Below are 54,861 nucleotides of genomic sequence, written 5' to 3'. Positions count from 1 at the left end.
GCCCAGCAGGTGCCGCTGGCCGGCGCCGTGATCGTGTCGACACCGCAGGACCTCGCGCTGATCGATGCGCGCAAGGGGCTGGCGATGTTCCGCAAGGTCGAGGTGCCGGTGCTCGGCATCGTCGAGAACATGAGCTACTTCGTGGCGCCGGACACCGGGCGGCGCTACGACATCTTCGGTCACGGCGGGGCGCGGGCCGAGGCGGAGCGCCTTGGGGTTCCGTTCCTCGGGGAGGTGCCGCTCGAGATGGCGATTCGTGAAGGCTCGGATGCCGGCGCCCCCGTCATGGCCGTCCAGCCCGATGGGCCTCATGCGCGCGCCTACGCGGCCATCGCCGAGCGCACGCTTTCGTCAATCGAGGCATCGGGCGCGTCGGCGGGCAAGGCACCCGAGATCGTTTTTGAGTGAGAAAACAAAAAAGCTGCTTGCGTGAGGACCGACTCGTGGTCGAAATGTGCCCTTCCGGCGGCAATGCAGCCGTCTTAGGCACGTTCATGGGAGAACGCGTTTCATGGGTCTGACCAAGAAGCTTCTGGCGGCGACGGCGATCGTCCTCGCGCTCGGCTCGGCCGCTTCGGCCAAAACCTTCGTCTTCTGCTCCGAAGGCTCGCCCGAGGGCTTCGACCCCGGCCTCTACACCGCGGGCACCACGTTCGACGCTTCGGCGCACCCGGTCTACAACCGGCTCGCCGAGTTCAAGAAGGGCACGACCGAGACCGAGCCGGGCTTGGCCGAGAGCTGGGAAGTCTCGCCTGACGGCCTGCAGTACACGTTCAAGCTGCGCCCGGGCGTCAAGTTCCACTCGAACGCCAACTTCACGCCGACGCGCGACATGAACGCCGACGACGTCGTGTTCTCGTTCGACCGTCAGGGCAACGCGCAGAACCCGTGGCACCAATACGTCTCGGGCGCGTCGTGGGAATACTACGCCTCGATGTCGATGCCCGAGACCGTGAAGTCGATCGAAAAGGTCGACGACATGACGGTGCGCTTCACGCTGAACACGCCCTACGCGCCGTTCATCGCCAACGTCGCGATGCCGTTCGCCTCGATCGTCTCGAAGGAATACGCTGACAAGCTCGCCGAGTCCGGGAGCCAGGCGCAATTCAACCAGGCGCCGATCGGCACCGGTCCGTTCCAGTTCGTGGCCTACCAGCCCGACGCCGTGATCCGTTACCAGGCGTTTGCCGACTACTGGGGCGGCAAGCAGCCGATCGACGACCTCGTCTTCGCCATCACCAAGGAAGCCTCGGTCCGCCAGCAGCGCCTCGCCGCCGGCGAGTGCCACCTGATGGCTTATCCGAACCCGGCCGACGTGCCTTCGCTGCAGCAGAACGCCGACCTCAAGGTCGACGAGCAGGAAGGCCTCAACATCGGCTTCCTCGCCTACAACACCAAGCAGGCGCCGTTCGACAAGCCGGAGGTCCGCAAGGCCCTCAACATGGCGATCGACAAGGACGCGATCATCTCGGCCGTCTATCAGGGCGCCGGCACCAAGGCCGTCGCGCCGATCCCGCCGACCATGTGGAGCTACAACGCGCAGCTCAAGGACGACGCCTACGATCCGGAAGCCGCCAAGAAGGCGCTGGAAGCGGCCGGCGTCAAAGACCTGTCGATGAAGATCTGGGCCATGCCCGTCTCGCGTCCCTACAACCCGAACGCCGCGCGCATGGCCGAGCTGATCCAGTCGGACTTCGCCAAGGTCGGCGTGAAGGCCGAGATTGTCACCTACGAATGGGGTGAGTATCTCGAGCGCTCGAAGGCCGAGGACCGCGACGGCGCGGTGCTGCTCGGATGGACCGGCGACAACGGCGATCCGGACAACTTCCTCGCCGTGCTTCTCGGCTGCGACGCCGTGGGCGGTGCGAACCGCGCGCAGTGGTGCAACCAGGACTTCAACAAGCTCGTCCAGGAAGCCAAGGCCAAGCCGACGCAGGATGAGCGCGCCAAGCTCTACGAAGAGGCTCAGGTGATCTTCAAGGATCAGGCCCCTTGGGCTACGATCGCCCACTCGGTCGTCTACGTGCCGATGCGCAAGAACGTGACCGGCTTCGTCCAGAGCCCGCTCGGCGACTACACGTTCGACGGCGTCGACATCACCGAGTAAGACGACCGCATCATCGCCGGGAAGGGGAGCGGCCCTGCGCCGTTCCCCTTTTCGTTTGGCCGAACCTCTGGTTTCCGCTAGAGAAATCGGCTTCAGCCGCTGGTTGCGGCTCAAGGACCTCCAAGGGCCTCACACATGTTCCGCTTCATCGTAGCGCGCCTCGGCGTCCTCGTGCCGACCTTCGTCGGCGTGGCGATCGTCGCCTTTTCCTTCATCCGCCTTCTGCCCGGCGACCCCGTCACGCTGATGGCCGGCGAGCGCGGCATCAGCCCCGAGCGCCACGCCCAGCTCACCGCGCTCCTCGGCTACGACCAGCCGCTGCCGATCCAGTTCTGGCACTATCTCACGGGCCTTTTCGCCGGCGACTTCGGCACCTCGATCGTCACGCGTCGCCCGGTCCTTACCGAGTTCATGACGCTGTTTCCGGCGACCGTTGAATTGTCGCTTTTTGCAATCCTGATCGCGGTCGCGATCGGCGTCCCGGCCGGCGTCTTCGCCGCCGTGAAGCGCGGATCGTGGCTCGACCAGACCATCATGGGCACGGCCCTCGTCGGCTATTCCATGCCGATCTTCTGGTGGGGCCTCCTTCTCATCATCTTCTTCTCCGGCACGCTCGGCTGGACGCCGGTTTCCGGCCGCATCTCGCTCCTCTACTTCTTTCCGCCCGTGACCGGCTTCATGTTGATCGACAGCCTCCTGTCGGGGCAGGCCGGCGCGTTCAAGTCGGCGATCAGCCACCTCATCCTGCCGGGCGTCGTCCTGGCCACGATCCCGCTCGCGGTCATCGCACGCCAGACGCGCTCGGCGATGCTCGAGGTCCTCAGCGAGGACTATGTGCGCACCGCTCGCGCCAAGGGCCTGAAGTCGACCCGCGTCGTCGGCATCCATGCCTTACGCAACGCGCTGATCCCGGTCGTCACCACGATCGGTCTGCAGATCGGCGTGATGATGGCCGGCGCGATCCTCACCGAGACGATCTTCTCCTGGCCGGGCATCGGCAAGTGGATGGTCGATTCGGTCTTCCGCCGCGACTATCCGGTCGTCCAGGGCGGCCTTCTCCTCATCGCCATCGTCGTGATGGTCGTGAACCTCGTGGTCGATCTTCTCTACGGCCTCATCAATCCCCGCGTCCGGGCCCGATAGGAGAGCCACGATGTCCCATATCGAAGCCCAGGAAGCGGAAGCCGGCGTCGGTTCGCTGATCCCCGACCGCAAGCCCGAGACCGGCCAGCGCCGCCGGATGCTGAAGGAATTCTGGTACTACTTCTCGGTCAATCGCGGGGCCGTCGCCGGCCTTGCGGTGTTCGCGCTCGTCGTCCTAGTGGCATTCCTCGCGCCGTTCATCGCCCCGCACGATCCCGTGGCGCAGAACCGCGCCGCACTCCTGGTCCCGCCCGCCTTCATGCAGGGCGGGCAGTGGTCCTACCTCCTCGGCACCGACGCCGTCGGCCGCGACATCCTCTCGCGCCTGATCTACGGCGCGCAGTATTCGCTGTTCATCGGCACCTTCGTCGTCATCCTCGCGGTGTCGACGGGCATCGTAATCGGCCTGATCGCGGGCTATTTCCGCGGCTGGGTCGACACGGTGATCATGCGCGTTATGGACGTGATCCTCGCCTTTCCGTCGCTTCTTCTCGCGCTGGTGCTGGTCGCCATCCTCGGGCCCGGCTTGGTCAACGCGATGATCGCGATCGCGCTTGTCCTCCAGCCGCATTTCGTGCGCCTGACCCGCGCCTCGGTGATGGCCGAGAAGGAGCGCGAATACGTCACCGCCGCCCGCGTCGTCGGCGCGGGGCCGATCCGGTTGATGTTCAAGACGATCCTGCCGAACTGCCTCGGGCCCCTCATCGTGCAGGCGACGCTGTCCTTCTCGAACGCCATCCTCGATGCCGCCGCGCTCGGCTTCCTCGGGCTCGGCGCCCAGCCGCCGACGCCCGAATGGGGCACGATGCTCGCCGAGGCGCGCGAGTTCGTGCTGCGCGCGTGGTGGGTCGTGACCTTCCCGGGTCTCGCCATCCTCGTCACGGTGCTCGCCATCAATCTCATCGGCGACGGTCTGCGCGACGCGCTCGACCCGAAGATGCGCCGGAGCTGACGTCCATGAGCCTTCTCGAAATCCGCAACCTCTCCGTCAGCTTCGACACGGCCGCAGGGCCGTTCAAGGCGGTCGACGGCATCGATCTGCATGTCGACCAGCGCGAAGTCCTCGCGATCGTCGGCGAGTCCGGCTCGGGCAAGTCGGTCGGCATGCTGGCCACCATGGGCCTCCTGCCGAAGACGGCGACCGTCACTGCCGACCGCCTCACCTTCGAGGGTCGCGATCTCCTGACGCTCTCGTCGCGCGAGCGCCGCCAGATCGTCGGACGCGACATCGCGATGATCTTCCAGGAGCCGATGGCCAGCCTCAACCCGTGCTTCACGGTCGGCTTCCAGCTCACCGAGACGCTGCGCTTCCACCTCGGCCTCGGCCGGGCGGAGCGCAAGCGCCGCGCGATCGAGCTTCTCCAGTCGGTCGGCATTCCCGACCCGGAAGGTCGCATGTCGAGCTTCCCGCACCAGATGTCGGGCGGCCAGTGCCAGCGCGTGATGATCGCGATGGCGATCGCCTGCAATCCTAAGCTCCTGATCGCCGACGAGCCGACGACGGCGCTCGACGTGACGATCCAGAAGCAGATCCTCGATCTCCTCGTCGGGCTGCAGCGCGAGCACGGCATGGGTCTCATCATGATCACCCACGACATGGGCGTCGTCGCCGAGACGGCACACCGCGTCGTCGTCCAGTACAAGGGGCGCAAGATGGAGGAGGCGGGCGTGCTCGAACTTTTCGAGAACCCGAAGAACCCCTACACGCGCGCGCTCCTCTCGGCGCTGCCGGAGAACGCCACCGGCGACCGGTTGCCGACCGTCGCCGACGCCATGGCCCTGGAGGCTGCCCGATGAGTCCCGTCCTCGAAGCGCACGGCATCAAGCGCGACTACCTCGTGCCGCAGGGGCTCTTCTCGGCGCCGAAGGCCGTCCATGCCGTCAAGGGCGTGTCCTTCTCGGTCGAGAAGGGCAAGACGCTCGCGATCGTCGGTGAGTCGGGCTGCGGCAAGTCCACGCTCGCGCGCATCCTGACCCTGATCGACGAGCCGACGGCGGGCGAGCTCTTCATCGACGGCCAGCCGATGCGCATCGAGAAGGGCGTGACGCGCGAGATGCGCCGCAAGGTGCAGATGGTGTTCCAGAACCCCTACGGCTCGCTCAACCCGCGCCAGAAGGTCGGCGACGTCCTGACCGAGCCGCTGGCGCTCAACACCGACATGCCTGCCGCCGAGCGGCGCGAGCGGGCGATGGCGATGCTGGTGAAGGTCGGCCTCGGGCCGGAGCACTACAATCGCTATCCGCACATGTTCTCGGGCGGCCAGCGCCAGCGCATCGCGATCGCCCGCGCTCTGATGCTCAACCCGAGCCTCCTTGTGCTCGACGAGCCGGTGTCGGCGCTCGACCTTTCGGTGCAGGCGCAGATCCTGAATCTTCTCGCCGACCTTCAGGACGAGCTCGGCCTCACCTACGTCTTCATCAGCCACGACCTGTCGGTGGTGCGCTACATCGCCGACACGGTGATGGTGATGTACTACGGCGAGGTGGTGGAATACGGCACGCGCGACGAGGTCTTCAACGCGCCGAGCCACGACTACACGCAGAAGCTCTTCGCCTCGACGCCGCGCGCCGACGTGGACAGCATCCGCCGCCGCATGGCCGAACGCGCCTGAGGCTTTGCGTCTCGTCCGGCGCGCCGTCGTGCGCCTGATATGGCGCTTCCGGGGGCGCGAGACCCGCTGAGTTCTAGACGAAGAGGCTCCAGAGCCGGTGGGCGTCGATCTTGCCGAGGAGACGCCCCCGTTCGGCGACCACCACGTCGCCCCGCCGCAGCGTCGGCAGGACGTCCGCGAGCCGCGTGCCGGTCTGGACGAGGCCGGCAAAGCCCGCCGCCTCGTCGGCCGGCGTGATCGGCGCCATCACGTCCTCGGCCAGCAGGAAGCCCACCGGGTTCAGCTCCGACAGGAGCGCGGCGACATGATCGGTTGCCGGCTGCAGCACCAGCTCGCGCGGCGGCCCCGCCTGCACCAGCCGCCCGTTGTCGAGGACCGCGATCCGATCGCCGACGCGCATTGCTTCGGCGGGATCGCAGGTCGTCAGGATCACCGTCTTGCCGGTCCGCTCGCGCATGCGCCGCAGCGATGCGACGAGCGCAGGATCGCGCCAGGCGTCGGGCGTATCGATCGCGCCGTCCATGAGAAGGATCGGTTCCGCCCCCAGCGAGGCGACGAGAAGCTGGACATGGGCGCGAAAGCCGGGACCGAGGTCCGCGACCGTCGTGCCCGCGAGATCGCGCAGCCCCGCATTGGCAAGTTCGAGAACCGCGCGCGGGGCGCGGTCGCGGCGCGGCGTGCCGTGGTCCACAAGCGCCGCTTCCACGACGGCGGAGACGGTCCGGCGCTCGCCGAGGCGCACCGGCGCGCGCCAGCTGGAGACGGTCGCCTCCGCGTGGCGCTTCAGGTGGTTCTTCGTCGCGGTCGCGAGTTCGAACGCCCCGTGCGCGGTCATGAACGAGGCCGACCCGCGTGCGATGGGCGCCGCCCCGGCAAGCGCCGCCACGAGGCTCGACTTGCCCGAGCCCGAACCGCCGAGCACCACGAGGATCTCGCCGGGATAGACGTCGAGATCGACGTCGATCAGCGCCACCGTGCCATCGCCGGAGACGCGGATCGCATGGTGGTTTTCGCCGGCGTCGGCCCGGCGAAGGGCGGTGCCCGGCTGGCGGCCGTGAACGACGGCGAGGCGGCGGATGCTGATCTGCGGGGTCATGCGGCGGGCTTATGCGCCAGCGCCCGAACGCACGCAAGCGTTGGGGGACGGACCATCGGCACCCTGAACGCCCTTCATGAATTCGATGTCATGAACCCGTTGTAACTCGACGCTTTGGGGTTGCGGGCGCACTCTCTTCCACAGGCGCACCAAGCCACGGACCCCCGGGTGATTCAGCCCGACCCTCAGGCGACTTGGGATTCGATGACGCCGATCGAACCAGGAGCAAAGCCATGAAGTCCACCCTATCCGCCGCCCTCGTCCTCCTCGGCACGCTGGGCGCCGCCTCGGCCGCGATGGCCGCAACCCCGATGCCCCGGCATCACGTCCAGCACACGATGGCGACGACCGCCGCGCCGTCGAAGACCTCGCCTGTGAAGGTGATGAGCGAGACGCCGGTGAAGGATCCTGGCCTGTTGGGCGTCCTCCAGGCCTCGGACGGCCAGATCTATTCCGCGACGGTGAACGACCCGCGCATTCATGGTCTGCCGCAGTACTGATGCTCCCCCAAACCGCCAGATCGAAAGCCGCGCAATCCGTCGCGCGGCTTTCGCGTTTTGGGGCTAGGATCGCGGCGACCTATGCTGCGGAGGAAGCCCGATGACCGACGATCTCGTTCTCTACACCAATCCCATGTCGCGCGGCCGCATCACGCGCTGGATGCTGGAGGAGGTGGGCGAGCCCTACCGGGTCGAGGTGCTCGACTACGCCACCACCATGAAGGCGGCCGAATATCTCGCCGTCAATCCGATGGGCAAGGTGCCGGCGCTCTCGCATCGGGGCGCTGTCGTCACCGAGGTCGCCGCGATCTGCGCTTATCTGGCGGACGCCTTTCCTGAGGCCGGGCTCCTGCCGGAGCCGGGCGCGGCTCAGGCGGCCGTCACCAACCGCACCCTGCAGGTGGAGATGACGCCGGAGCGCTCGGTCTTCGTCGGCTATGGCTCCTACGAGCGGGTAATGGACGCGCTGGAAGCTGCCGTTTCGCGCACCGAGTACGTCGCGGGCGACCGCTTCAGCGCGGCCGACGTCTATCTCGGCTCCCATATCGGCTACGGGCTCCATTTCGGTGGCATCGAGCGTCGGCCGGCCTTCGAGGCCTACCATGCGCGGCTCGCCGGGCGGCCGGCGTTTCGCCGGGCATCCGAGGCCGACGACGCGCTCTTGGCAGCGGCCAAGGGGCAGGGCGGCTGAGGTGCGACCCGCACGTGAAAACCATTGGCAAATAGGGGACGGAAGCACTTTTCCGTTGCGACGCCTTGGGGCTTCGGTTACCCATTCCGCCATGAACACCGCACGCAAGCTCACGAATTGGTGGCAGGCCCGCTTCTAGCGGCTTTGCGAACCCGTGCGCGTTCGATCGACAAAGGCCGCTCCGGACCCCCGGCGGCCTTTTCCTTTTGAGGGGCCTCGGGGCCGGCGCTCAAGATGGAGTGGATGGCATGACCCTCGAACCTCAGGCCGACGGCGCGCACGTCTATGTGACGGAGGGCGGCGTGACCGTCAGCCGGCGGCGGCGCGACGTCGCCTATGCCGGCGCGATCGAGCCCTATGTCGATCGGTTGGATACCCGCCGCGGCGCGGTCTTTTCTTCGAACTACGAGTATCCCGGCCGCTACACGCGCTGGGACACGGCGATCGTCGATCCGCCGCTGGTCGTGACCTCTTCGGGGCGCTCGGTCATGATCGAGGCGCTGAACGCGCGGGGCCAGGTGCTGCTCGGCTTCGTCGCGGACGCGCTCGAGGGGCACGAGGACATCGCGTCCGCCGCCAGTACGGGCAACCGGCTCGACCTGACGATCGCCCTGCCGTCGCGCGCCTTCACCGAGGAGGAGCGCTCGCGCATGCCGACCGTCTTCTCGGTGCTGCGCGCGATCGTCGCCCTGTTCAAGTCCGACGAGGATTCGGACCTCGGCCTCTACGGCGCCTTCGGTTACGACCTCGCCTTCCAGTTCGATCCGGTCGAGGAGACGCTCCAGCGCGCGCCCGACCGCCGCGATCTCGTGCTCTACCTGCCGGACGAGATCCTGATGGTGGATCACTACTCGGCCAAAGCCTATGTCGAGGAGTACCAGTTCGAGAAGGGCGGCCGCTCGACCGCCGGTCTTGCCGGCGGCGGGCCCGAGGCGCCCTTCGCGCGCTCCGAGAGCGTGCCGCCGCGCGGTGACCACAAGCCCGGCGAATACGCCGCGCTCGTGCGCCGCGCCAAGGAGAAGTTCATGCGCGGCGACCTCTTCGAGGTCGTGCCGGGCCAGACCTTCTATGAGCGCGTCGAGCATCGGCCGTCCGAGGTCTCGCGGCGGCTGAAGGGCATCAACCCATCGCCCTACTCGTTCTTCATCAATCTCGGGGCCAACGAGTTCCTGATCGGCGCGAGTCCCGAGATGTTCATCCGCGTGTCGGGACGGCGCGTCGAGACCTGCCCGATCTCCGGCACGATCCGGCGCGGCGAGGACGCGATCTCGGATTCGGAACAGATCCTGAAGCTCCTGAACTCCAAGAAGGACGAGTCGGAGCTCACCATGTGCTCGGACGTCGACCGCAACGACAAGAGCCGCGTCTGCGAGCCGGGTTCGGTGCGCGTCATCGGCCGGCGCCAGATCGAGATGTACTCGCGCCTGATCCACACGGTCGACCACATCGAGGGACGCCTGCGCGAGGGCATGGACGCGATGGACGCGTTCCTGTCCCACGCCTGGGCGGTGACGGTGACCGGCGCGCCCAAATTGTGGGCGATGCGCTTCATCGAGAAGAACGAGAAGAGCCCGCGCGCCTGGTACGGCGGTGCCGTCGGCATGATGCATTTCAACGGCGACATGAACACCGGCCTGACGCTGCGCACCATCCGCCTCAAGGACGGCGTCGCCGAGGTGCGCGCTGGCGCGACGCTCCTCTACGATTCCAACCCGGAAGAGGAAGAGGCCGAGACCGAACTCAAGGCGTCGGCGATGATCGCGGCGATCCGCGAAGCCGGCAAGCCGAACGCCGGGGAGGGGACCAGCGCCCGCGCCAAGGTCGGCGAGGGGGTGCGCATCCTCCTCGTCGATCACGAGGACAGTTTCGTCCACACGCTCGCCAACTACTTCCGCCAGACCGGCGCGGACGTGACGACCGTGCGCACCCCGGTGCCGGAGGAGATCTTCGACCGCGTCGCGCCCGATCTCGTCGTCCTGTCGCCCGGTCCCGGCAACCCCGACGATTTCGACTGCCGCGGCACGATCGCGCAGGCGCGCAAGCGCCAGATGCCGATCTTCGGCGTCTGCCTCGGGCTCCAGGCGCTGGCCGAGGCCTATGGCGGCACGCTGCGCACGCTCCATGTGCCCGTGCACGGCAAGCCGTCGCGCGTTCGCGTCTCGACGCCCGGCATCATCTTCTCCGGCCTTCCGAACGAGGTCACGGTCGGCCGCTACCACTCGATCTTCGCCGACCCGGTGCGCCTGCCGCGCGAGTTCGAGGTGACGGCCGAGACCGAGGACGGCGTCGTGATGGCCTTTGAACATCGGCACGAGCCTGTCGCGGCCGTGCAGTTCCATCCCGAGAGCATCATGAGCCTCGGGAGCGAGGCCGGGATGCGGATGATCGAGAACGTGGTGGCCAAGCTTCCGCGCCGCGCACGGGTGAAGGCCGCCTGATGACGGCATCCGCGATGGCGATGGCCGACGATTCCGGACGTCTGGTGAAGCGCACGGCGATGATGACCATCGCCGTGGCCTGCCTCGTCCTCGGCATCAAGTACGCGGCCTACGTGGTCACCGGCTCGGTGGCCCTGTTCTCGGACGCGCTGGAATCCATCGTCAACGTCGTCGCGGGCCTCATCGCCTTGTGGGCCGTCAGCGTCAGCTACAAGCCCGCCGACACCGACCATCCCTACGGCCACACCAAGGCCGAGTATTTCTCGGCGGTGGTGGAGGGCGTCCTCATCGTCGTCGCTGCGCTCCTGATCCTGCGCGAGGCCTACGGCGCCTACCTGGTGCCACGCGCGATCGAGGCGCCAATGCTCGGCATCGCGATCAACGGCGTCGCAACCGTGATCAACCTTCTGTGGGCGCTGCATCTCATCCGGCAGGGTCGCGAGCACCGCTCGCCGGCGCTCGATGCCGACGGGCGGCACATCATGGCCGACGTCGTGACCTCGGTCGGCGTGCTCGCGGGCCTCGCCGTCGCCAGCGCCACGGGCTGGTCGATCCTCGACCCGGCGCTCGCCGCTCTCGTCGCGCTCAACATCCTGCGCGAGGGCTGGAAGGTCGTCGCCTCCTCGCTCTCCGGCCTGATGGATCAGGCGCTCGATCCGGCGGACGACACGCGGGCGCGCGAGATCATCTCGGCTTCGGCAGAAGGGGCGATCGAGGTCCACGACGTGCGCACGCGCATCGCCGGTCGCGCGGTCTTCATCGAGTTCCACATGGTGGTGCCGAGCGAGATGCGCGTCGTGGACGCCCATTCCATCTGCGACCGCATCGAGGACGCATTGCAGGCCACTTTCGCCGGGGCCCGCGTTCTGATCCACGTCGAGCCCGAGGGCGAGGCGAAGCAGGTGGGCGTGCCGGTTCTCTAGCCCTCCGCTCCAGTTCGCATCGGCTTGCGAGCGCCGGTCCACCCGAATGGGTCGGCCGGCGTTTTCGTGTTAACGCCTTGGGCGGCTAAAAGGCGGGATCCCTTATGATAGCGACGGACTGTTCAACAATCTCTACTCGATAAGCCGACATTCGCTGCCTAGATCATGCGCATCGGACGACGCAAGCTGATCTCACCGGCTCCCTCCCAAGCCGCTGAACGTCTCGATGCGCCTCCTGAGTTTCCTCAAGGACAAGAACAATGAAGACTTCCATCTTTGCCTCGGCTGTTGTGCTCTCTCTCGCTGCCCTGACCGGCGTCGCCTCTGCCAACGGTATCGTGCCGGGCTCCGACACCTATGAGCGTGCCGCCGACGGTGTCGCTGTCAATTCGGTGATCCGTGGCGAGACCGTCGCCCCCCGCGCCAGCGTGGTCGAGAGCCGCTCGTTCGGCTATCCCGCGACCGAAGGTGCGGCCGTCAACGTTGTCCCGGGTTCGCGTTACGAAACCCGCGCGATCGATTCCAACGCCGTCAACTCGGTGATCCGTGGCGACTACCATGCCGGCTACACGGCGTCCCCGGTCGAGCAGGTCCGTGTCGTTCCGGGTTCGGATTCGTTTGGTGTCGATGCCCGTTGAGTTTTCTGGAAGGCGGCATCGGTCGCCTTGTGGAGGAAAGGCCCGATCCGAAAGGACCGGGCCTTTTTCGTGTCGGGTGCCTCCTTCGGGCTTGCCTTCCCGGTTCCGGAGCGTCATTCTGGCCGCCATGACGAAGTCGGACGTCTCCTTCGGCCCCTTGGCCCCGGTTGCCGCGCGCGAGCGCGATGTCGCCGCACGTCCGCTTCTCGGCCTCCTTCGTCTCGTCCTTATCGGCGACCGTCGGGCCCGTTGATCGAAGGGGCGCCCGGCGGTCGAGCCGGCGCGCGACACCCTCGCGAAGCCTCCAGTCTCTTCGGCTTTACAACCCCGGTCAAATCCTGAAAGACGCGCGTCAGCCGGCCGTCGTGCCGCTCCGTCTTCGCCGAACGAGCAAGGTATTCCCATGTCCGCATCCGTCCCGGTGATGCCCAAGGCCACCCAGAAGTATCAGCCCTATCCGGCCGTCGATCTGCCCGACCGCCAGTGGCCCTCGCGCCGCATCGAGACGGCGCCGATCTGGTGCTCCGTCGATCTTCGCGACGGCAACCAGGCGCTGGTCGACCCGATGGGGCAGGAGCGCAAGTCGCGCATGTTCGCGCTCCTGAAGCATATGCGCTTCAGGGAGGTGGAGATCGGTTTCCCCTCCGCCTCGCAGACCGACTTCGACTTCACCCGCTGGTGCATCGAGGAAGGCGGCGTCCCCGACGACATGTCGCTGCAGGTGCTGGTCCAGTGCCGGCCCGAGCTGATCACGCGCACCTTCGAGAGCCTGGAAGGCGCCAAGAAGCCGATCGTCCACTTCTACAATTCGACCAGCGAGTTGCAGCGCCGCGTCGTGTTCGGCAAGGACCGCGCCGGCATCCGCCAGATCGCGGTCGAGGCCGCCGAGATGATCGCCGAGATGGCCGACAAGGCCGGCGGCGGGTTCCGCTTCGAGTATTCGCCCGAAAGCTTTACCGGCACCGAGCTCGATTTCGCGCTCGAGATCTGCAACGCCGTCGCGGAGGTCATCCGCCCGACGCCGGAAAACCGCCTGATCCTCAACCTGCCGGCCACCGTCGAGATGTCGACGCCCAACATCCACGCCGACCAGATCGAGTGGATGAGCCGGAACCTCGACAACCGCGAGACGATCATCCTGTCGCTGCACCCGCACAACGACCGGGGCACCGCGATCGCGGCGACCGAGCTCGGGCTGATGGCGGGCGCCGACCGGGTCGAGGGCACGCTGTTCGGCAACGGCGAGCGCACCGGCAACGTCGACCTCGTGACGCTGGCGCTCAACATGTACACGCAAGGGGTCGATCCCGAACTCGACGTCTCCGACATCAACCGGATGAAGGAGGTCTACGAGCACTGCAACCAGCTCGCCATCCCCGAGCGCCACCCCTACGTCGGCGAACTGGTCTACACGGCCTTTTCCGGCTCGCATCAGGATGCGATCAACAAGGGCATGAAGGCGGCGAAGGTCGCCAACACGCCCCTGTGGGAGGTGCCGTATCTCCCGATCGATCCGCAGGACGTCGGCCGCTCCTATGAGGCGATCATCCGCATCAACTCGCAGTCGGGCAAGGGCGGCATCGCCTACGTCCTGCAGGCCGACCACGGCCTGAACCTGCCGCGCAACCTGCAGGTGGATTTTCGCGAGGACATCCAGCGGATCACCGACGAGGAAGGCCGTGAACTGCCGGTCAAGCGCATCTACGAGCGCTTCCTGGAACGCTACGTCGAGCAGCCGGGCGCGCGCTTCGCCTATGTCGAGCACGTCACGCGACCGGAGCAGGGACCCTCGCGCCGCACGGTGACGGCGACGATCCGCGACGGCGACCGGACGATCGAGATCGAGGGCCGCGGCACCGGTGCGATCGACGGCTTCATCGACGGTCTGTCGCGTCACATGGGGATCGACCTGTCGGTCGCCGATTACGCCGAGCACTCGCTCCAGCGCGGCTCCAACGCCTCGGCGATCGCCTATATGGAGATCGAGCATCCCGGCGGACGGGCCTTCGGCGCCGGCATCGACCAGAACGCCACGACGGCCTCGCTGCGCGCGATCGTTGCGGCCGCCAACCGGATCGTGGATACTCAAGGTTAACGAAACCTTTCCGCTTGCGTCCCGTTCCGGTTTCACGAAAGCCAGCGGCGGTACGCATGACAACCGTACGGCGGGCCATGATGGCCCGCCGCGCGAGGTCGAGGTGGCATGATGATGGAGTCCCGGGGCGCCCTGTCGGTGACGAGCGGAACCAAGCGTTTGGCCGATGCCGTGCGCGCGGCCAAGATCGCCTCCTCGCAGCGGACCGACATCGTGGTCGACATCCGCGAGGCGGACCGAGCCCGCCTCGAGATCTTCGCCGAGGAACTCCAGCCGATCATCGACGCCGTCCCCGCCGATGACGACCTTTTCGACTTCACCCTGTCCGGCGGACCGCAGCCCCGCTACTGGGTCGACGGCACGGCGCAGGTCCTGATGGCGCGCGACCGGCGCACATATCGCTTCGTGCGGGACACCCGCCTCGGCCGCATCACGCTCGCCGAATCGGGCGAAAGCCGCGTCATCGTCGACAAGGTGACTGAGTACGTCGCCGAGCGGATGGTGGAGCGCGACCGCGCGCTCGCCGCATCCGACGGCATCGGCCTCCGGCCTGCCGAGCGGCCCGCCTCGCTGGCGGCCGCCTCCTCGCTAGAGCCGATCCGCCTCGCCCCGCGTCCGCGCTCGACCGATTTCGTGATCGCCCTGTCCTGGCTAATGATCGGCATCGTGGTCGGTGCCGGCATTCTCATGGCGCTCGCCGCCTATCGCGGCGCGCCGATCGTCTGACGGAAGGCGTCAGCCCCGCCGCCGGACGGCCAGAAGCACGACGCCTCCCACCACGAGGCCCCAGAACGGGGCGCTGATGCCGAGGAACGGCACGCCCGACGCCGTCACGACGAAGCACAGGATCGCCGCCTCGCGGTCGTCCGTCTCGCCGACCATGCCCCCGAGTGCCCCGGTAAAGGCGCCGATCAGCGCGACGCCGGCCACCGTCTGGACCAGCGCCGGAGACTGCGCGGCGAACGCCGTGGCCCAGCCCGCCGTGAGGCCGAAAGCGATATAGGCGACCCCCGAGACGATCCCCGCCCACCAGCGGCGGCCCCGGTCGGATCCGGCCTCGTCGCCCGCGCAGATCGCCGCGGTGATGGCCGCGAGATTGACCGCATGGCCGCCGAAGGGGGCGCAGAGGAGGCTCGCGACGCCCGTCGCCGTGAAGAGCGGCGCGGGCTCGGCGGCAAAGCCGTTGACCCTGAGGATCGCAAGACCCGGAATGTTCTGCGAGGCCATGGTGATCAGGAAGAGAGGCAGGCCGAGCCCGACCAGCGACGCCGGTGACCAGTCCGGCAAGACGAGGACGGGTGCGGGGATCACCGCTGCCGTGCCTCCCGGGCTGCTGTGGGCGAGGAAGATCAGCAGGAAGGTTGCGACCGCCGCAGCCGGTACAGCTAGGACGCGGCTCCAGCGCCCGACAAGAAACCAGATCGCGATGACGGCGAGCGCCTCGAGCGGGATCGACGCCACCGCCTTGACGGGCGCGAGGCACAGGGGAAGCAGGATGCCCGCCAGCATCGCGTTGGCGAGCGACAGCGGAATGCGTGAGATCGCCCGGCCGATCGGCTTCACGAGGCCGGCCAGAACGACCAGCGCGCCGGCAAGGATAAAGGCCCCGATCGCCGCCGCAAAACCGCCGGCGGGTTCGCCGGCTCCGGCGAGCAGCGCGGCGCCGGGCGTCGACCAGGCGACGGAGATCGGCATCCTCATTCGCCACGAGACGAGGATACCGCAGACGCCCATCGCGATCGACAGGGCCATGATGCCGGACGCGGCCTCCTCCGGCGAGGCGCCGACCCCGACCAGCCCCTGCAGCACCACGGAGAAGGAACTGGCGAAGCCGACGAAGGCCGCAAGCAGCCCCGCCGAAAGGGCGGACAACGGGGGAGGGCGCATCGGGCGGGCCTCGATCGGCGAACGGCGATCCGAGCGCCTTACGCGGCCGTGTCCATCCCTGGCAAGCGCTTCCTTGGCTGCGACCGTCCCCAGATCAGGCGGCGACACCGGGCTCGGCGTCGATCGTGGTGCCGTCGTTGAAGAGGCGGCGCTCGCGGATCCAGTCGATGCCGCCGCCATCGGCCCGGAAGCCGCGTTCGCGCTGCACGAGCGACCAGTCGCCGGGTCCGCCGTCGATCTCGAACAGGCTGTAGCGCGCCGCCGGCTTGGAGCCGCCCGGGTTCTGGCTCGCCGACGGGATGCCCGCGACGGGCACGCGCTCGCCGCCGGGGCCCGTCAGCCAGTAGAGCGTGTCGAGATGGGTATGCCCGTGCAGGACGAGTTCGGCGCCGACGTCGTGGATCACCTTGGAGAAGTATTGCTTGCCGATCAGCCGTTTCGACCAGGCCGCCGCACCGGCGATCGGCGGGTGGTGGATCATCACCACGCGGAACAGGCCGCGCGCCTTGGCCTCGTCGAGGAGGCGGGCGGTCGCCAGCGCTTGGCCACGCTTGAAGGTGCCGGTGGCAAAGAACGGTGCGGTGGCTTCGGCACTCGACGTGCCGATGATCGCGACCTGACCGCGCACGCGCATGTAGGGATAGCGCCGATGATGAGGCGCCTTGCCGCCGTCGCCGATCAGATACGGGTACCATTCCTCGTAGACGCGCTTCAGCGCCCCCGGAACGTAGGCGTCGTGATTGCCCGGCACCACCGACACCCAGGCGGGATCGCCGAGGTCCTCGAGCCAGATCCGTGCGCCGACGATCTCGGTCTTGGTCGCGAGGTTCACGAGATCGCCGGTCACCGCCACGTGGCTCGGCGACTGCGCCTTGAGGTCGGCGACGAGCTTCAGCAGCGTGTCGCCGAACATCGCCCGCTTCCGGTTGCGCTGCCAGTTGATGTAACCGGTGATGCGCTTCGAGGCGAGCTCGCGGTAGGACACGTCCGGCAGCGGACCGAGGTGGATGTCGGACAGATGAGCAAGACGAAACATGGGCGGTGAACTAGCCGGACCGGGCGCGATGGGAAGGGGACGGCGATGACGCCCTGGCTTTCCCGGCCGCTCGCCCGCGTGCTGCGCCTCTGGGGGCTCGCCACGCGGTCGATGACGCTCGGCGCTCGCATCGTGGCTCTCGATGCGGACGGCCGCGTGTTCCTCGTGCGCCACGGCTACCGCGAGGGCTGGTATATGCCGGGCGGTGCGGTGGACCCGGGCGAGACGGCGATCGAGGCCGTGGTGCGCGAGGCCCGCGAGGAGGGCAACCTCGTCTGCGAGGTGACGCCTGTCCTCGTCTCGGTCCACTACAACCGCCACGAGGGGCGCGATCATGTGCTGGTCTACCGGTGCGACCGTGTTCGGCAGACCGAACCGCGCAAGGCCGACTGGGAGATCGCCGAGAGCGGCTTCTTCGCGCTGGACGCCCTGCCCGAGGGCACGACGCCGGCCACGCGCCGACGCCTCGCCGAGGCGCTCGGCGGCGAGCCGCCGGCCGAGGACTGGTAGCTCAGGCGGCGGCCAGCCGCTCGCGCCCGTGCGGTCGGTCGAGATCGAGCTCGGGGCCGAGCGGCACGATCCGCGTCGGGTTAATCATGTCGTGGCTCTCGTAGTAGTGATGCTTGATGTGGTGGAAATCCACCGTCTCGCGCACGCCCGGCCACTGGTAGAGTTCCAACATGTAGCCTTGGAGGTTGGGGTAGTCGGCGATCCGGCGCTTGTTGCACTTGAAGTGCCCGACATAGACCGGGTCGAAGCGGATCAGCGTCGTGAACAGGCGCCAGTCCGCCTCGGTGATCCGGTCGCCCGCGAGGTAGCGCTGGCGCGACAGGCGGTCCTCCAGCCGGTCGAGCGTGTCGAACAGGACGTGGAAGGGCTTCTCGTAGGCCTCCTGCGTCGTCGCGAAGCCGCACTTGTAGACGCCGTTGTTGACCGCCTCGTAGACCTCCTCGTTGGTCGCATCGATCGCGGACCGGAGGTCGGCCGGGCAGAAATCCACCGATGCGTCGCCGAACGCGTCGAAGGACGAGTTGAAGATGCGCAGGATCTCGGCCGACTCGTTGTTGACGATGGTCCCGTCCTTCTTGTCCCAGAGGACCGGGACGGTGACGCGGCCGGTGAAGTTCGGATCGGCCTTCAGGTACACCTCGTAGAGGCGCTCCGCCCCGTTAACGCCGTCGGGGATGCAGCCCTGGCGATCCGAGAAGGTCCAACCTTCCGATCCCATGAACCAGTCGACCACCGAGAGGGAGACGACGTCCTCCAGTTTCTTGAGCTTGCGCAGGATCAGCGTCCGGTGCGCCCAGGGGCAGGCGAGCGAGACGTAGAGGTGGTAGCGCCCGGCCTCGGCCGGCACCGCATCCTGACCATCGGGACCCGGCTCGCCGTTCGGCGTCACCCAGCGGCGGAACGCCGTCTTGGTGCGCTGGAAGCTGCCGCCCGACGACTTGGTGTCGTACCACTTGTCCTGCCACTTGCCGTCGACCAGAAGGCCCATCTGCATCACCCATCGCAAAAGCCGCGCGCGGGGAATTGCTTCGCCCTCGACGCGGCACATATGCGGTGATATGGAGCGGACTGGCCGATAGGCAGGCCTGAAGCAACGGGTTTCCCATGCTGCGACGACGACGCCAGGAGGCGGCACCAGCCGCCACGATCCACGCCGCCGGCGCCTGATCCGATTGCGAGGTCCGGCGGGGCGGAGCGAGTGCGTCTCCACCGTCAGGACCCGACCATGCTGTCCCTCGTCCAGGAACTCGACCTGCGCTTCTGCGCGGAACAAGCCGAGCACGCCGACACCATCGAAGACATCGCCGCCGAGGCTTTCGGTCCCGGCCGCTTCACGCGAGCGGCCGAGCGCGTGCGCGAGCGCTCGCCGCACGATCCCGCCCTGTCGCTCGTCGCGATCCTCGGCTCGGAGATCGTCGGCTCGGTGCGTCAGTCGCGCGTTTCGATCGGCGACGTTCCCGTCGTAATGCTTGGGCCGCTGGCCGTGCGCCCGCGCTTCAAGAAGCGCGGCATCGGCCGGACGCTGCTCGCGATGGCCGCGGAAACCGCAGGACTTGCCGGCGAGCGGGCGATCTTCCTCGTTGGCGACCGGGCCTACTACATGCCGCTCGGCTACAGGCCGCTGCCCATCGGCTCCGTCACGATGCCCGGCCCGGTCGACGAGGCGCGCATTCTGGGGCTCGACCTCGTGCCGGGTGCCTGGGACGGCGTCGCGGGACGGGTGGAACCGCGCCGCTAGACCAGAGCTTCCACTTCGGTCGGCAGCGAGGTCCGGTTGCCGATATCGGCGCGATGGCGTTCCAGCCAGAGGTCGGTCGCTCGCCGCCCGAGGTCGCGCAGTTCCAGGAGTTCCGACCAGCGGGTATCGAGCTTCCCGACGGCGCCGCGCTGCGTCAGTTCCTCGCCGGCCGAGATCATGTGGAGCCGGAGGGCAGCGATCTGGCGCAGCACCGGGTTCTCGAGATCCTCGTCGCGCACGAGACGCTTCATCTCGGTCAGCATGCGCAGGTCGCGCATGAGAGATGTGTTGAAGGTGATCTCGTTGACGCGGGCGATGATCTCGTCCGCCGTATCGGGCACGCCCGGCCGCACGAAGGGCGTCACCTGCACGATCAGGAGGTCCGACGTCCCGTGGTCCTGCGTGAACAGGGGCGTCAGGACCGGGTTGCCGAGATAGCCGCCGTCCCAGTAGTGCCGGCCGTCGATCTCGACCGCGCGGAAGACGTCCGGAAGGCAGGCCGAGGCGAGGAGGGCATCGGCTGTGAGTTCGGTCCCGGTGAAGACGCGCACGCTCCCGGCTTCCACATCGGTGGCCGAGACGAAGGTCGAAACAAGCGTCTGGCGCTGGAGAAGGTCGAGGTCGATCGCCTCCTCGACGACGACGCGCAACGGATTGCCGCCCGGTCGCCCCGCGCTGTAGGGCGAGACGAACTGGGTGAGCGAGCGCACCTGCTCGATCGCGTTGTGCACCATGGAGCGCGGAAACGGAAAGAACGGGAAGCTGCTTTCGACCGCACCGAGGGGGGAGCGAGCCGAGACCGTCTCCCACAAGCGGTGCAACGCCTCGCGCGCGCCTCTCCGGCCGCCGCCGGCGAGGCCCGCCGACAGGCTCGCCGCGTTCAGGGCGCCGGCGCTGGTGCCGCTGACGGCCGCGATCTCGATCGTGTCGTCATCGAGGAGACGGTCGAGGACGCCCCAGGTGAATGCGCCGTGCGCGCCGCCGCCCTGCAGGGCGAGACAGATGCGGGCCATGGTCCTACGCCTTCCATCCTCTCCTCCCGTTGATCATTGCCGCACGAGGGGACGCGGCGTCCAGCCTCATGCTGCACCTGCGAGATAGGGTGTCGCGTGCCGATCAAAAACCCCAGCGGAGAAGGAAACCGTCCGCGAACGTCGGCGGCTCAGCGCCCCTCGCGATACCAGGTGGCGGAGAGCGCGAGAAGCAGGACGGCAAGGCCGAGGAAGCCCCCGAAGAGCGGCGTCCGGTCGACGCCACGCAGGACGCTTTCCTCCGTGGTCTTCAGGCCGATCCAGTCGCGCCCGTCCGCGTCCGCCCGGCCCGACACCGGCACGATGCGCGGCACCGAGACGTCGCCGGTGGCTTCCGCCAGACGACGCGTCGAGCCGCGCGTCGCATCGGCGATCGGCTGCAGCTTCTGCGTGGTCGAGATGGCCTCGCGATATTCGCGCGGGTTCACCGGCCCGACATTGGCAAGCGCCCTAAGATCGCCGTTGGCCACCTGATAGAGGCCGAGCTCGTCGGCGTTCAGCGTGCCCCGCCACTCGCCGGCCGCGCCTTGCGTCAGCGGCAACTGCAGCGCGCGGCCGGACGGCGTAACGACCGTCGCCGGCCCCGGATCGTCGCCGATCGTATGGCGCGTCACCGTCAGGTCGGTGCCGAGTGCCTCGGCGTCGAGGGATTCCTCCTCGAGCTGCGGCTCCTTCATCAGCCAATGGGCGAGACGGCGGAACAGCGGCACATGCGGGCCCCCGCCCTCGAAGCCGCGCGACCACAACCAGCCCTGATCGGACAGGAGAAGCGCGACGCGACCCTCGTCGGCGCGGTCGAGGACGAGGAGCGGCTTGCCGTCCGGGCCGGTCATCACCGTTTCGCCGCGCGTCTCGCCGACGTCGATCGAACGGAACCATGGGCTCCAGTCCGGCGGTGTCGCGCCGGCGCCCGGCAGGTCGCGCGTCACAGGGTGCTTGCGCCCCAGCTCCGACAGGACGGGGCGGAAGGCGCGCTGGTCGACCTCGCCGGTCGGCAGCGCCGGGAGGATCGCGCTCAGCGGCGAGTTGGCGACGGAATCGGGCCCCGCATATTCCGGCCCCGAGGCAATCAGCATCGCGCCGCCGTTCTGCACGTACTGGGCGATATAGTCGTAGTAGAGCGTCGGCAGCACGCCGCGCCGCTGGTAGCGGTCGAAGATGATGAGGTCGAAGTCCTCGATCTTCTCGACGAAGAGCTCGCGCGTCGGAAAGGCGATCAGCGACAATTCGTTGATCGGCGTGCCGTCCTGCTTCTCCGGCGGGCGCAGGATCGTGAAATGGACGAGGTCGACCGCCGCGTCCGACTTCAGGAGGTTGCGCCACGTCCGCTCGCCGGCGTGCGGCTCGCCGGAGACGAGGAGGACGCGCAGATTCTCGCGGATGCCGTCGATCACCGCGATGGCGCGGTTGTTGACCGGCGTGATCTCGCGGGCCTCGCGCGCCGCCGAGAGTTCCACGATGTTCTTGCCGGCGCGCGGCAGGGTGATCTGGACGTTCGTGTCCTGCCCCGGAACGGCGTTGCGCCGCTCGACGAGGTCGCCGTTCAGGAAGACCTGCACCTCGACCGGATTGGTCGACGCGCCTTCGCCTTCCTCCACGACCCGGAAGGTTAGCGTCTGGGGCTGGTCGACCAGCGCGAACCGCGGCGATGTCACGAGGTCGAGGCGGCGGTCGAACTCGTTCGGCCGGCCGGTGACGAGCGCGTGAACCGGCGCGTCGAAGCCGAGTGCCGCGGCGTTCTCGGGGATGTCGTGGACCTGCCCGTCGGTCACCATGATCGCGCCGCCGACCCGGGCGGGCGAGACGTCGCGAAGGCCGTCACGCAGCGCCCCGAAGAGCGCCGTCGTCGCGTCGCCCTCGCCAGCCGAGCGGGCCTCGATCGTGCGCACCTCGAACTGCGGGAAGGCGGCGAGGTTGCGGCGGATCTCTTCCACCGCCGCATCGGTCTGGGCTGTGCGCTCACCGATCGTCTGGCTCTGGCTGCGGTCGACGACCACGGCGACGACGCTCTTCAGCGGGTCGCGCTCCTCACGCAGCACCACGGGGTTGAGAAGCGCCAGCACCAGGGCGACCAACGCGAGACTGCGCACCACGGCGCCGCGCATGCGCGCCGCAAGCAGCGCCAGCGCGAGAAGCACCGCCGGGACGGCGAGGATCGCGATCACGGTCCAGGAGAAGAAGGGCGAGACGTCGATCGACCAGGTCATGGCGTCACTGCCCCAGGCGTTCGAGAAGGGCGGGCACGTGCACCTGGTCGGCTTTGTAGTTGCCGGTCAGCACGTACATCACGATGTTGACCCCCGCCCGGTAGGCGTATTCGCGCTGCGACGGATCGGCGTTGTCGGTCGGGAAGACGAAGAGCCCGTTGCCGTCGACCGCCCAGGCGCTGGCGAAATCGTTCGACGTGATCATGATCGAGGAGACGCCGTCGCCCGCGCTCGCCGGTCGCGCCTCGGCGTCGGCGGAGCGCACGAGCGACTCGACCCAGAGGTCCGAGCCGGTGTGCCGGCCGGGAAAGCTGTCCATGATGTAGAAGGCCTTGGTCAGCACGTGGTCGGCCGGCACCGGCTCGAGCGGCGGAATGTCGAGGTCGGCGAGGATGTCGCGCAGTCGCCGCTGTCCGGCCGAGACTGTCTGGCCCGACAGGTCGCCCATGGCGTCGCCCTCCACGTCGAAGAGCACCGTGCCGCCCTGCTTCATGTAGGCGTCGACCCGGCTGATCGCCTCCTGGCTCGGCATCGGCGCCGATGCGTGGATCGGCCAGTAGAGGATCGGGTAGAACGACAACTCGTCCGTCGCGATGTCGACGGCCATCGGCGCGCCGGGCTCGAGCGCGGTCTTGGAGGCGATGAACTGCGACAGGCCGTCGAGACCTTGGCGCGAGATCTCGTCCGTCGCGGCGTCCCCGGTCTCGACATAGGCGAGGTGAGTGGTTTCAGTCGCCTCGATCGCCCGCGCGGCGTCGACCCCTTCCAGTCCCTGCGTCGCCATGGCGGCGGGGGAGGGGGTGTCCTGCGCGTGCGCACGCTCTGACTGAGTGCCGATGGCCGCGGCGAGCGACAGGCCGAGCACAAGTGCGGCGGGCGCCGCGCGGCGCCCGAAGCCGCGGCGCAGACGCGCGAAGCCACCATGCAGCCAGAGCAGCGCCAGCGCATCCAGCGCGAAGAGCGCGACCGCGCCGGCGAACAGCCAGGGCGTCAGGTCCGTCGCGCCGGCCGTGCCGTAGGCGCGCGTGACGATGGGCGCGCCGAGGTCGAGCGCGGGAAGGGGGCGCAGCACGGCGTCGGTTTCGAGGAGGTTCAGGGCGCGATATCCTTCGGCCGTACCGTAGAGGCCGGGCGGGTTCTGGAGGCTGGGAAGGGGCGCGGCGCCGTCGGCCAGCACCAGCGGCCGGATATCCGGACCGGGCTGCACGAGGCGCGCGGTGCCGTCCATCACGCGGTAGGGCGGCAGGCTGGTCTCGGCCGTCCCGCCGTCGGTGCCGACCGCCCCGCGCGACAGCGAGACGATGCGCCGGAGCATGTCGACGAAGGCGCCGGAGATCGGCAGGTTCGACCACGTCGCCTCGGCCGTCGTGTGGAACAGGACGATCGTCCCGGCGCCGCGCGCGGCCGCGGTCACGATCGGCGTTCCGTCGGCAAGGCTCGCCCAAGTCCGGTCGGAGAGGTCGGCCGAGGGTTCGGCGAGAATCTGGCGCGACACGGTGACGTCGGCGGGCACGGTGATGCCGGCGAACGGAGAGCCATCGGCGATCGGCGCCACGCGTTGCGGCTCGGACCAGGACAGGGCACCGCCGAGCTGGCGTTCCCCGCCGCGCAGGCGCACGGGCACGAGCGGATCCTCGGCGGTCGAGGCGGCCAGACGCGGGCCGGCGAAGCGGACCAGCGTGCCGCCGTTCTCGAGGAAGCCATTCAGCGCCTGCGTGGCCGCATCCGGCAGGACGCCGATGTCGGCCAGCACGATGACCGACGGGCGCTGCTCGACGAGCGCGGGAATGGCGGTGCCGAGATCGGCGCTGCCGGCCCGAACGAGATCGGCGAAGGGCTCCAGCGCTCTCGTGATGTAGTAGAGCGGCGACAGGAGCGGCTGCGCGAGGTCGGCCGCCTCGCCGGACACGAGGGCCACGCGGCGACGCTGGAAGCTGTCGTCGACGAGGCGAACGGAGGCCGCGTCGTTGATGCCGTCGCGCTCGATGCGGGCGACGTCGTTGCGCAGTTCGACCGGGATGGTGAAGCGCGCCTGCGCGGTCGTCGCGCCGACGGCGAAGGCGAGGGGCGCGCGGCCGATCTCGCGCTCCTGCGCGTCCAGTGCGCGAAGCTGGTAGGTCGCGGGGCCCGTCTCGCTTTCGGGGCGAACGGCATCGACCACCAGCGCGTCCGTCGCGTTCTCGGCGCGGGTGAGGCCCGCGAGCGTGCCGACCGGCGGGGCGTAGAGGATCGCCTGCGAGGGCGAGAGGGCGCGCAGCGTCTCGGCCGCCGCCTCCATGCCGCCGCCGTCGAGCCCGTCGCTGAGATAGGCGAGGCTGGCGCCTCCCTGGCCCCCGAGCACGGCGGAGAGGCGCGTCGCGGCGGCCGCGCGGTCGGACGCGATCGGGCGCGGCTCGGCGGCGGCGAGCCGCTCCAGGGCCGTCGCGGCCTCCACCGGGGCCGTATCGTTTCCGGCGTCTTCGGCCGTCAGGACCAGCGACACCGGACGCCCGGCCTCGCCCGCCTCTCGGATCAGGTCTTCGGCCGCGCTGCGCCGGTCGTCCCAGTCGCGCGCGCTCGCCCAGCCGTTGTCCAGCATCACGACCACGGGGCCGTTGCCCGACAGCGCGCTTTCGCGCGGGTTGAGGATCGGCGCCGCCAGCGCGAGAATGACCAGCGCCGCCAGCAGCAGCCGCAGAAGGGTCAGCCACCAGGGGCTGCGCGCCGGCGTTTCCTCGCGGCGCAGGACGCGCTCCAGAATGCGCAGCGGCGGGAAGGCTTCGGTCTGCGGACGCGGCGGGGTGAGGCGCAGCAGCCACCAAATGGCGGGCAGGGCGAGAAGCCCGGCGAGCACCAGCGGCGCGCCGAAGGACAGGGCTCCCATCAGGCGCGCGCCTTCATGCTTTGCGGCTGGCCGCTGAGATGGCCGTGCACCGCCACGAGCGGTTCGGACGCCAGACGGTCGGTCGCGTGGAAGACGTGGCTCCAGCCGAGCCGGCGGCAATGCTCGCCGAAATATTGGCGGCGTGCCTCGAAGGCGTCGCGGTAGAGGTCGCGCAGCGCCTCGGCGCGCCCGGCCGTGAGCTTGGCACCGGTCTCGGGGTCCTGGAATTCGGTGCGGCCGGAATAGGGAAAGGCGACCTCGGCGGGATCGGCGATCTGCACGATATGGCCGCGCACGCCCTGTCGGGCGAGAAGGTCGATCCGCTCGGTCAGTTCGTCGATCGGATCGAGGAAATCGCCGACCAGCACGATCTCGCTGAAGCGCTTCAAGCGAGCCGTCGCGGGAAAGCCGCCCGCCGGCCGGTTGGTCTGGAGGGCGGCGGCGATGCGTTCGGCGGCGTTGCGTGCGGAAACGGGCGCCATCACGTCGGGATAGCCGATCCGCTCGCCCGAGCGCGCCAGGAGTTCGGCGAGCGCCAGAACGAGGACGAGCGCACGGCTCTCCTTGGAGACCAGTCCCGCGCCGCTCTGGTAGAGCATCGACGGGGACGGATCCGCCCAGAGCCAGACGGTCTGCGCCGCCTCCCATTCGCGGTCGCGGAGATAGACGTTGTCGTCGCGCGCGGAGCGGCGCCAGTCGATGCGCGACACCTGCTCGCCGTCGACGAAGGGGCGGAACTGCCAGAAGTTCTCGCCCGTGCCGCGCCGCCGCCGACCATGCCAGCCGGTCGCCACGGACGCCGACACGCGGCGCGCCTCGACGAGGAGGTCCGGCAGGAGCGCCGCGCGCTGGCGGGCGCGATGCAGCGCCTCGCCACCCGTCACAGCGTCGGTGATGCGCCCGATGGCCGCCATCCGGTCAGCCGGCCTGGCGAGCCAGACGGGCGATCACCTCGCGCACGCCAATGCCCTCGGCACGCGCGGCGAAGTTCAGCGCCATGCGGTGCTGGAGAATGGGTTCGGCCAGCGCGCGGACGTCGTCGATCGAAGGCGCGAGCCGCCCTTCGTAGAGCGCGCGGGCGCGCACGCAGGTCATCATCGCCTGGGAGGCGCGCGGACCGGGACCCCAGGCGACGTGCGTGTCGGCCTCCTTCGAGCCCTGTCCGGGGCGGGCCGAGCGAACGAGCGACAGGATCGCCTCGACGACGGTTTCCGGCACCGGCATGCGGCGCACCAGCGTCTGGATCTCGCGTAGGCGGTCGGAGGTCATCACCGCGACGGCCTTGTCCTCGCCGACGCCGGTGGTGGCGAGGAGGATACGCCGCTCGGCCTCGATCGAGGGGTAGTGCACGTCGACCTGGCACAGGAACCGGTCGAGCTGGGCTTCCGGCAGCGGATAGGTGCCCTCCTGCTCCAGCGGATTCTGGGTCGCCAGCACGTGGAAGGGCGCGGGCAGGTCGTGCCGCTCGCCGGCAACCGTCACGTGGTATTCCTGCATCGACTGGAGGAGTGCGGACTGAGTGCGCGGGCTGGCGCGGTTGATTTCGTCCGCCATCAGGAGCTGCGCGAAGACCGGGCCGCGCACGAAGCGGAAGGAGCGGCGGCCGCCCTCGTCCTGGTCCATGACCTCGGTGCCGACGATGTCGGAGGGCATGAGGTCGGGCGTGAACTGGACGCGCCGCGCATCAAGGCCGAGCACGGTGCCGAGCGTCTCCACGAGCTTGGTCTTGGCAAGGCCCGGAACGCCGACGAGCAGCGCGTGGCCGCCGGCCAGAATCGCGACCAGCGTCTGCTCGACGACGCTTTCCTGGCCGAAGATCACGCGGGCGACGGATTCGCGCGCCTTCGCGATGTCGGCCAGCGCGCGCTCGGCCTCGGCCACCATGGCGTGCGCGTCGAGGGTCGGCTCCGTGTTGGCGAGTATCGTCATCCTGCGGGGCCCTTCGATGAGTCGTGTCGGAACGGCCGACGACGGGGAGAAGCCGCATAGAATCGAGGCGGCGGTCGTCTGGCAAGCGCTGGGATGCGCGACTATTTGGTGACGGCCAAGCCCGGCCAAAATAAGACGGGATGCTGCCCGGCAAGGGGCGGCGGCCTCGGGGGACGTTGCATCATGACTCAGTCGGAGGACACAAGTTCGGCATCGGTCTCGCTGGAGGCTCTGGTGTCGCGCGCCGAGCGCGCCGGCCGCTCCGCTCCGCCGGTCGAACAGTGGAACCCGCCGCATTGCGGGACGATCGACATGGCGATCGACGAGGACGGCCGCTGGCTCTACCAGGGGTCGCCGATCGACCGTCCGGCACTGGCCCGCCTCTTCTCCAGCGTCCTGCGCCGCGAGGTGGACGGTTCCTTCGTTCTGGTGACGCCGGCCGAGAAGCTGACGATCCGCGTGGCCGATGTTCCTTTCGTCGCGGTCGAGATGAGCGACGAGGCGGGCCGCCTGCGCTTTCGCACGAACATGGGCGACGTCGTGGAGGCCGACGACGCGCACCCCTTGCGTTTTGCCGAGGCCGCGGGCGACGCCTTTCGACCCTACCTGCGGGTGCGTGGCGGGCTGGAAGCGCGGCTGACGCGCGCGCTCGCTTTCGACCTCGCGCAGCGGATCGAGGAGCGTGGCGGCGAGGCCGGCATCGCGTCCGGCTCCAGCTGGTTTCCCGTGCCGCTCGCGCCCTCGGCACTCGATGCTTGAGACGCGGTTCGACGCCGCCGACCTTCGTGCGCGCCTGTCGGCCCGCGGTCTGGAAGCCCTCGAGCACGACACCGGCGACCACGTTCTGAACCCAGACTGGGCGCAATTGTCGGAGGGCGCGGGCGCGCGCGAGGCGGCTGTGCTCGTTCCCGTGGTCGACCGGCCGGGCGAGGCGGGCGTGATCCTGACGACGCGCGCGGCGCATCTGCGCAAGCATTCCGGCCAGATCGCCTTTCCCGGCGGCTCGGTCGATCCCGCCGATGCCTCGGTCGAGGCGGCGGCACTGCGCGAAGCCGAGGAGGAGGTCGGCCTCGACCCCGGGCTGGTCGAGGTGATCGGCCGCCTGCCGCGCTATCGCACGACGACGGGGTTCCGCATCACGCCGGTGGTCGGGATCGTCGATCCCGCCTTCGTGCCCCGGCCGGACCCTTCGGAGGTGGCCGACGCGTTCGAGGTACCGCTCGGCTTCCTGATGAACGCGGCGAACCACGCCAAGGGCAGCCGGGTCTGGCAGGGCAAGCCACGATACTTCTACACGATGCCCTTCGGGGATCGGTATATCTGGGGCGTGACGGCGGGCATCCTGCGCACGCTGTATGAAAGGCTCTACGCATCATGACGCGCATCGAGGCGGACTGGCTCCGCGACCCCGCCCTCCAGACCATCCTGGCCTGCCTCTCGGCGGGAGGCGAGGAGGCACGGGTGGTGGGCGGCGCGATCCGCAACACGCTGATGGGCCGCCCGATCACCGATGTCGACGTCGCCACCACGACGCTGCCAGCTGAAACCATCGCCCGCGTCGAGGCGGCGGGGCTGAAGGCCGTGCCGACCGGCGTCGAGCACGGTACGGTGACGGTGGTCGCGAGCGGACGGCCCTTCGAAGTCACGACGCTTCGCCGCGACGTCGAGACCGACGGTCGCCACGCCAAGGTCCTGTTCGGGCGCGACTGGGCCGAGGATGCCGCCCGGCGCGACTTCTCGATCAACGCCCTCTACTGCGACGCCGACGGCGAGATCCTCGATCTCGTCGGCGGCCTTGCCGACATCGAGAGCGGCACGCTGCGCTTCATCGGCGACGCCGGCCAGCGGATCGAGGAGGACTATCTGCGCATCCTGCGCTTCTTCCGCTTCTTCGCGTGGTACGGGCGGGGCCGGCCGGATGGCGACGGCCTGCGCGCGGCCTCGCGGCTGAAGGAGGGGCTGGATCGCCTGTCCTCCGAGCGCGTCTGGGCCGAGTTGCGCAAGCTTCTCGGCGCGCCCGACCCGGCCCGCGCGCTTCTCTGGATGCGGCAGGCGGGTGTCCTCAGCCGCGTGCTGCCGGAATCGGAGAAGTGGGGCATCGACGCGATCCACGGTCTCGTCGAGACCGAGGCGCTCTACGGCTGGTCGCCCGACCCGATCCGCCGCTTGGAGGCGATCGTGCCGCCGGACGCCGCGCGTCTGCGCGAGATGGCCGGCCGGCTGCGTCTGTCGAATACGGATCGCGACCGGCTCATCGCCTGGGCGATGAGCGAGGCTCCACCGGGCGAGAGCGATGCCGCCTTCCGGGCCCGGCTGTACCTCGGCGACCGAACCGCGCTCGCCGACCGTCTGGCGCTCGCGCTCAGCGCCGAGCGCACCGCAGCGGCCGGCGATCCCGATCGCCTTCCCCAAGTGGCGCTGCTGGCGGCCCGCTTCGAGGCGGCTGCCGGGTTCGAGCCGCCGGCTTTTCCGCTCAGCGGACACGATCTCGCCGCGGCCGGCGTCGCGCCGGGACCCGAGATCGGGCGCACGCTCGATCGCCTGAAGCGGGCCTATGCCGAGAGCGGATTCGTGCTCGGTCGCGAGGCCTTGCTCAACCTCGTCTGAACCGCACGAAAAAGCGCGGCTCCATCGGTCGATGAAGCCGCGCCCGAACGATTCCTCGAAGCGCCGATGGCGTCAGAGCGTCAGTGCCTCGCGCTCTCGTGCATACCGTCGCGGATGGCGTCCATCAGCCGCTGGGTGATCGTCTCGACGCCCAGCTGCTTGGCCTGCATCACGGCGCGGCGCATCACTTCCGCCTGCGAATCGGCGCGGATCACGCGCTCGCAGCCTGGAATGACACCGTGGCAATTGAGTTCATACATCACAGTCCTCCCTGGTCGATCCTTCGGCCGCGCGGATGCGCGTGCCGCCTGCCCTTCGAAACCATGCGGTCGGAATGCACGTCTGTTCGCGGATGTCCTCGGTCCTGCGAGCACCCGGCCGTCGCATGGGACGGGCGGGATACACGGACCTTATCAGGAGCGATCGCGTTGTGAACAGGACGTTGTTGGCAAGTTAACCAATTCTTGTCCGCACACGGGAACTAGCGCGAGAGACGCTGTCGGCGAGGGACGCGAAGCCCAAATTCATCGCCCGTCCAACCGATCAGGGCCACTTCACGAGCGGGGGCAGGGAGGACAGGATCGAGGCGACGTTGCCGCCGGTCTTCAGTCCAAAAAGCGTGCCGCGGTCGTACAGGAGGTTGTACTCCACATAGCGTCCACGGCGCACGAGTTGCTCCTCGCGCTGCTCCTCGGTCCACGGGGTGCCGGCGTTCTGGCGCACGAGATGCGGATAGACTACGAGGAACGCCTTGCCGACATCCCGCGTGAAGGCGAAGTCGGCGTCCCAGCCCCCGGCCTCATCCGGTGAATGCAGCCAGTCGTAGAAGATGCCGCCGACGCCGCGCGGCTCCTTGCGGTGCGGCAGATAGAAGTACTCGTCGCACCACGTCTTGTAGCGATCATAGCTCGCAACGCCCGAGTGGCGATCGCAGACGAACTGCAGCGCCTTGTGAAAGGCGCGCGTGTCGGGGTCCTCGGCCGTGCGGCGCGCGTCCAGCATCGGGGTGAGGTCGGCGCCGCCGCCGAACCATTGACCGGTGGTGACCACCATGCGCGTGTTCATGTGCACGGCCGGCACGTTCGGGTTGCGCGTGTGGGCGATCAGCGAGATGCCCGAGGCCCAGAAGCTGCGGTCGCTGCCAGCGCCCGGGATCTGCGCGGCGAAGTCCTCCGACAGTTCGCCATAGACGGTGGAGGTGTGGATGCCCGCCTTCTCGAAGACGCGCCCGTTCTGCAGCATCGACATGGTGCCGCCGCCGCCGTTCTCGCCGCGCGTCCAGGGCGTGCGCTCGAAGCGGCCGGCCGGCAGCGTCTCGTCGGAACCGAACTCGTCCTCCAGCGTCTCGAAGGCCTGGCAGAGCCGGTCGCGCAACGCCTCGAACCAGGCCTTCGCCTCGTCCTTCTTGGCGTCGAGGTTTTCCGGCAGGCCTTGCGGCAGTTCGGGACGTTCCATGGCGCGCGACGATCCTTCCGGCCCGGCCGGAATCGGAATGTCCGGGCTTGCCCTGCATTGGCTAGCAGTTGCGCGAGCGTTTCGGAAGCGATCCGTTCGGGGCCGGCCCGCCGATCCGACTCGAATTCGCGTGGCCGAAGGCCTATATTCGGGAGCGACAGGAGCCCGCCGAAACAGGAGCGCGACGGTTCGATGGCCCCGCTTCCACCGCCCCCTCTCGATGGCCTGCGCCGGCAGTTGCGCGCACGGCGCGAAGTGGCTCCGCGCGACAGCTTCGTGCGCGAGACCTTCACGTTGCCGCGCCCGGAAGCGCGGACCAAGGCGCGCGAGTGGTTCGCCCGCTACCCCAAGGCCGCCTACTGGACGCAGGTCGAAAGCTGGCGCCTCCTGCCCGGCGACGAGGTCGAGTTCACGATGCGCCGCCTTCCGAGCGCCGACTGATCCGCGCCCTCAGGTGGGGCAGGGCGCCCCGCGTCGGCGCGGTGAGCGGCTCGGGCAGGGCGTCGAGCGCGAACCAGTCGAGCCCGTCGTGCTTCTCCGGTTCCTGGATCGACGGCTCGCCCACCGCGTCCTCCACGACGTAGACCGGCGCGAACCAGTGATGGCTTGCCTCGACGTCGATCTGGTCGACGACGCAGAGGAGGTCGCCAGCCGCGATCCGCAGCCCCGTTTCTTCCAGCACCTCGCGCGCGGCTGCATCGGCCGCGGTCTCGAACAGATCGACCTTGCCGCCCGGCAGGCCCCAGGCGCCGGCCTCCGGGGCGCGGCGGCGACGGATGAGGAGAAGCCGGTCGTTGCGAAGGATCGCGGCGCCCGTGCCAACCCGAGGTTCGTCGAAGTTCATGGCGTTCCCTTCCAGCGCAACTGTCGCAAGGCTTCGCCGGTGACCATCGCCGCGCTGACCGCGAGGTTCAGGGAGCGCGCGCCCGCTTCCATCGGGATCGTCGCGCGGATGTCGGCAAGGTCGTGGACCATGTCGGGGACGCCGGCGCTCTCGCGGCCGAACAGGAGCACGTCATCCGGCCGGAAGGCGACGTCGCAATAGGCCGTGTCGGCCTTCGTGGTCAGAAGAACGAGGCGCCGGTCCGCCGTGCGCCGAACCGTCTCGAAGGCCGAGAAATCGACGTGGCGGATGAGCCGCGCCATGGCGAGATAGTCCATGCCCGCCCGCTTCAACGCCCGGTCCGAAAGGTCGAACCCGGCCGGCTCGATGATCTCCACGTCGAGACCGAGACAGGCGCCGAGCCGCAGGATCGTGCCGGCGTTGCCCGCGATGTCGGGCTGGTAGAGGGCGATGGACAAGCGCATGCCCTCCCGATACCCAAGCCCGGACCGGCTGCCTACAGCCGCTTCGTGAAATCGTCGTCGCGCGGCCTATATGCTGGCGACACTTCAGGCGAACCGGGCGTTGTGCGTGCCGCTTGCCCGACGCGCCAAACGGAATGCCCATGTTTGCCACCTTCGAGAAGCTCGTCGACCCGTTTCCCGCGGGCCCGGCCAGGAGCCCGCCCGCCACGTTCTGGCCCTTCGTCTGGCATTACGCCAAACCGGTGCGCTGGCTGCTGGTCGGCATGGCCGTCCTGTCGGGCGTCATCGCGGTGATCGAGGTCTCGCTCTTCGGCTTCCTCGGTTCGATCGTCGACTGGCTTTCGGCCGCCAATCCCGAGACGTTCCTTGCCGACGAGGGCTGGCGCCTCGCCGCGATGGCGGCGGTGATCCTCGTCGTCCTGCCGGGGCTCGCGCTCTTCGAATCACTGATCTCGTTCCAGGCGCTGTTCGGCAACCTGCCGATGCGCTTCCGCTGGACGGCGCACAACTGGCTGCTCGACCAGTCGCTCGGCTTCTTCCAGGACGAGTTCGCCGGACGCGTCTCGACCAAGCTGATGCAGACCGCGCTCGCCGTGCGCGAGACGATCATGAAGTCGATCGACGTATTCCTCTACGTTGCGGTCTATTTCACCGGCATCATCGTGCTGCTCGCCGCCGCCGACTGGCGGCTGATGCTGCCCTTCGTCGGCTGGCTCGTGCTCTATGTCGCGATGCTGCGCTACTTCATCCCGCGCCTCGGGGCCGTCGCCGAGCGGCAGGCCGATGCGCGCGCCGAGATGACCGGCCGCATCGTCGACGCCTACGCCAATATCGGCACCGTGAAGCTCTTCGCCCACACCCCGCGCGAGGTCACCTACGCCAAGGACGCGATGCGGCTGTTCCTGAAGCCCGTCTACGGGCAGGGGCGCCTCATCACCCAGTTCTTCGTCTGCCTCCTGTTCCTGAACTCGCTGCTGCTCTTCGGCGTCGGCGCGATGGGCATCGGCCTCTGGGTCAACGGCCTCGTGTCGGTCGGCGCGGTCGCCGTCGGCATCGGCCTCGTGCTCCGCCTGCACGGCATGGCGCAATGGATCATGTGGGAGGTCTCGGCGCTCTTCGAGAACGTCGGAACGATCCGCGACGGCATCTCGACCTTCACGCAGCCCATCGCCCTGACCGACGCGCCGGGTGCAGGCGCGCTGGCGGTGACCGACGGCGAGGTCCGCTTCGACAAGGTGTCCTTCGCCTACGCCTCGGCCAAGCCCCATCGCGCGGCCGGTCCCGTGGTCGGCGACTTCGACCTGACGATCCGCCCCGGCGAGAAGATCGGGCTCGTGGGCCGCTCAGGCGCCGGCAAGTCGACGCTCCTCAACCTTCTCCTGCGCTTCTACGACGTCCAGTCCGGCCGCATCCTGATCGACGGGCAGGATATCGCGGGCCTCACCCAGAATTCGTTGCGCGCCGCAATCGGCATGGTGACGCAGGACACCTCGCTGCTCCACCGCACGATCCGCGAGAACATCCTCTACGGCCGCCCCGACGCCACCGACGAGGAGGTGTGCCACGCCCTGCGCCGCGCCGAAGCGCTGGACTTCGTGGAGGCGCTGGTCGATCGCGAAGGTCGCCGCGGTCTCGACGCCGAAGTCGGCGAGCGCGGCGTCAAGCTGTCGGGCGGCCAGCGCCAGCGCATCGCCATCGCCCGCGTCATGCTGAAGGACGCGCCGATCCTCCTTCTCGACGAGGCGACGTCGGCGCTCGATTCCGAGGTCGAGGCGGCGATCGCGGAGAATCTTTATCGCCTGATGGAGGGCAAGACGGTGATCGCGGTCGCCCATCGCCTGTCCACCATCGCCGCGCTCGATCGTCTCGTGGTGCTCGACCGGGGGCGCATTCTCGAAGAGGGCAGCCACGCCGAGCTCATCGGACGGGGCGGTCTCTACGCCGATCTCTGGCGCCGTCAGGTCGGCGGCTTCCTCGATGCCGGCGACGACGAACCACAGTCGGCCGCGACCGGCGTGCGCGCGGCCGAATGATCGGCGGGCTGCTGCGCCGCTTCGAGCGCATCATCGATCCCTATGGCGACGTCGAGCCGGACGGGGCGGAGCCGCGCCGCGTCGGCGCGCTGCCACCGCTGCCACAGGAGACCAACCGCTTCATCTGGCATTTCGCGAGCGAGGCACGCTGGCCGTTCCTGGCGCTTCTCGTAACCGGCGGGCTGACCGGCGGCGTCGACGCCTTTCTCTATGCCGCGGTGGGACGGGTCGTCGATGCCCTCGGCTCGTCGTCGCCGGCCACGCTGCTCGCCGACCATTTCTGGCTCCTTGTGACCCTCGCGGTCACGACGCTCCTCCTTCGCACCCTCGTTCTCTTCGCCGCCTCGCTCCTCGAGCAGCAGGTCATCGTCCCCTCGCTCTACAACCGCATTCGCTGGCAGTCCTACCGGCGGCTGATGGACCAGTCCTACACCTTCTTCCAGAACGACTTCGCGGGGCGCATCGCCCAGAAGGTGCAGCAGGTCGGCGAGGCGACGGGCGATTTCATCGTCACGACGCTTCAGACCTTCTGGAGCTTTATCACCTTCACGCTTCTGGCGGTCGCCATCCTCGGCGCGATGGACCCGTGGATGGGGCTAGTCCTGTTCCTGTGGGCGATCGGCTACGGCTGGATCGTGCGGGATCTCCTGCCGCGCATCCGGCGCGCCGGGCGCGAGAGCGCCGAGGCGCGCTCCGTCATGTCGGGACGCATCGTCGACAGCTTCACCAACATCCTCGCGGTCGAACTCTTCGATCCCGGCCGGCGGCAGGACACTTTCGTGCTCGACGGCTTCCGGCGCTTCGTCGAGGCGATCCGCGCGCTGACGCGGGCGATCACCGCCGTGCGCACCGCCGTGGCCGTTCTCAACGGCCTGATGATGACGGCGATCGGCGCGCTGGTTCTGCACTCCTGGATGCAGAACACCGCCTCGACCGGCGATGTCGCGACCGCGCTCGGCCTTATCCTACGCCTCAATCAGATGAGCGGCTGGATGATGTTCAATATCAACGGCCTCGTGCGCAACTACGGCACGGTCCAGGATGCGGTCGGCATCGTCTCGAAGCCTCCAGCGCTCCTCGATCGCGCGGATGCGCCCGCGCTCCAGCCGGCCGGCGGGGCTGTGGAGTATCGCGACGTGACCTTCCACTACGGGAAGGGGAAGGGCGTCATCGGGAACTTCTCGCTTGAGATCCGGCCGGGCGAGAAGGTCGGACTCGTGGGGCGCTCGGGCGCCGGCAAGACGACGCTCGTCAACCTCCTCCTTCGCCTCTACGACGTCGAGCGCGGCTCGATCCTGATCGACGGGCAGGATATTTCCGGCGTGACGCAGACCTCGCTGCGCCGGGAGATCGGCGTCGTCACGCAGGACACCTCGCTCTTCCACCGCTCGATCCGCGATAACATCGCCTATGGTCGCCCCGATGCCAGCGAGGAGGAAATCCTGTCGGCCGCGCGGCGCGCCGACGCGCTCGGCTTCATCCGGACGGTGCGCGACCCGAACGGGCGCGAAGGTCTCGATGCGTTCGTGGGCGAGCGCGGCGTCAAGCTGTCGGGTGGCCAGCGTCAGCGCATCGCCATCGCGCGCGTCTTCCTGAAGAACGCGCCGATCCTCGTCCTCGACGAGGCGACGTCGGCGCTGGATTCGGAAGTCGAGGTGGCGATCCAGGATAATCTCGGCGAGATGATGCAGGGCAAGACGGTGATCGCCATTGCTCATCGCCTGTCGACCATCGCCCGTCTCGACCGTCTCGTGGTGATCGATGCCGGCCGCATTGTCGAGGAGGGAACCCATGCCGACCTGGTACGCCGCGGCGGGCTCTACGCCTCGCTCTGGGCCCGGCAGTCAGGTGGCTTCCTGCCGGCGGCGGCGGAATAGTCGGATGCGTGTTCTCCAAGCGACATAACCGCCCGAAGCGTCGCCACAGTCTGGACAAGTTCCAAGTGGGCGCTTAGAAATCGCGGCCGAAACGGCTCTAGGGGAGGGCGCGGTCGCTCCGGCGCTCGGTGTGCTCCGCGAGGTCGTGTTGGGACTGAGGCAGGCGCGCCGCATCGGTGCGCTGGCCCTGAAGGAGCGCATTTCTCCGTGAGCGTCGATCACAGCAGCGAACCCACTCGCCGGGACTTTCTATACATCGCGACGGGGGCGGCCGGCGTCGTCGGTGCCGCCGCGGCCGTCTGGCCCTTCATCGACCAGATGAACCCGGATGCCGCGACGTTGGCGCTGGCGCAGGTGGACGTCGACATCAGTCAGATCGCGGCCGGCCAGTCGATCACCGCCAAGTGGCGCGGCAAGCCGATCTTCATCCGCCAGCGCACCCCGACCGAGATCGAGGAAGGCAAAGGCGTCTCGCTGTCGGACCTCAAGGATCCCGTCGCGCGCAACGCCAACCTGCCGGCAGACGCGCCGGCGACCGACGTCAACCGCGCCGCAGAGGGCCAGGAGCAGTGGCTCGTGATGGTCGGCGTGTGCACGCATCTCGGCTGCGTCCCGCTCGGCCAGTCCGGTGACTACGACGGCTGGTACTGCCCGTGCCATGGCTCGCACTACGACACGGCCGGCCGCATCCGGAAGGGTCCGGCACCCGAGAACATGGCGGTGCCGCTGTTCTCCTTCCCCAATCCCACCACCATCCGCATCGGCTGAGGCGAGAGGCACAGAGAACATGAGTGGTCCGTCCTCCTACGTGCCGAACAACGGCGTCATGCGCTGGCTCGATGCCCGCCTGCCGCTGCCCCGGCTCCTCTACGATTCGTTCGTCGTCTTCCCGGTTCCGCGCAACCTGAGCTACGCCTATACGTTCGGCGGCATCCTGGCTCTGTTCCTCGGCATCCAGATCCTGACCGGCGTCGTCCTGGCGATGCACTACGCGGCCAATTCCGGCATCGCGTTCCAGTCCGTCGAGAGCATCGTGCGTGACGTCAACTGGGGCTGGCTGCTGCGCTACATGCACGCCAACGGCGCCTCGTTCTTCTTCATCGCCGTCTACATCCACATCTTCCGCGGTCTCTACTACGGCTCCTACAAGGCGCCCCGCGAGATCATGTGGATCCTCGGCGTCATCATCTTCCTCCTGATGATGGCCACCGCCTTCATGGGCTACGTCCTGCCCTGGGGCCAGATGTCCTTCTGGGGCGCCACGGTCATCACCGGCTTCTTCACCGCCTTCCCCGGCATCGGCGGTCCGATCCAGACGCTGCTCCTGGGCGGCTTCGCGGTCGACAACGCGACGCTGAACCGCTTCTTCGCGTTGCACTACCTCCTGCCGTTCATGATCGCGGGCGTCGTGATCCTGCACATCTGGGCGCTGCATGTGGTCGGCCAGACCAACCCGACCGGCGTCGAGATCAAGTCCCCGAAGGACACCGTGCCGTTCACGCCGCACGCGACCATCAAGGACGGGTTCGCGATGGTCGTGTTTCTCGCGTTCTTCTCGTACTTCGTCTTCTACATGCCGAACTATCTCGGCCATCCCGACAACTACATTCCCGCCAACCCGCTGCAGACGCCGGCCCACATCGTTCCGGAGTGGTACTTCCTGCCGTTCTACGCGATGCTGCGCGCCATCACGTTCAACATCGGCCCGATCGACTCCAAGCTCGGCGGCGTTTTGGTGATGTTCGGCTCGATCATCATCCTGTTCTTCCTGCCCTGGCTCGACACCAGCCGCGTGCGCTCCACCGCCTACCGCCCGATCTACAAGATCTTCTTCTGGATCTTCGCGGTGAACGCGGTGCTGCTCGGCTGGCTCGGCTCGCGCCCGGCGGAAGGCATCTACCCGACGCTCTCTCTGATCGGCACGATCTACTACTTCGCGCACTTCCTCATCGTCCTGCCGGTCCTCGGCCTGGTGGAGACCCCGAAGAAGCTGCCGAACTCGATCACGGAGGCGGTGCTGGCCAAGCGCGGCGCCGCACGCGGGGTGCCGGCTGGCGCCACCGCCTCTCCCGAAACCAAAGGCTGACGAAGCGACCCATGGACCTTGCAATGAGAAAGCTTCTTCCAGCCCTTCTGGTCGCGGGCGTCGTCATGAGCCCGGCCCTTGGCCGGGCGCAGGAGCCGGCCGCCCCCGCCGGTCAGATCGTCGGGGACGCGCCGGGCGAGGCGCCGGACGCCACGCGCGGCACCGAACAGGCCGTCGCCGAAGGGCATGGCGGCGAAGCGGGTGGCGAGCATGCCACGCCGCATTATCCGCTCAAGAAGCCGGCCGAGCTCTCCTGGACCTTCGCCGGACCGTTCGGGCACTGGGATCTCGGGCAGCTGCAGCGCGGCCTGAAGGTCTACAAGGAGGTCTGCTCGAACTGCCATTCGATGAACCTCGTGTCGTTCCGCAACTTCTCGGCGCTGGGCTACAGTGACGAGCAGGTCCGGGCGCTCGCGGCCGAGTACCAGATCACCGATCCGGCGCCGAACGCGCAGGGCGAGATGTTCCAGCGCGCCGGCATTCCCTCCGACCGCCTGCCCTCGCCCTATCCGAACCCGGAAGCGGCCGCTGCGGCTCTCGGCGGAGCCCATCCGCCGGACCTGTCGCTGATCGCCAAGGCCCGCTCGGTCGAGCGCGGCTTCCCGCGGTTCCTTCTCGATATCTTCCCGTGGAGCCAGTACGCCGAAGGCGGACCGGACTACATTCACGCGCTGCTGACCGGTTACGAGCAGGCTCCGGCCAACGTCACCATCCAGCCGGGAACCTACTACAACCCGCACTTCATCTCGGGCCCTGCGCTCGCGATGGCGCCGCCGCTCAGCGACGGGCAGGTGACCTACGACGATGGCGCGCCGGCGACGATGGAGCAGTATTCGCGCGACGTCTCGGCCTTCCTGATGTGGACGGCCGAGCCACACCTCGTCGAGCGCAAGGCGACGGGCTTCGTGGTGATGATCTTCCTGATCGGCTTCGCGATCATGCTCTATCTCGTCAAGCGTCGCGTCTGGGCCGACACGCCGCACTGATCGTTTGATAGTGTCGCAACCACATTCAAGGGGCCTTCGGGCCCCTTGTCTTTTGGGGATTGCTTTCCAAGGATGATGACCTGCGGTTGAGGGAACCTTCATCATTCGTGGTTTAGGCTTCGCAGGTCTCATGGGGATCGCGATGTTCCGGCTTCCGTCATTCGATCTCATCCGCATCAGTTCCATCATCGCCCTTTCGGCGAGCATGATCATCGGCTCGATCGCGTTGCGCGGCGTGCTCGACCAGAACCAGCGCGCCGGGGCGTCGCTGGTGGAACTCCAGCTTTTCGAACTCGCGACCGCCGCCGCTACGGCCATCACCAAGGAACGCCGCCCGCTGGAGCTTGCCCTGGGCGAGGAGCCGGGCGAGGCCGTCGCCACCACCAACGAACTGCGAGCGGCACGCGGCGACACGGATCGCGCCCTCGATCGCTTCCGGGCTGGTGTCGAGGCGACGACGCTGCGCGACAGCGTCAACTTCAAGTTCCTGACGGCGCTTCTGCGCGACGAGCGTCGCGGTGCCGACGCGCTTCTCGCGCTTCCCGTCAAGGACCGGCAGATCAGCTTGCAACTGCGCGTCGCGCGCGGCATGTCCTCAATCTCAGAGACCTTCGTCCCCTTCGTCGACAAGACGGCGCAGCGCGTGATCCAGGCCGACGAGAACCTCGCCGGCCGCGTCAACGTCGCACGACTCCTTGGCGCTCTTTACGAGTCCGCGACCCGGCTGCCGTCCGAGGTGATGCCTGCGCTCAAGTGGTCGGAAGTGATCCCGCCGGAGGCGGTGATGACCAGCATGCGCGTCCAGCAGCGCATCCTGGCGCTCTGGGATGTCGGCGTGTCGCAGCTGGAATTCGGACCGAGCTCCCCCCGCCTTCGGGAGGCGCACGAAGAGATCCGCTCGGTCTATTTCGGCAAGGGCTTTCCCTTCCTGGTCCGTGCGATCGAGACCTACTCGCGCCGGCCGCTCAATTCCACCGAACACGCCAAGCGTATTTCCGAGGTCTACGCGCCGACGACCCTGCCGATCCTGCGCATGCGCAACCTCTACGTCGATGCGATGATGAACGAGGCCGTGGAGATCCAGAAGTCGACGTTGATCCAGATGAAGCTCGTCGTCTCCCTTGCCGTCCTGATCCTGGTCATGACCGCGACGGCGGCATGGGTTCTCTACCGCCAGATGCTGCGGCCCCTCTTCGGCGTGCGGGACCAGATCCTCGCCCTGTGCGAGCGCCGCCCGATCCGCCGCGATCGCTACGACGGCTCGGTGCTGGCGGTGAAGAGCCTCTACAACGCACTCGAGACCCTGGAGGCGCGCGACCGCCAGCGGATGGTGCTGGAGGAGGAGCGCGCCGTCCTCGCCGAGAAACTGCGCACGCTATCTGAAACGGACGAACTCACCGCGCTGCCCAACCGTCGCGGCCTCTTCGTGCGTCTCGAGAAATTTGCGGGGGGCGGGCGAAACTTCACCGCGATCCTCGGCGACATCGACCATTTCAAGGTCGTGAACGACACCCACGGCCATGGGGCCGGGGACGAGGTTCTCGCGGCGTTCTCGAGCCTTCTGCGGCGCCGGGCGAATGCGGACGTCATCGCGGCGCGATACGGGGGCGAGGAATTCGCGATCGTCCTGCGATCCGAGCGCGCCGAGGACGCGCTGGCCTTTGCGGAAGAGCTGCGAGAGGAGATCGAAGGGCTGGTGGTCGAGACCAGCGCCGGGCCGATCCGCATCACCGCGAGCTTCGGCCTCGCCAACGAGGCCGGCCCCGTCGCCTCGTGGCAGACGCTGTTCAGCGTCGCCGACAAGGCGCTCTACGAAGCCAAGGCGGCCGGTCGGAACCGGGTGCGCCTCAGCAACGCGACGATCGCGGGCCTCGCCAAGCCCACTGCAGAGCCGAAGACGGCGAGGAGCCGGATCGCCGCGGCTTGAGGCCGGCGGCGCACCGGCTCGGCGCGTCAGACGTTGAACTTGAACAGCATGATGTCGCCGTCCTGGACGACGTATTCCTTGCCTTCGTCGCGCGCCTTGCCGGCTTCCTTCGCCGCGACTTCGCCGCCGAGTCCGACAAAATCGTCGTAGGCGATCGTCTGGGCGCGGATGAAGCCCTTCTCGAAATCGGTGTGGATGACGCCGGCCGCCTGCGGGGCCTTCGCGCCGCGCTTGACGGTCCAGGCGCGCGTCTCCTTGGGGCCCACCGTGAAATAGGTGATGAGGTCGAGAAGCGCGTAGCCCTCGCGGATCAGGCGGTCGAGGCCGGGCTCGTCGAGGCCCATCGCACCCATGTACTCGCCGACCTCGTCCTCGCCGAGCTGCGCGATCTCCGCCTCGATCGCGGCCGAGATCACGACGCTGCGCGCACCCTGACGCTTCGCCATCTCCGCGACCGCTTCCGAATACCGGTTGCCCGTGGCCGCATCGGCTTCCGCCACGTTGCAGACGTAAAGGACGGGCTTGGAGGTCAGGAGGTTGAGGTTGCGAAGCTGCTGGCGGTCGTCGGCGTCGAGCGTCGCGAGCAGCGTGCGCGCGGGCTCGCCGTTCTGCAGCTTGGCGAGCGCGGCTTCCATCACCGGCACCTGCGCCAGCGCTTCCTTGTCCTTGCCCTGCGCCTTCTTGCGCGCGGCGACGATGCGGCGCTCCAGACTCTCGAGGTCGGAGAGCATCAGCTCGGTCTCGACCGTCTCGGCGTCCGCCACCGGGTCGATGCGACCCTCGACATGCGTGATGTCGTCGTCCTCGAAGCAGCGCAGGACGTGGACGATCGCGTCCACCTCGCGGATGTTGGCGAGGAACTGGTTGCCGAGCCCTTCGCCCTTCGAGGCGCCGCGCACGAGGCCGGCGATGTCGACGAAAGTGATGCGGGTCGGGATGATCTGAGCCGACTTGCCGATCTTGGCGATCGGCGCCATGCGTTTGTCGGGCACGCCGACGTCGCCGGTATTCGGCTCGATCGTGCAGAACGGGTAGTTCGCAGCCTGCGCCGCGGCGGTCTTGGTCAGAGCGTTGAAGAGCGTGGACTTGCCGACATTGGGAAGTCCGACGATGCCGCAGCGAAAGCCCATGGTGGTTCTGCCTCAGGTCTGAAGGGGAGGGCGGACCGCCGGACGGCTGGCCTGCCGGAGGAAAGGGATCAGTTCGGGTCGCCGCCACCGAGCAGGCGGCGCAACATGCCCGCCATCGGCCCGGTGGCCGCATGGGTCTCGGTAGGGCGGGCCTGGCGCACGTGGCTTTCGCCCTTCGCCTTGCCGGCGCCGCCCTTGGCGCCCGCCGGCTCCTCCGAGCCGCCGGTGGCCAGCGTCACCTTGTTCATGAAGACGGCGTCCTCGCCCGCGACCAGCGACGGCGCGTTGCGCGCGACGGTCTCCAGCATCGGCTCCAGCCAGTCGCGGTCTACCTTGGCGAAGTCGCCGAGGACATGCGGGTTGACGCGCTCCTTGGAGCCGGGGTGCCCGATCCCGAGGCGCACGCGCCGGTACTCCTTGCCGAGATGCGCGTCGATCGAGCGCAACCCGTTGTGCCCGCCGTGACCGCCCCCGGTCTTCACGCGCACCTTGCCGGGCGGCAGGTCGAGTTCGTCGTGGAAGACGACGATGTCGGCGGGCGGGATCTTGTAGAAGGCTGCAGCCGCCTGCACCGAGCGTCCGCTGTCGTTCATGAAGGTGAGAGGCTTCAGGAGGATCACCTTCCGGCCCGCGATCGAGCCCTCGGCGATCTCGCCGTGGAACTTCTTCGACCAGGGAGAGAAGCCGCCCGTGCGGGCGATCTCGTCAACCGCCATGAAGCCGATATTGTGCCGGTTGCCGGCATATTGCGCGCCGGGATTGCCGAGGCCCACCATGATGAGCATGTGCCCGTCCTCCAGCGATCCGGGGTCGAGAGAACCCGAACCCGCCCATCAGGGTGCGGCGGACGAAAAGCTCCGTCCGCCGCTCGTCGATCAGTTGCCGGTCTTCGGCTCGTCCTCGGCGGTCGCGTCGGTCTGCTCGATGACTTCCGTCTCCGGCGTCTCGGCGTCGAGCTCGTCGACTTCCTCGGCCATCGGCGGAACGATCGTGGCGATCACGAACTCCTCGTCCGTGGTCAGGCGCACGCCCTTCGGCAGCTTGAGGGCCGACGAGGAGACCGCGTCGCCGATCTCGAGGCCGGTCAGGTCGAGCGTGAAGCCCTCCGGAATCGACTGCGCGGCGCAGACGACTTCGATGTCGTGGTGCACGACGTTGAGCGTGCCGTCCTGGGCCTTGATGCCCGGCGCGGCGTCTTCGTTCTCGAAATGCACCGGGATGCGGACCGTGACTTCCGTGCGGTCGGAGACGCGCAGGTAGTCGACGTGGGTCAGCGTGTCCTTGACGACGTCGAGCTGGTAGTCCTTCGGCAGGACCTTGATCTGCTTGCCGCCGACGTCGATCGTGATGACCGTCGTCAGGAAGCCGCCGCCGTGCAGCTTGAGGAAGGTCTCCTTGTAGGGGACCGCGATCGGCAGGGGCTCCTGCTTGTCGCCGTAGATGACGGCTGGCACCATTCCGTTGCGGCGGAGATGTCTGGCGGCCCCCTTGCCGACCTTCTCGCGCGCTTCGGCCTTGACCGTGTAGCTCTCGCTCATGGTTTCAATCCTTGTTTTCGTTCAGAGGTTGCCGCTCCGGCGCGAGGACGCCCGGAACGACGAAAAGCGGCCGTGAGGCCGCTTCACGCCCGCGCTGCCTCCAAGGGTGTCCGCGCGGGCGGGTTGGCTATAGCGGCGATCGGCTCGAGGTGCAAGGCGAGCGCCGGCCTCGGCTCAGTCGAAGAGCGAGGAGACCGACTGCTCGGTGGTGGTGCGCGAGATCGCCTCGCCGAGCAGCGTCGCAGTGCTGATGACGCGGATGTTGCGCGCCTCGCGGATCGCCTTGGTCGGCTCGATCGAATCGGTGATCACGAGTTCCTCGATCGAGGAGGCGGCGATGCGCGCGACCGCGCCACCCGACAGGACGCCGTGGGTAATGTAGGCACGCACGCCCTTAGCGCCTGCCGCCATCAGCGCGTCGGCCGCGTTGCACAAGGTGCCGCCGGAATCGATGATGTCGTCGATCAGGATGCAGTGCCGGTCCTTCACGTCGCCGATGATGTTCATCACCTCGGACTCGCCCGGCTTCTCGCGGCGCTTGTCGACGATGGCGAGCGGCGCGTCGAGGCGCTTGGCGAGCGAGCGGGCGCGCACCACGCCGCCCACATCCGGCGAGACCACCATCACGCGGTCGGTCTCGAGGTGCTCCTTGATGTCGCGCGCCAGCAGCGGCACCGCGAAAAGGTTGTCGGTCGGGATGTCGAAGAAGCCCTGGATCTGCCCGGCATGAAGATCCATCGTCATCACGCGGTCGGCGCCGGCATGGGTGATGAGGTTGGCGACGAGCTTGGCCGAGATCGGCGTGCGGCCGCCGGCCTTCCGGTCCTGGCGGGCATAGCCGAAATAGGGGAGGACCGCGGTGATGCGGCGGGCGGAGGCCCGGCGCAGCGCGTCCATGATGATCAGAAGCTCCATCAGATGGTCGTTCGCGGGGTACGACGTCGACTGGATGACGAAGCAGTCCTCGCCGCGAACGTTCTCCTGAATCTCGACGAAGATCTCCTGATCGGCGAAGCGGCGCACCGATGCGGCGCCGAGCGGCAGTTCCAGGTAGCGCCCGATCCCTTCGGCCAGAGTGCGGTTGGAGTTGCCGACAAAGAGTTTCATCGCTGACCGCTTTATCCGTCTACGGGGCACGCCGGACCTCGGAAGGGAGGGGCCGGTCGCATGGGCGGGCTCTTAGCAAGCTGGTGGAAAGATTCAAGGTTGCACCGCGGGAAAGACCGCGGCGCGGTTAAGTCCTCGCCTCGATCAGCCGGTCGCCTTCAGCTCGATCGGCAGGCGCGACAGGCACTCGGGCGCGCCCTCGGTGGTGAGGTAGGTCTGCCCGAGGCACATCGCGGCGCCGCTGTCGGAGTCCATGATGATCATGTGCGCGAACAGCGTCATGTTCGGCCGGATCGGCTCGGCATTGCCCGAGACGAACATCTGCGGGTCCATCCAGGACGGCGCGAAACGAGCACCGACCGAGTAGCCGCAGGCGGCGAGGCGATGGCGGGCGAGGTCGTGGGCCTCCATCACGCGGGCATGGGCGTCGAACACGTCGCCGAAGGTCTGCCCGGGGCGCATGGCCCCCTCGACGGCCTTCAACGCCTCGGCGCCGGCCGCGAACAGTTCCTCGTGGCGTATCAGCGGGCGGCCGACGATCACGGTGCGCATCAGAGGGGCGTGGTACTGCGCCTTCACGCCGGACCACTCGATCGTCAGCTGGTCCTGCGCCGACAGGTTGCGGCGGCCGGACTTGTAACGGCAGAGGAGCGCATCCTCGCCGGAGCCGAGGATGAACGGATTGGCGGGGTAGTCGCCGCCCTTCAGGAGGATGTCGCCCTGCAGTGCATGGAGGAGGACGCCCTCGTCGGCCCCCTCGCGCACCAGCGGCCACATCGCCTCGAACGCCTCGTCGCCGAGCCGCGCGGCCTCCCTTGCATAGGCGATCTCGGCCTCGCTCTTGATGACGCGCAGCGCGGGCACGAGGTCGGACGCGTCGGTGAGCGCGGCGAAGGAGCCGAGCTTTTCCTCGACGAGCTTGCCGTTCGCCGCCGTCAGACCGTGCGTCGACCACTCGACGCCGACGCGGGCGCCGAGCAGCCCCATATCGTCCATCATGTCGCGCAGCTCGATCGCCGGGTTGGCGCCGCCGCGATCGCGCCAGACGACGACCGTCTCGATGTTCGAGGTGGCGCGCGCCTGGCGCAGGTCCGCCGAGCGCGTGAGGAGGCGCATCTCGCCGTCCGCCTTCACGACGAGGCACTGGAAGAAGCAGAAGCCGAACGTATCGTAGCCCGTCAGCCAGAACATCGAGTCCTGCGCGAAGAGCATCACGGCATCGAGCTTGCGCTCGGCCATCTCGGCGGACAGGCGCGCGCGGCGGCGCTCGAATTCGTCGGGCGTGAAATGGAGCATGAAGCGCTTTCGTTCAGGCGAGGGCGATGGCAGAGAGCTGCCGACCGTAGTCGGTCTCCCCGCGATGGGTGGTACGCCGGAAGGAAAAGAACGCGTCCTCCTCGGCATAGGTGCAGCGTCCGACGAAGCGGGCCGCGACGCCGATGCGCTCGAGGCGGGCGAGGATGAAGGCGGGCAGGTCGAACTGGCGCTTCTCCGGCGTCGCACCGGCCGCGAAGAAGCGCTCGTTGGCGGCATCCTCGCGCAGGAAGGTTTCGGCCATGTCGGCGCCGACCTCGTAGTTGGCCTGCGTGATGCAGGGCCCGAGCACCGCCTCGATCCGGTCGCGCCGCGCGCCGAGACCCTCCATGGTCTCGACCGTGCGCTCGAGGACGCCGCCGGCGGCCCCTCGCCAGCCGGCATGGGCCGCCGCAACGACGCCGCCGCGCGGGTCGGCAAAGAGGATCGGCCCGCAATCGGCCGTCACGACGCCGACCGCGAGACCCCGCGTCGCTGTCACCACCGCGTCCGCCTTCGGGCGCTCGCCGCCGAACGGCTCGGTCGCGACGACGGCATCCGGCGAATGCGTCTGCCAGGGCGTCGCCAGCTGCGCACCTTCGAGCCCGAGGAAGTGCACGGCGCGCCGGCGGTTCTCGTGCACCGCCTCGGCTTCGTCGTGCGAGCCGATCCCGGCGTTGAGGCCGCGATAGATGCCGGTCGAGACGCCGCCGGCCCGCGTGAAGAAGGCGTGGGCGAGCCGTGCGTCGGAGCCGAAGCGCGGGTCCTGGACGGTGTCGCGCGCGCGAAGGTGCGAAGCGGCGGAAAGGCGATGATCGAGCATGGAATGCGGCTGTCCGTTATGGACCCTCATTCGTGGGGGAGGGGGTGGTCGAAGTCAATCGACGCGCGGTTGCACGAAGGGCGGCAGCGGCAGCGGGGCGGAAGCCGCGCCGAACACTTTGAACAGCGTTCCCATTTCGCCCTGGGCCCGGCCGGCGAGGCGGTGGACGGCGGCCGTGATCGCCGCACGGCCGGCCTCGTCGGCATGGGCGCCGAGCCGTCCCGCCCGCTCGGGCAGCCCCAGCGACAGAAGGAAGTCGCCATGCGCCGCAAGGCCGAAGCGGAGCGTCGGCGCCGCCCCCGCCATGGCACGCGCGACTTGCTCGAAATCGACATGGCTCGTGATGTCGGCCGTGCCGGGCGCATCGAGCGCCCCCGCCGTCTCGTGGCGGCGAAGCGCCTGTAGCGTGTCGCCGAACCCGGTTCGGGCGTGGCCGTAGTCGATCAAGAGCGCGGCGCCGCCCTCTTGCGCGAGCCGGCGGGCGAGGGCAGCGCACAGGGCGTCGCGCTCAGGCGAGACCTCGAACACCGCTCCCTCGGCGGGTTGCGGCAGGCGGGCGAGGGCCGCGGGCACGAGTGTCGTCGCAGGGCCGTCGGCGAAGGCGAAACCGCCGGCGGCGGCGTCCACTAGCCGCTCGTGCCACGCGCCGCCGCGGAACACGAACTGGCGGATGGCGAGCGCATCGAGAAGTTCGTTGGCGACGAGGAGAAGCGGCCCGTCGCCGTCGAGCTCCTCGATCTGCCGGACGCGCCGGACGGGCAGGTCGAAGCGCGCGAGGCGCTCGGCCTGAATGCCGGCGAGGCGGTCACTGACCTCGACCAGCCGGATGCGCGCCGCCTTGAGAAAGGCCGGGTCGAGCTGGCGCAGGGTGCGCAGCATGTCGGCGATGAGCGTGCCGCGTCCCGGCCCCGCTTCCGCAAAGGTGAAGGCGGGGGGGCGGCCGAGTCCGTCCCAAGCTGCGAAGGCCCAGGCGGCCAGAAGCTCGCCGAACATCTGGCTGATCTCGGGCGCGGTGGTGAAGTCGCCGCTCGCGCCGATCGGGTCGCGGCTCGTATAATAGCCGTCGGTCGGATCGAAGAGGCAGAGGTTCCAGAACCGGTCGAGCCGCATCGGGCCCGACGCCTCGATCTCGGCGCGGATGCGCGAAGCGAGATCGCTCACGCCGCGGCCGTGGTCTCGGCAGGGCGGGGCTCGTAGGCGCGGGGCTTGGCGGTCGCGATCGCCCAGAGCCCGACGAGGAGCATCGGCAGCGACAGCACCATGCCCATGGTCAGCCAGCCGGTGCCGAGGAGATAGCCGAGCTGCACGTCGGGCATGCGGAAGAACTCGACGAAGATGCGCGCGCAGCCGTAGAGCAGGATGAAGACCCCGCCGACGAGGCGCGGACGCCCGAGCGCACCGAAGCGATGGGTCAGGACGCGCAGGATCAGGAAGAGGACGATGCCCTCCAGCGCCGCCTCGTAGAGCTGGCTCGGGTGGCGCGGCTCGGGGCCTGCATGCGGGAACACCATCGCCCAGGGCACGGAGGTCGGCGCGCCCCAGAGCTCGCCGTTGATGAAGTTGGCGATGCGGCCGAAGAACAGGCCGAAGGGCACCGAGGCCGCGACGACGTCGATCAGGCTGAACAGCGGCACCTTGTGCGAGCGGCAGAACAGGATCATCGCGATCGTCACACCGATCAGCCCCCCGTGGAACGACATTCCGCCCTCCCAGATGCGGAAGGCCGAGAGCGGGTCGGCGGCGACGCGGTCGAAGTCATAGAACAGGATGGAGCCGAAGCGCCCGCCCGCCACGATGCCGATCGTGATCCAGACGATGAAGTCGTCGATGTCGGTCTTGGTGATCGGCGAGACGCCGTTCGGCCAGAGCCGCGACGTGCCGACGAGATGGCGCCCGTAGAGCCAGCCGCACAGGATGCCGGCGACGTAGGCGAGCCCGTACCAGCGCAGCGCGATCGGTCCGATCTGCAGGAAGACCGGGTCGATCTGGGGATAGGTGAGGACGCCGAGAACGGCGGAGGCTGTCATGGCGGAGGGCTCCTCGGGGCTCGGCGCGTCGGGCGGGGATGTGCGCCGGGCAGGCGGCGGGGTCAAGCCGCTCCATTGCCAAGGCGGGGGCGAGCGCCTACGTCCGAGGGTGCGCTAGCCGCTTTCAAGGAGCGAACCGATGAACGACCGAGGCCCCAACCGCATGCTCGACGAGTTCGCCCGCATGATGACCGACGCGGCTGGCGCGGCGCAGGGCGTGCGCCGCGAGATGGAGACGGTGTTCCGCTCCCAGGGCGAGCGCTTCATCAATTCGATGGACCTCGTCCAGCGCGAGGAGTTCGAGGCCGTCCGCGAGATGGCGACGCGGGCACGCGTCGAGAACGAAGCTCTGAAAAAGCGCGTCGCCGACCTCGAGGCCCGTTTGTCTGGGGCCTCCACGACCGCGCCCTGACGCTTTTCCACAGGCCGTGCACAGGTTTGTCACGAGCCTGCCGCGGCCCCATGGAATCGGAAAAGCGTGAGCGCTGAATCCCTTAACGCCTCGGAGTCGGGCCGCGGGTTCCGACCCGCTCCCGACGAACCTTAAAATACCGTTTCCGCCTCTGGAATCGCGAGTCCGCGTCGATACACTGAAATCAACGGTGATTCGCCACGGCGGCGGTTTTCCGGGAGGCGCGGAAGCCAGGGTCTTACGAGGAATTCGACCCTTGACGACGGGGTGCGTGCGGCATCTCGGCGGTCCCGCGTCCGATGCGGCACGGGGATCAAACGACATGCAACTCGGCGAACTCGACGTCAGGCGACTCTCCCATCCGGTGGATGTGATCGAGACCGTCGCCTCGCGTCATGACTGGTCCTTCGAACGCCCCTGCGACGACGAGATCGCGGTCTCGGTGCAGGGCGCCTGGACCGACTATTCCGTCTCGTTCTCCTGGATGGAGGCCTCCGAGGCGCTGCATCTCGGCTGCGCGTTCACCCTCAAGGTCCCGGCCCGGCGACAGGTCGAGGTGCTGCGGCTCCTCTCGCGCATCAACGAGGGGATGCTGGTCGGCCATTTCGATCTCTGGGCGGCCGAAGGCGCGGTGATGTTCCGTCACGCGATCCTCCTGTCCGGCGGCGTGCAGCCGACGAGCCAGCAGGCCGAGCGCCTCCTGTCGGCGGCGCTGGAAGCGTGCGAGCGCTACTATCAGGCCTTCCAGTTCGTGGTCTGGGCGGAGAAGTCCGCCGACGAGGCGCTGGCCTGCGTCGTGTTCGACACGGTCGGCAACGCATGAGCGCGGGCATCGCGCCGGTCGGCCGGCTTCTGCTTCTGGGCGGCGGCAACATGGGCGGCGCGATGCTGCGCGGCTGGATCGCGGGCGGGCTCGACCCCGCCTCGGTCACCATCCTCGATCCCAATCCATCACCGGCGCTCGGCGCCCTCTTCGACCAGGGCGTGCGCCATGCAGCGAGCGCCCCGGACGAGCCGCAGGACGTCGTGATCCTCGCGGTCAAGCCGCAGGTGCTGGCCGAAGCGGTCGCGCCGCTGCGCGCGAGCCTGAAGCGCGAGACGCTCGTGATTTCGGTCGCGGCGGGGCGTACCATCGCCTTCATCGAAGAGCAGTTGGGCGCGCGGCCGGTGGTGCGCGCGATGCCGAACACCCCCGCCCTGATCGGGCGCGGCATCACGGGCGCCTACGCCAACGAGCGGGTGACGCCGGGCCAGAAGGCGATGGCGAACGATCTCTTGCAGGCGAGCGGCCCGGTGGAATGGGTTCGAAGCGAAGACGACATCGACCGCGTGACGGCCGTGTCCGGCAGCGGCCCGGCCTATGTCTTCCTCCTGGCCGAAGCGCTGGCCGAAGCGGGTGTGAAGGCTGGCCTCGACCCTGATCTCGCGATGCGCCTCGCGCGCCATACCGTGGCGGGCGCAGGCGAGCTGATGATCCGATCCGACGATCCGCCCGCGCAGCTGCGCCGCAACGTCACCTCGCCCAAGGGCACGACCGAGGCGGCGCTCGGCGTCCTGATGGGGGAGGACGGCCTCCAGCCTCTGATGACCAAGGCCGTTGCCGCCGCGCGCGACCGTGCGATCGAACTGTCCAAGGGCTGAACGATGAGTGCCGAGACCGCAGGCGTCGCGCCGCAGATCACCTTCGACGACTTCATGAAGGTCGACATTCGCGTCGGGACGATCGTCTCGGCCGAGCCGTTCCCGGAAGCGCGCAAGCCCGCCTTCCGCCTCGTCATCGATTTCGGGCCGGAGATCGGCCAGAAGAAGTCGTCGGCGCAGATCACCGTGCGCCACTCGCTGGACGAACTGGTCGGGCGGCAGGTGATGGCGGTGGTCAACTTCCCGCCGCGCCAGATCGGACCGATGCGCTCGGAGGTCCTGACGCTCGGCTTCCCCGACGAAGCCGGCAACGTGGTGCTCGCGGCGCTGAGCTACGAGGTGCCGAACGGCGGGCGCCTCTACTAGAGCGCGTTCCAAGCGGATCGAACGGTCGTCATCGTCCATCGGACGCCCGCTGCGCGGCGAAGCACTTTCGCCCCGTGCCGACGTTGCCCATCGATGCGACGGCTCCGCTTCCTTCGCGCGCCTTGCCACGAAACGAAATCACCTCCGCGACAACCATCCCGTCAGGATGGAGGACGCTCTAGGCCGGAATTCGGACCAGCGCCTTCAGCCCGCCGAGCGAGGATTCCGACAGGAGGATGTCGCCGCCATGACTGCGCGCGACATCGCGCGCGATCGCAAGGCCGAGGCCCGTGCCGCCCGCATCGATGTTGCGGGCCTCGTCCAGCCGAACGAACGGCTTGAAGACGTCCTCGCGCTGCGTCGGCTCGATGCCGGGACCATCGTCTTCCACGGAGACCGACAGCCAGCGGTCGTCGTGCCGAGCGCTGAGCCGGACTGCGTTGCCGTGGCGCAGCGCGTTGGCGACGAGATTGCCGAGGCAGCGCACGAAGGCGTCGGGCCGCACCGAGATGCGCGGATCGCCGACGAGATCGGTCTCGAGGCTCCGTCCTTTCAGGGACGCCTCGCTCTCAAAACGGGCGAAGACGCGCTCGAGGTCGAGCTCGCCGACCTCCTCGCCGCCCTCGCCCTTGGCGAAGGCGAGATAGCCTTCCAGCATCCGACCCATCTCGTCGACGTCCTGCTCGAGCTCCTGCCGATCCTCGTTCTCTTCGAGAAGCGCGAGCTGCAGGCGGAAGCGGGTCAGGACCGTGCGCAGGTCGTGGCTGACGCCGTTCAGCATCTGCGTGCGCTGCTCGATCTGGCGTTCGATGCGGTCGCGCATCTGGATGAAGGCGAGCGAGGCACGCCGCACCTCCGATGCGCCGCGCACGCGAAAATCGGGCGGCATCGGCTGTCCACGACCGAAGCCCTCGGCCGCCTGTGCGAGCTTCTGGATCGGGCGGATCTGGTTTCGCAGGAACAGGATCGCGATCAGGATCAGCACCAGCGACGTGCCGACCATCCAGAGAAGGAAGATGTGGCTGTTGGAGGCGTAGGCCGAATTGCGCGGCGCGAAGATGCGCAGCATGTGGTCCGGCAGCTGGATGCGGATCTCGACGATCCGCGACTCGCCGAGCGTGTCGATCCAGAAAGGCCGATTGATCTGCCGGGTGATTTCCTCCGACAGGATGCCGTCGAGAATGTTGAAGAAGGGCTTGGGCGCCGGGGCGGGCAGGGGCTCGGGCGGCAGGACCAGGACGTTGAGCGCCAGGCGCTCGCGCGCGATCCGCGTCATCTCGGCATACTCGCCCGCTGGGTCGGGATAGGTCTGGATCATGTCGATCACGGCCGAGATGTCCTGCACCACCGAGGCCGAGAGACGCTGCGTCACCGTCTGCCAGTGGCGCTCCATGAAGACGAAGGCGACCACCGACTGGAGCAGCACCATCGGCGCGATGATGATGATCAGCGATCGGGCGTAGAGGCCCTTGGGCGTGCGGCGCGAGACGAAGCGCCGGAGCTGGCGCGACAGGCCGCGTAGCGCCGCGCCCCAGCCCCGACGCGGCGGCGGCCGCTTCGCTCCGGTCTCGCTGCCCGCCTCGGCGATCACCGAGGCGTCGATGACGCGTTCAATCGACATTCAGACGGTAACCGATGCCGCGCACCGTCTGAAGCCAGAGGGGATTGGCAGGATCGCTCTCGATCTTGCGGCGCAGCCGATTGATCTGCACGTCCACCGTCCGCTCGCCGACCTCGGTGTCGTTGGTGAGGAGATCCTGGCGCGGTATGGTGTCGCCCGCCTTCTGGGCGAATTGCGTCATGATCTCCTGCTCGCGCTCGGTCAGGCGGATCACGTCGGCACCGCGTCGCAGCTCCTTGCGCGACAACGAGAACGAGAATGGCCCGAAGCGCACGTGCTCGACCTTCTGCACCGGCGTCGTGCCGCCGCGCTTCAGGATGTTGTTGATGCGCAGAAGAAGCTCGCGCGGATCGAAGGGCTTGGCGAGATAGTCATCGGCCCCCGCCTCGAGGCCGAGGATGCGGTCGTCGGTTTCCGAGCGGGCGGTCAGCATCAGGATCGGGATGTCGCGATGGGGCGAGACGGAGCGCACGAGGTCGAGCCCGCTTTCGCCCGGCATCATCACGTCGACGATCATCAGATCGAACTCGAGGCCCTGAAGAATGCGACGGGCCTCGGCGGCGTCGGAGGCGACCGACACGCGGAAGCGGCGCTCCGACAGGAAGCGCGACAGGAGGCTGCGGATGCGGCGGTCGTCGTCGATGATCAGGAGATGCGGGGCATCGTCCATCGATTCGTCGGTCGCATGATCCTCGGCGAGCGTCATGTCAGCGGTTCTCCCTTCCGATGCCCTTACGCGCGAACCAGTCCCGTGTCGCCTTCCGATCGGCGCCCATCTCCAGGAGAAAGTCGTTCACGAGGCCCGGATCGTCCAGAGCGGCGGCGCGAAAGGCGGCGTCGATCCGCCGGCCCTGCGCGCGGGAGAGTTCGAGCGTCAGATCGCGGCCTTTCTGCGTCGGATAGAGGCGGCGCTGCCGCCGGTCGTCGGTTCCCTGGACCTGCGCGATGAAGCCGTCGTCGATCAGCTGGCGCAAAACGCGCGAGAGGGATTGCTTGGTGATCTCCAGAAGGTCCAGAATCTCGGCGATGGTCATGCCGGGGTCGCGGTTCACGAAGTGCAGGATACGATGATGTGCGCGCCCGAACCCATAGCGCTCGAGGATCGAGTCGGCGTCGCCCGTGAATTCGCGGTAGGCGAAGAAGAACAGCTCGATCAGCCGGAAGTCGAGTTCGCCGCGCG

At 68.5% G+C, this 54,861-nt stretch carries 53 protein-coding genes (2 of these 53 cut by a window edge); 29 read left to right on the top strand and 24 right to left on the bottom strand.

Going from position 1 to position 54,861, the window contains the following annotated elements; all coding sequences use genetic code 11:
- The 6 genes from BM175_RS06980 to BM175_RS06955 all read left to right on the top strand — a co-directional run.
- Positions 1-408: the final stretch of an Mrp/NBP35 family ATP-binding protein gene (locus tag BM175_RS06980; RefSeq protein WP_090961138.1), read on the top strand. Its footprint begins 756 nt before the window's first position; the window shows 408 of its 1,164 coding nt (coding positions 757-1,164); its start codon lies off the left edge, out of view; its stop codon occupies positions 406-408.
- 103 nt (positions 409-511) lie between these two features.
- The gene (locus BM175_RS06975; RefSeq protein ID WP_090961136.1) at positions 512-2,107 is read left to right on the top strand and encodes an ABC transporter substrate-binding protein; all 1,596 of its coding nucleotides are present in this window, start codon (positions 512-514) and stop codon (positions 2,105-2,107) included.
- Between the two features lie 135 nt (positions 2,108-2,242).
- On the top strand, positions 2,243-3,250 hold the full coding sequence (locus BM175_RS06970; protein WP_055890215.1) for an ABC transporter permease subunit: 1,008 nt from the start codon (positions 2,243-2,245) through the stop codon (positions 3,248-3,250).
- A gap of 97 nt (positions 3,251-3,347) precedes the next feature.
- Complete coding sequence (locus tag BM175_RS06965) at positions 3,348-4,202, top strand: ABC transporter permease subunit (RefSeq protein WP_244545917.1); 855 nt, start codon at positions 3,348-3,350, stop codon at positions 4,200-4,202.
- 5 nt (positions 4,203-4,207) lie between these two features.
- Positions 4,208-5,047 (top strand): ABC transporter ATP-binding protein, encoded by an 840-nt coding sequence (locus BM175_RS06960; protein ID WP_090961130.1) that lies wholly within the window; start codon positions 4,208-4,210, stop codon positions 5,045-5,047.
- Positions 5,044-5,862, top strand: coding sequence for a dipeptide ABC transporter ATP-binding protein (locus BM175_RS06955; protein WP_090961127.1), 819 nt, complete (start codon positions 5,044-5,046; stop codon positions 5,860-5,862). The genes BM175_RS06960 and BM175_RS06955 overlap by 4 nt, the downstream gene beginning before the upstream one ends.
- A 73-nt stretch (positions 5,863-5,935) precedes the next feature.
- Here BM175_RS06955 and BM175_RS06950 read toward each other — a convergent pair whose 3' ends face one another.
- The gene (locus tag BM175_RS06950) at positions 5,936-6,958 is read right to left on the bottom strand and encodes an ATP-binding cassette domain-containing protein (RefSeq protein ID WP_090961124.1); all 1,023 of its coding nucleotides are present in this window, start codon (positions 6,956-6,958) and stop codon (positions 5,936-5,938) included.
- Positions 6,959-7,191: 233 nt separating this feature from the next.
- On the opposite strand from BM175_RS06950, the gene BM175_RS06945 reads away from it, so the two are divergent.
- From BM175_RS06945 to BM175_RS06915, 7 genes are all read left to right on the top strand, one after another.
- Positions 7,192-7,458, top strand: a complete 267-nt coding sequence (locus BM175_RS06945) for a hypothetical protein (protein WP_090961121.1) — start codon at positions 7,192-7,194, stop codon at positions 7,456-7,458.
- 100 nt (positions 7,459-7,558) lie between these two features.
- On the top strand, positions 7,559-8,149 hold the full coding sequence (locus tag BM175_RS06940) for a glutathione S-transferase family protein (protein ID WP_090961118.1): 591 nt from the start codon (positions 7,559-7,561) through the stop codon (positions 8,147-8,149).
- Between the two features lie 248 nt (positions 8,150-8,397).
- Positions 8,398-10,587: an anthranilate synthase gene (locus BM175_RS06935; RefSeq protein ID WP_090961115.1), complete on the top strand. Its 2,190-nt coding sequence runs from the start codon at positions 8,398-8,400 to the stop codon at positions 10,585-10,587.
- 20 nt (positions 10,588-10,607) lie between these two features.
- Positions 10,608-11,510 carry a cation diffusion facilitator family transporter gene (locus BM175_RS06930; protein WP_139224582.1) on the top strand — a complete coding sequence of 301 codons (903 nt, stop codon included), beginning with the start codon at positions 10,608-10,610 and terminating at the stop codon, positions 11,508-11,510.
- Positions 11,511-11,770: 260 nt separating this feature from the next.
- Positions 11,771-12,148: a hypothetical protein gene (locus BM175_RS06925; RefSeq protein ID WP_090961110.1), complete on the top strand. Its 378-nt coding sequence runs from the start codon at positions 11,771-11,773 to the stop codon at positions 12,146-12,148.
- A 403-nt stretch (positions 12,149-12,551) separates the two neighbouring features.
- Entirely contained in the window at positions 12,552-14,243 is a 1,692-nt protein-coding gene (leuA, locus tag BM175_RS06920; protein WP_244545906.1) for a 2-isopropylmalate synthase, read from the top strand.
- 108 nt (positions 14,244-14,351) lie between these two features.
- The gene (locus BM175_RS06915) at positions 14,352-14,969 is read left to right on the top strand and encodes a hypothetical protein (protein ID WP_244545905.1); all 618 of its coding nucleotides are present in this window, start codon (positions 14,352-14,354) and stop codon (positions 14,967-14,969) included.
- Positions 14,970-14,978: 9 nt separating this feature from the next.
- On the opposite strand, the gene BM175_RS06910 is transcribed toward BM175_RS06915, so the two are convergent.
- On the bottom strand, positions 14,979-16,130 hold the full coding sequence (locus BM175_RS06910) for a benzoate/H(+) symporter BenE family transporter (protein ID WP_090961107.1): 1,152 nt from the start codon (positions 16,128-16,130) through the stop codon (positions 14,979-14,981).
- A gap of 94 nt (positions 16,131-16,224) precedes the next feature.
- Complete coding sequence (locus tag BM175_RS06905) at positions 16,225-17,166, bottom strand: metallophosphoesterase family protein (RefSeq protein WP_090961104.1); 942 nt, start codon at positions 17,164-17,166, stop codon at positions 16,225-16,227.
- Positions 17,167-17,211: 45 nt separating this feature from the next.
- Here BM175_RS06905 and BM175_RS06900 point away from each other — a divergent pair, with 45 nt between their 5' ends.
- Positions 17,212-17,676 carry an NUDIX domain-containing protein gene (locus tag BM175_RS06900; protein ID WP_090961101.1) on the top strand — a complete coding sequence of 155 codons (465 nt, stop codon included), beginning with the start codon at positions 17,212-17,214 and terminating at the stop codon, positions 17,674-17,676.
- Position 17,677: 1 nt separating this feature from the next.
- Here the strand turns inward: BM175_RS06900 and BM175_RS06895 are convergent, their stop codons facing one another.
- Positions 17,678-18,664: a glutathione S-transferase family protein gene (locus BM175_RS06895; RefSeq protein WP_090961313.1), complete on the bottom strand. Its 987-nt coding sequence runs from the start codon at positions 18,662-18,664 to the stop codon at positions 17,678-17,680.
- A 237-nt stretch (positions 18,665-18,901) separates the two neighbouring features.
- Between BM175_RS06895 and BM175_RS06890 the strand changes: the two genes are divergently transcribed.
- Positions 18,902-19,414 (top strand): GNAT family N-acetyltransferase, encoded by a 513-nt coding sequence (locus BM175_RS06890; RefSeq protein ID WP_090961098.1) that lies wholly within the window; start codon positions 18,902-18,904, stop codon positions 19,412-19,414.
- Here BM175_RS06890 and BM175_RS06885 read toward each other — a convergent pair.
- From BM175_RS06885 to BM175_RS06865, 5 genes are all read right to left on the bottom strand, one after another.
- A complete protein-coding gene (locus BM175_RS06885; protein WP_090961096.1) occupies positions 19,411-20,427 on the bottom strand; it encodes a patatin-like phospholipase family protein in 1,017 nt (338 codons plus the stop codon). The genes BM175_RS06890 and BM175_RS06885 overlap by 4 nt on opposite strands.
- A 149-nt stretch (positions 20,428-20,576) precedes the next feature.
- A complete protein-coding gene (locus tag BM175_RS06880) occupies positions 20,577-22,652 on the bottom strand; it encodes a hypothetical protein (protein ID WP_090961093.1) in 2,076 nt (691 codons plus the stop codon).
- Positions 22,653-22,656: 4 nt separating this feature from the next.
- A complete protein-coding gene (locus BM175_RS06875) occupies positions 22,657-25,515 on the bottom strand; it encodes a DUF4159 domain-containing protein (RefSeq protein WP_090961090.1) in 2,859 nt (952 codons plus the stop codon).
- The gene (locus BM175_RS06870) at positions 25,515-26,429 is read right to left on the bottom strand and encodes a DUF58 domain-containing protein (RefSeq protein ID WP_090961087.1); all 915 of its coding nucleotides are present in this window, start codon (positions 26,427-26,429) and stop codon (positions 25,515-25,517) included. Before BM175_RS06870 ends, BM175_RS06875 begins: the two co-directional genes overlap by 1 nt.
- A 4-nt stretch (positions 26,430-26,433) precedes the next feature.
- Positions 26,434-27,444, bottom strand: a complete 1,011-nt coding sequence (locus tag BM175_RS06865; protein WP_090961084.1) for an AAA family ATPase — start codon at positions 27,442-27,444, stop codon at positions 26,434-26,436.
- A gap of 183 nt (positions 27,445-27,627) precedes the next feature.
- Here BM175_RS06865 and BM175_RS06860 point away from each other — a divergent pair, with 183 nt between their 5' ends.
- Genes BM175_RS06860 through BM175_RS06850 form a run of 3 tightly spaced genes read left to right on the top strand, consistent with a single transcriptional unit; the run spans position 27,628 to position 30,051 of the window.
- Positions 27,628-28,203, top strand: coding sequence for a DUF1285 domain-containing protein (locus tag BM175_RS06860; protein ID WP_090961081.1), 576 nt, complete (start codon positions 27,628-27,630; stop codon positions 28,201-28,203).
- Positions 28,196-28,822 (top strand): CoA pyrophosphatase, encoded by a 627-nt coding sequence (locus BM175_RS06855; RefSeq protein WP_090961078.1) that lies wholly within the window; start codon positions 28,196-28,198, stop codon positions 28,820-28,822. Before BM175_RS06860 ends, BM175_RS06855 begins: the two co-directional genes overlap by 8 nt.
- Positions 28,819-30,051: a CCA tRNA nucleotidyltransferase gene (locus BM175_RS06850; protein ID WP_090961075.1), complete on the top strand. Its 1,233-nt coding sequence runs from the start codon at positions 28,819-28,821 to the stop codon at positions 30,049-30,051. The genes BM175_RS06855 and BM175_RS06850 overlap by 4 nt, the downstream gene beginning before the upstream one ends.
- A gap of 80 nt (positions 30,052-30,131) precedes the next feature.
- Here BM175_RS06850 and BM175_RS06845 read toward each other — a convergent pair whose 3' ends face one another.
- Together BM175_RS06845 and hemF are read right to left on the bottom strand one after the other, a co-directional pair.
- A complete protein-coding gene (locus BM175_RS06845; RefSeq protein ID WP_090961073.1) occupies positions 30,132-30,311 on the bottom strand; it encodes a DUF1059 domain-containing protein in 180 nt (59 codons plus the stop codon).
- A gap of 283 nt (positions 30,312-30,594) precedes the next feature.
- A complete protein-coding gene (gene hemF, locus BM175_RS06840; protein ID WP_090961070.1) occupies positions 30,595-31,506 on the bottom strand; it encodes an oxygen-dependent coproporphyrinogen oxidase in 912 nt (303 codons plus the stop codon).
- Between the two features lie 192 nt (positions 31,507-31,698).
- On the opposite strand from hemF, the gene BM175_RS06835 reads away from it, so the two are divergent.
- The gene (locus BM175_RS06835; protein ID WP_090961067.1) at positions 31,699-31,947 is read left to right on the top strand and encodes a hypothetical protein; all 249 of its coding nucleotides are present in this window, start codon (positions 31,699-31,701) and stop codon (positions 31,945-31,947) included.
- Here the strand turns inward: BM175_RS06835 and BM175_RS06830 are convergent.
- Complete coding sequence (locus BM175_RS06830; RefSeq protein ID WP_090961064.1) at positions 31,916-32,350, bottom strand: NUDIX domain-containing protein; 435 nt, start codon at positions 32,348-32,350, stop codon at positions 31,916-31,918. The genes BM175_RS06835 and BM175_RS06830 overlap by 32 nt on opposite strands.
- Entirely contained in the window at positions 32,347-32,814 is a 468-nt protein-coding gene (locus BM175_RS06825) for a tRNA (cytidine(34)-2'-O)-methyltransferase (protein ID WP_090961061.1), read from the bottom strand. The genes BM175_RS06830 and BM175_RS06825 overlap by 4 nt, the downstream gene beginning before the upstream one ends.
- A 140-nt stretch (positions 32,815-32,954) precedes the next feature.
- Here BM175_RS06825 and BM175_RS06820 point away from each other — a divergent pair, with 140 nt between their 5' ends.
- The 6 genes from BM175_RS06820 to BM175_RS06795 all read left to right on the top strand — a co-directional run bounded on the left by BM175_RS06820 (position 32,955) and on the right by BM175_RS06795 (position 41,723).
- A complete protein-coding gene (locus BM175_RS06820; protein WP_090961058.1) occupies positions 32,955-34,847 on the top strand; it encodes an ABC transporter ATP-binding protein in 1,893 nt (630 codons plus the stop codon).
- The gene (locus BM175_RS06815) at positions 34,844-36,724 is read left to right on the top strand and encodes an ABC transporter ATP-binding protein (RefSeq protein ID WP_090961055.1); all 1,881 of its coding nucleotides are present in this window, start codon (positions 34,844-34,846) and stop codon (positions 36,722-36,724) included. The genes BM175_RS06820 and BM175_RS06815 overlap by 4 nt, the downstream gene beginning before the upstream one ends.
- A 207-nt stretch (positions 36,725-36,931) precedes the next feature.
- A complete protein-coding gene (petA, locus tag BM175_RS06810; protein ID WP_090961052.1) occupies positions 36,932-37,492 on the top strand; it encodes a ubiquinol-cytochrome c reductase iron-sulfur subunit in 561 nt (186 codons plus the stop codon).
- Between the two features lie 19 nt (positions 37,493-37,511).
- Positions 37,512-38,810 (top strand): cytochrome b, encoded by a 1,299-nt coding sequence (locus tag BM175_RS06805; protein ID WP_090961050.1) that lies wholly within the window; start codon positions 37,512-37,514, stop codon positions 38,808-38,810.
- Positions 38,811-38,833: 23 nt separating this feature from the next.
- On the top strand, positions 38,834-39,796 hold the full coding sequence (locus BM175_RS06800; RefSeq protein ID WP_090961310.1) for a cytochrome c1: 963 nt from the start codon (positions 38,834-38,836) through the stop codon (positions 39,794-39,796).
- A gap of 142 nt (positions 39,797-39,938) precedes the next feature.
- Positions 39,939-41,723, top strand: a complete 1,785-nt coding sequence (locus BM175_RS06795) for a GGDEF domain-containing protein (RefSeq protein ID WP_139224577.1) — start codon at positions 39,939-39,941, stop codon at positions 41,721-41,723.
- A gap of 26 nt (positions 41,724-41,749) precedes the next feature.
- On the opposite strand, the gene ychF is transcribed toward BM175_RS06795, so the two are convergent.
- The 8 genes from ychF to lgt all read right to left on the bottom strand — a co-directional run bounded on the left by ychF (position 41,750) and on the right by lgt (position 49,641).
- Positions 41,750-42,853, bottom strand: a complete 1,104-nt coding sequence (gene ychF / locus BM175_RS06790; protein WP_090961045.1) for a redox-regulated ATPase YchF — start codon at positions 42,851-42,853, stop codon at positions 41,750-41,752.
- A gap of 68 nt (positions 42,854-42,921) precedes the next feature.
- Positions 42,922-43,638 carry an aminoacyl-tRNA hydrolase gene (gene pth / locus BM175_RS06785; RefSeq protein ID WP_090961042.1) on the bottom strand — a complete coding sequence of 239 codons (717 nt, stop codon included), beginning with the start codon at positions 43,636-43,638 and terminating at the stop codon, positions 42,922-42,924.
- 90 nt (positions 43,639-43,728) lie between these two features.
- Complete coding sequence (locus tag BM175_RS06780; protein WP_090961039.1) at positions 43,729-44,391, bottom strand: 50S ribosomal protein L25/general stress protein Ctc; 663 nt, start codon at positions 44,389-44,391, stop codon at positions 43,729-43,731.
- A 174-nt stretch (positions 44,392-44,565) separates the two neighbouring features.
- On the bottom strand, positions 44,566-45,498 hold the full coding sequence (locus BM175_RS06775; RefSeq protein WP_090961036.1) for a ribose-phosphate pyrophosphokinase: 933 nt from the start codon (positions 45,496-45,498) through the stop codon (positions 44,566-44,568).
- Between the two features lie 144 nt (positions 45,499-45,642).
- A complete protein-coding gene (locus tag BM175_RS06770; protein WP_090961034.1) occupies positions 45,643-46,794 on the bottom strand; it encodes a M24 family metallopeptidase in 1,152 nt (383 codons plus the stop codon).
- Between the two features lie 13 nt (positions 46,795-46,807).
- On the bottom strand, positions 46,808-47,614 hold the full coding sequence (pgeF, locus tag BM175_RS06765; RefSeq protein ID WP_090961031.1) for a peptidoglycan editing factor PgeF: 807 nt from the start codon (positions 47,612-47,614) through the stop codon (positions 46,808-46,810).
- A gap of 54 nt (positions 47,615-47,668) precedes the next feature.
- Positions 47,669-48,775 (bottom strand): class I SAM-dependent methyltransferase, encoded by a 1,107-nt coding sequence (locus BM175_RS06760; protein ID WP_244545904.1) that lies wholly within the window; start codon positions 48,773-48,775, stop codon positions 47,669-47,671.
- On the bottom strand, positions 48,772-49,641 hold the full coding sequence (lgt, locus tag BM175_RS06755; RefSeq protein WP_090961028.1) for a prolipoprotein diacylglyceryl transferase: 870 nt from the start codon (positions 49,639-49,641) through the stop codon (positions 48,772-48,774). Before lgt ends, BM175_RS06760 begins: the two co-directional genes overlap by 4 nt.
- A gap of 139 nt (positions 49,642-49,780) precedes the next feature.
- Here lgt and BM175_RS06750 point away from each other — a divergent pair, with 139 nt between their 5' ends.
- The 4 genes from BM175_RS06750 to BM175_RS06735 all read left to right on the top strand — a co-directional run bounded on the left by BM175_RS06750 (position 49,781) and on the right by BM175_RS06735 (position 52,060).
- Positions 49,781-50,053, top strand: coding sequence for an accessory factor UbiK family protein (locus BM175_RS06750; protein WP_090961025.1), 273 nt, complete (start codon positions 49,781-49,783; stop codon positions 50,051-50,053).
- A gap of 322 nt (positions 50,054-50,375) precedes the next feature.
- Positions 50,376-50,876 (top strand): type III secretion system chaperone family protein, encoded by a 501-nt coding sequence (locus BM175_RS06745; protein ID WP_090961022.1) that lies wholly within the window; start codon positions 50,376-50,378, stop codon positions 50,874-50,876.
- Positions 50,873-51,694 (top strand): pyrroline-5-carboxylate reductase, encoded by an 822-nt coding sequence (gene proC / locus BM175_RS06740; RefSeq protein WP_090961021.1) that lies wholly within the window; start codon positions 50,873-50,875, stop codon positions 51,692-51,694. Before BM175_RS06745 ends, proC begins: the two co-directional genes overlap by 4 nt.
- A 3-nt stretch (positions 51,695-51,697) precedes the next feature.
- Complete coding sequence (locus tag BM175_RS06735; RefSeq protein ID WP_090961019.1) at positions 51,698-52,060, top strand: tRNA-binding protein; 363 nt, start codon at positions 51,698-51,700, stop codon at positions 52,058-52,060.
- Positions 52,061-52,238: 178 nt separating this feature from the next.
- Here BM175_RS06735 and BM175_RS06730 read toward each other — a convergent pair whose 3' ends face one another.
- The 3 genes in view from BM175_RS06730 to BM175_RS06720 are tightly spaced (at most 1 nt apart) and all read right to left on the bottom strand, a layout consistent with a single transcriptional unit that may run on beyond the window.
- Positions 52,239-53,681, bottom strand: coding sequence for an ATP-binding protein (locus tag BM175_RS06730; RefSeq protein ID WP_090961015.1), 1,443 nt, complete (start codon positions 53,679-53,681; stop codon positions 52,239-52,241).
- Positions 53,671-54,387: a response regulator gene (locus BM175_RS06725; protein WP_090961013.1), complete on the bottom strand. Its 717-nt coding sequence runs from the start codon at positions 54,385-54,387 to the stop codon at positions 53,671-53,673. Before BM175_RS06725 ends, BM175_RS06730 begins: the two co-directional genes overlap by 11 nt.
- A gap of 1 nt (position 54,388) precedes the next feature.
- Positions 54,389-54,861, bottom strand: the 3' portion of a protein-coding gene (locus BM175_RS06720) for a MarR family winged helix-turn-helix transcriptional regulator (RefSeq protein WP_090961011.1). The gene runs 64 nt beyond the window's last position; the window shows 473 of its 537 coding nt (coding positions 65-537); its start codon lies off the right edge, out of view; it ends in the stop codon at positions 54,389-54,391.

This window comes from Aureimonas phyllosphaerae (assembly GCF_900113065.1).
Classification (GTDB): Bacteria; Pseudomonadota; Alphaproteobacteria; order Rhizobiales; family Rhizobiaceae; genus Aureimonas; species Aureimonas phyllosphaerae.
The sequence above is the reverse complement of the archived record's forward strand: the minus strand, read 5'-3'. Positions and strand labels throughout refer to the sequence as shown.

Excerpts from the sequence above, each read along its gene's own strand:
- BM175_RS06830 (WP_090961064.1), bottom strand. The coding sequence starts at position 32,350 with ATGAACTTCGACGAACCTCGGGTTGGCACGGGCGCCGCGATCCTTCGC.
- BM175_RS06935 (WP_090961115.1), top strand. The coding sequence starts at position 8,398 with ATGACCCTCGAACCTCAGGCCGACGGCGCGCACGTCTATGTGACGGAG.
- BM175_RS06900 (WP_090961101.1), top strand. The coding sequence starts at position 17,212 with ATGACGCCCTGGCTTTCCCGGCCGCTCGCCCGCGTGCTGCGCCTCTGG.
- BM175_RS06895 (WP_090961313.1), bottom strand. The coding sequence starts at position 18,664 with ATGGGCCTTCTGGTCGACGGCAAGTGGCAGGACAAGTGGTACGACACC.
- BM175_RS06805 (WP_090961050.1), top strand. The coding sequence starts at position 37,512 with ATGAGTGGTCCGTCCTCCTACGTGCCGAACAACGGCGTCATGCGCTGG.
- BM175_RS06965 (WP_244545917.1), top strand. The coding sequence starts at position 3,348 with ATGCTGAAGGAATTCTGGTACTACTTCTCGGTCAATCGCGGGGCCGTC.
- BM175_RS06930 (WP_139224582.1), top strand. The coding sequence starts at position 10,608 with ATGGCCGACGATTCCGGACGTCTGGTGAAGCGCACGGCGATGATGACC.
- BM175_RS06850 (WP_090961075.1), top strand. The coding sequence starts at position 28,819 with ATGACGCGCATCGAGGCGGACTGGCTCCGCGACCCCGCCCTCCAGACC.
- BM175_RS06880 (WP_090961093.1), bottom strand. The coding sequence starts at position 22,652 with ATGACCTGGTCGATCGACGTCTCGCCCTTCTTCTCCTGGACCGTGATC.
- BM175_RS06780 (WP_090961039.1), bottom strand. The coding sequence starts at position 44,391 with ATGAGCGAGAGCTACACGGTCAAGGCCGAAGCGCGCGAGAAGGTCGGC.
- BM175_RS06865 (WP_090961084.1), bottom strand. The coding sequence starts at position 27,444 with ATGACGATACTCGCCAACACGGAGCCGACCCTCGACGCGCACGCCATG.
- BM175_RS06955 (WP_090961127.1), top strand. The coding sequence starts at position 5,044 with ATGAGTCCCGTCCTCGAAGCGCACGGCATCAAGCGCGACTACCTCGTG.
- BM175_RS06845 (WP_090961073.1), bottom strand. The coding sequence starts at position 30,311 with ATGTATGAACTCAATTGCCACGGTGTCATTCCAGGCTGCGAGCGCGTG.
- BM175_RS06890 (WP_090961098.1), top strand. The coding sequence starts at position 18,902 with ATGCTGTCCCTCGTCCAGGAACTCGACCTGCGCTTCTGCGCGGAACAA.
- BM175_RS06835 (WP_090961067.1), top strand. The coding sequence starts at position 31,699 with ATGGCCCCGCTTCCACCGCCCCCTCTCGATGGCCTGCGCCGGCAGTTG.
- BM175_RS06820 (WP_090961058.1), top strand. The coding sequence starts at position 32,955 with ATGTTTGCCACCTTCGAGAAGCTCGTCGACCCGTTTCCCGCGGGCCCG.
- BM175_RS06960 (WP_090961130.1), top strand. The coding sequence starts at position 4,208 with ATGAGCCTTCTCGAAATCCGCAACCTCTCCGTCAGCTTCGACACGGCC.
- BM175_RS06870 (WP_090961087.1), bottom strand. The coding sequence starts at position 26,429 with ATGGCGGCCATCGGGCGCATCACCGACGCTGTGACGGGTGGCGAGGCG.
- proC (WP_090961021.1), top strand. The coding sequence starts at position 50,873 with ATGAGCGCGGGCATCGCGCCGGTCGGCCGGCTTCTGCTTCTGGGCGGC.
- BM175_RS06855 (WP_090961078.1), top strand. The coding sequence starts at position 28,196 with ATGCTTGAGACGCGGTTCGACGCCGCCGACCTTCGTGCGCGCCTGTCG.
- leuA (WP_244545906.1), top strand. The coding sequence starts at position 12,552 with ATGTCCGCATCCGTCCCGGTGATGCCCAAGGCCACCCAGAAGTATCAG.
- BM175_RS06940 (WP_090961118.1), top strand. The coding sequence starts at position 7,559 with ATGACCGACGATCTCGTTCTCTACACCAATCCCATGTCGCGCGGCCGC.
- BM175_RS06885 (WP_090961096.1), bottom strand. The coding sequence starts at position 20,427 with ATGGCCCGCATCTGTCTCGCCCTGCAGGGCGGCGGCGCGCACGGCGCA.
- BM175_RS06905 (WP_090961104.1), bottom strand. The coding sequence starts at position 17,166 with ATGTTTCGTCTTGCTCATCTGTCCGACATCCACCTCGGTCCGCTGCCG.
- BM175_RS06915 (WP_244545905.1), top strand. The coding sequence starts at position 14,352 with ATGATGATGGAGTCCCGGGGCGCCCTGTCGGTGACGAGCGGAACCAAG.
- lgt (WP_090961028.1), bottom strand. The coding sequence starts at position 49,641 with ATGACAGCCTCCGCCGTTCTCGGCGTCCTCACCTATCCCCAGATCGAC.
- BM175_RS06750 (WP_090961025.1), top strand. The coding sequence starts at position 49,781 with ATGAACGACCGAGGCCCCAACCGCATGCTCGACGAGTTCGCCCGCATG.
- BM175_RS06875 (WP_090961090.1), bottom strand. The coding sequence starts at position 25,515 with ATGGGAGCCCTGTCCTTCGGCGCGCCGCTGGTGCTCGCCGGGCTTCTC.
- BM175_RS06725 (WP_090961013.1), bottom strand. The coding sequence starts at position 54,387 with ATGACGCTCGCCGAGGATCATGCGACCGACGAATCGATGGACGATGCC.
- BM175_RS06735 (WP_090961019.1), top strand. The coding sequence starts at position 51,698 with ATGAGTGCCGAGACCGCAGGCGTCGCGCCGCAGATCACCTTCGACGAC.
- pth (WP_090961042.1), bottom strand. The coding sequence starts at position 43,638 with ATGCTCATCATGGTGGGCCTCGGCAATCCCGGCGCGCAATATGCCGGC.
- BM175_RS06925 (WP_090961110.1), top strand. The coding sequence starts at position 11,771 with ATGAAGACTTCCATCTTTGCCTCGGCTGTTGTGCTCTCTCTCGCTGCC.
- BM175_RS06815 (WP_090961055.1), top strand. The coding sequence starts at position 34,844 with ATGATCGGCGGGCTGCTGCGCCGCTTCGAGCGCATCATCGATCCCTAT.
- BM175_RS06795 (WP_139224577.1), top strand. The coding sequence starts at position 39,939 with ATGTTCCGGCTTCCGTCATTCGATCTCATCCGCATCAGTTCCATCATC.
- BM175_RS06745 (WP_090961022.1), top strand. The coding sequence starts at position 50,376 with ATGCAACTCGGCGAACTCGACGTCAGGCGACTCTCCCATCCGGTGGAT.
- BM175_RS06945 (WP_090961121.1), top strand. The coding sequence starts at position 7,192 with ATGAAGTCCACCCTATCCGCCGCCCTCGTCCTCCTCGGCACGCTGGGC.
- BM175_RS06825 (WP_090961061.1), bottom strand. The coding sequence starts at position 32,814 with ATGCGCTTGTCCATCGCCCTCTACCAGCCCGACATCGCGGGCAACGCC.
- BM175_RS06775 (WP_090961036.1), bottom strand. The coding sequence starts at position 45,498 with ATGAAACTCTTTGTCGGCAACTCCAACCGCACTCTGGCCGAAGGGATC.
- BM175_RS06800 (WP_090961310.1), top strand. The coding sequence starts at position 38,834 with ATGAGAAAGCTTCTTCCAGCCCTTCTGGTCGCGGGCGTCGTCATGAGC.
- ychF (WP_090961045.1), bottom strand. The coding sequence starts at position 42,853 with ATGGGCTTTCGCTGCGGCATCGTCGGACTTCCCAATGTCGGCAAGTCC.
- BM175_RS06975 (WP_090961136.1), top strand. The coding sequence starts at position 512 with ATGGGTCTGACCAAGAAGCTTCTGGCGGCGACGGCGATCGTCCTCGCG.
- hemF (WP_090961070.1), bottom strand. The coding sequence starts at position 31,506 with ATGGAACGTCCCGAACTGCCGCAAGGCCTGCCGGAAAACCTCGACGCC.
- BM175_RS06910 (WP_090961107.1), bottom strand. The coding sequence starts at position 16,130 with ATGCGCCCTCCCCCGTTGTCCGCCCTTTCGGCGGGGCTGCTTGCGGCC.
- pgeF (WP_090961031.1), bottom strand. The coding sequence starts at position 47,614 with ATGCTCGATCATCGCCTTTCCGCCGCTTCGCACCTTCGCGCGCGCGAC.
- BM175_RS06770 (WP_090961034.1), bottom strand. The coding sequence starts at position 46,794 with ATGCTCCATTTCACGCCCGACGAATTCGAGCGCCGCCGCGCGCGCCTG.
- BM175_RS06730 (WP_090961015.1), bottom strand. The coding sequence starts at position 53,681 with ATGTCGATTGAACGCGTCATCGACGCCTCGGTGATCGCCGAGGCGGGC.
- BM175_RS06970 (WP_055890215.1), top strand. The coding sequence starts at position 2,243 with ATGTTCCGCTTCATCGTAGCGCGCCTCGGCGTCCTCGTGCCGACCTTC.
- BM175_RS06950 (WP_090961124.1), bottom strand. The coding sequence starts at position 6,958 with ATGACCCCGCAGATCAGCATCCGCCGCCTCGCCGTCGTTCACGGCCGC.
- BM175_RS06860 (WP_090961081.1), top strand. The coding sequence starts at position 27,628 with ATGACTCAGTCGGAGGACACAAGTTCGGCATCGGTCTCGCTGGAGGCT.